The 57,671-nt window shown below is 45.4% G+C and carries 32 protein-coding genes (1 of these 32 only partly in view); 13 read left to right on the forward strand and 19 right to left on the reverse strand.

Annotated elements, in window-relative coordinates; genetic code table 11:
• Positions 1 to 9 precede the first annotated feature (9 nt).
• Positions 10 to 2,148: a glycoside hydrolase family 31 protein gene (locus BLW31_RS08990; RefSeq protein ID WP_010535879.1), complete on the forward strand. Its 2,139-nt coding sequence runs from the start codon at positions 10 to 12 to the stop codon at positions 2,146 to 2,148.
• A 283-nt stretch (positions 2,149 to 2,431) separates the two neighbouring features.
• Here BLW31_RS08990 and BLW31_RS08995 read toward each other — a convergent pair whose 3' ends face one another.
• The 6 genes from BLW31_RS08995 to susR form a co-directional block, all read right to left on the reverse strand.
• Entirely contained in the window at positions 2,432 to 4,945 is a 2,514-nt protein-coding gene (locus BLW31_RS08995; RefSeq protein ID WP_032836618.1) for a glycoside hydrolase family 31 protein, read from the reverse strand.
• 24 nt (positions 4,946 to 4,969) lie between these two features.
• Positions 4,970 to 6,748: an endo-dextranase gene (locus BLW31_RS09000; protein ID WP_010535881.1), complete on the reverse strand. Its 1,779-nt coding sequence runs from the start codon at positions 6,746 to 6,748 to the stop codon at positions 4,970 to 4,972.
• Positions 6,749 to 6,762: 14 nt separating this feature from the next.
• On the reverse strand, positions 6,763 to 8,277 hold the full coding sequence (locus tag BLW31_RS09005) for a SusE domain-containing protein (protein ID WP_029425143.1): 1,515 nt from the start codon (positions 8,275 to 8,277) through the stop codon (positions 6,763 to 6,765).
• Positions 8,278 to 8,313: 36 nt separating this feature from the next.
• A complete protein-coding gene (locus tag BLW31_RS09010; RefSeq protein WP_371441490.1) occupies positions 8,314 to 9,777 on the reverse strand; it encodes a RagB/SusD family nutrient uptake outer membrane protein in 1,464 nt (487 codons plus the stop codon).
• Between the two features lie 42 nt (positions 9,778 to 9,819).
• Complete coding sequence (locus tag BLW31_RS09015) at positions 9,820 to 12,822, reverse strand: SusC/RagA family TonB-linked outer membrane protein (protein WP_029425144.1); 3,003 nt, start codon at positions 12,820 to 12,822, stop codon at positions 9,820 to 9,822.
• A gap of 231 nt (positions 12,823 to 13,053) precedes the next feature.
• Complete coding sequence (susR, locus tag BLW31_RS09020) at positions 13,054 to 14,745, reverse strand: SusR family glycan utilization regulator (protein WP_010535885.1); 1,692 nt, start codon at positions 14,743 to 14,745, stop codon at positions 13,054 to 13,056.
• Positions 14,746 to 15,275: 530 nt separating this feature from the next.
• Here susR and araJ point away from each other — a divergent pair.
• The 6 genes from araJ (at position 15,276) to BLW31_RS09050 (ending at position 22,945) form a co-directional block, all read left to right on the forward strand.
• Positions 15,276 to 16,418 carry an MFS transporter AraJ gene (gene araJ / locus BLW31_RS09025; protein WP_010535886.1) on the forward strand — a complete coding sequence of 381 codons (1,143 nt, stop codon included), beginning with the start codon at positions 15,276 to 15,278 and terminating at the stop codon, positions 16,416 to 16,418.
• Between the two features lie 742 nt (positions 16,419 to 17,160).
• Positions 17,161 to 18,264 (forward strand): redox-regulated ATPase YchF, encoded by a 1,104-nt coding sequence (gene ychF, locus BLW31_RS09030; RefSeq protein WP_010535888.1) that lies wholly within the window; start codon positions 17,161 to 17,163, stop codon positions 18,262 to 18,264.
• A 152-nt stretch (positions 18,265 to 18,416) separates the two neighbouring features.
• Entirely contained in the window at positions 18,417 to 19,328 is a 912-nt protein-coding gene (locus BLW31_RS09035; RefSeq protein WP_010535889.1) for a ketopantoate reductase family protein, read from the forward strand.
• Between the two features lie 27 nt (positions 19,329 to 19,355).
• Positions 19,356 to 20,201 (forward strand): prolipoprotein diacylglyceryl transferase, encoded by an 846-nt coding sequence (gene lgt, locus BLW31_RS09040; RefSeq protein WP_010535890.1) that lies wholly within the window; start codon positions 19,356 to 19,358, stop codon positions 20,199 to 20,201.
• Entirely contained in the window at positions 20,198 to 20,842 is a 645-nt protein-coding gene (locus BLW31_RS09045) for a chloramphenicol acetyltransferase (RefSeq protein WP_010535891.1), read from the forward strand. The genes lgt and BLW31_RS09045 overlap by 4 nt, the downstream gene beginning before the upstream one ends.
• Before the next feature lie 21 nt (positions 20,843 to 20,863).
• On the forward strand, positions 20,864 to 22,945 hold the full coding sequence (locus tag BLW31_RS09050; RefSeq protein ID WP_010535892.1) for a discoidin domain-containing protein: 2,082 nt from the start codon (positions 20,864 to 20,866) through the stop codon (positions 22,943 to 22,945).
• Between the two features lie 52 nt (positions 22,946 to 22,997).
• Here BLW31_RS09050 and mutS read toward each other — a convergent pair whose 3' ends face one another.
• Positions 22,998 to 25,586 (reverse strand): DNA mismatch repair protein MutS, encoded by a 2,589-nt coding sequence (mutS, locus tag BLW31_RS09055; protein WP_032836622.1) that lies wholly within the window; start codon positions 25,584 to 25,586, stop codon positions 22,998 to 23,000.
• A 363-nt stretch (positions 25,587 to 25,949) separates the two neighbouring features.
• Positions 25,950 to 26,819: an AraC family transcriptional regulator gene (locus BLW31_RS09060; RefSeq protein ID WP_022301328.1), complete on the reverse strand. Its 870-nt coding sequence runs from the start codon at positions 26,817 to 26,819 to the stop codon at positions 25,950 to 25,952.
• A 215-nt stretch (positions 26,820 to 27,034) separates the two neighbouring features.
• Between BLW31_RS09060 and BLW31_RS09065 the strand changes: the two genes are divergently transcribed.
• Both BLW31_RS09065 and BLW31_RS09070 read left to right on the forward strand, forming a co-directional pair.
• A complete protein-coding gene (locus BLW31_RS09065) occupies positions 27,035 to 29,407 on the forward strand; it encodes a glycoside hydrolase family 2 TIM barrel-domain containing protein (protein ID WP_010535895.1) in 2,373 nt (790 codons plus the stop codon).
• A 28-nt stretch (positions 29,408 to 29,435) separates the two neighbouring features.
• On the forward strand, positions 29,436 to 31,784 hold the full coding sequence (locus tag BLW31_RS09070) for a glycosyl hydrolase 115 family protein (protein WP_010535896.1): 2,349 nt from the start codon (positions 29,436 to 29,438) through the stop codon (positions 31,782 to 31,784).
• Between the two features lie 154 nt (positions 31,785 to 31,938).
• On the opposite strand, the gene BLW31_RS09075 is transcribed toward BLW31_RS09070, so the two are convergent.
• The 4 genes from BLW31_RS09075 to BLW31_RS09090 form a co-directional block, all read right to left on the reverse strand.
• Positions 31,939 to 32,814: a DMT family transporter gene (locus BLW31_RS09075; protein ID WP_010535897.1), complete on the reverse strand. Its 876-nt coding sequence runs from the start codon at positions 32,812 to 32,814 to the stop codon at positions 31,939 to 31,941.
• A gap of 82 nt (positions 32,815 to 32,896) precedes the next feature.
• Positions 32,897 to 34,336, reverse strand: a complete 1,440-nt coding sequence (locus BLW31_RS09080) for a sialate O-acetylesterase (protein WP_010535898.1) — start codon at positions 34,334 to 34,336, stop codon at positions 32,897 to 32,899.
• Between the two features lie 32 nt (positions 34,337 to 34,368).
• A complete protein-coding gene (locus BLW31_RS09085) occupies positions 34,369 to 36,303 on the reverse strand; it encodes a heparinase II/III domain-containing protein (protein ID WP_010535899.1) in 1,935 nt (644 codons plus the stop codon).
• A gap of 21 nt (positions 36,304 to 36,324) precedes the next feature.
• Positions 36,325 to 38,073, reverse strand: coding sequence for a hypothetical protein (locus tag BLW31_RS09090; RefSeq protein ID WP_022301325.1), 1,749 nt, complete (start codon positions 38,071 to 38,073; stop codon positions 36,325 to 36,327).
• 928 nt (positions 38,074 to 39,001) lie between these two features.
• Between BLW31_RS09090 and leuS the strand changes: the two genes are divergently transcribed.
• From leuS to BLW31_RS09115, 4 genes are all read left to right on the forward strand, one after another.
• Positions 39,002 to 41,836 carry a leucine--tRNA ligase gene (gene leuS / locus BLW31_RS09100; RefSeq protein WP_010535901.1) on the forward strand — a complete coding sequence of 945 codons (2,835 nt, stop codon included), beginning with the start codon at positions 39,002 to 39,004 and terminating at the stop codon, positions 41,834 to 41,836.
• Between the two features lie 146 nt (positions 41,837 to 41,982).
• On the forward strand, positions 41,983 to 42,900 hold the full coding sequence (locus BLW31_RS09105; RefSeq protein WP_008767390.1) for a YitT family protein: 918 nt from the start codon (positions 41,983 to 41,985) through the stop codon (positions 42,898 to 42,900).
• A gap of 46 nt (positions 42,901 to 42,946) precedes the next feature.
• Positions 42,947 to 43,528: a non-canonical purine NTP diphosphatase gene (locus BLW31_RS09110; protein ID WP_010535902.1), complete on the forward strand. Its 582-nt coding sequence runs from the start codon at positions 42,947 to 42,949 to the stop codon at positions 43,526 to 43,528.
• A gap of 161 nt (positions 43,529 to 43,689) precedes the next feature.
• A complete protein-coding gene (locus BLW31_RS09115; protein WP_022301324.1) occupies positions 43,690 to 44,532 on the forward strand; it encodes an OmpA/MotB family protein in 843 nt (280 codons plus the stop codon).
• Positions 44,533 to 44,671: 139 nt separating this feature from the next.
• On the opposite strand, the gene BLW31_RS09120 is transcribed toward BLW31_RS09115, so the two are convergent.
• From BLW31_RS09120 to BLW31_RS09150, 7 genes are all read right to left on the reverse strand, one after another.
• Positions 44,672 to 46,108, reverse strand: a complete 1,437-nt coding sequence (locus tag BLW31_RS09120; protein ID WP_010535904.1) for a glycoside hydrolase family 30 protein — start codon at positions 46,106 to 46,108, stop codon at positions 44,672 to 44,674.
• Between the two features lie 9 nt (positions 46,109 to 46,117).
• Positions 46,118 to 48,388 carry a glycoside hydrolase family 3 N-terminal domain-containing protein gene (locus tag BLW31_RS09125; RefSeq protein ID WP_010535905.1) on the reverse strand — a complete coding sequence of 757 codons (2,271 nt, stop codon included), beginning with the start codon at positions 48,386 to 48,388 and terminating at the stop codon, positions 46,118 to 46,120.
• A gap of 50 nt (positions 48,389 to 48,438) precedes the next feature.
• Positions 48,439 to 50,646 carry a GH92 family glycosyl hydrolase gene (locus BLW31_RS09130; protein ID WP_010535906.1) on the reverse strand — a complete coding sequence of 736 codons (2,208 nt, stop codon included), beginning with the start codon at positions 50,644 to 50,646 and terminating at the stop codon, positions 48,439 to 48,441.
• 40 nt (positions 50,647 to 50,686) lie between these two features.
• Entirely contained in the window at positions 50,687 to 52,843 is a 2,157-nt protein-coding gene (locus BLW31_RS09135; protein WP_022301322.1) for an alpha-galactosidase, read from the reverse strand.
• Positions 52,844 to 52,867: 24 nt separating this feature from the next.
• Positions 52,868 to 54,814, reverse strand: a complete 1,947-nt coding sequence (locus BLW31_RS09140) for a sialate O-acetylesterase (protein WP_029425146.1) — start codon at positions 54,812 to 54,814, stop codon at positions 52,868 to 52,870.
• Positions 54,815 to 54,821: 7 nt separating this feature from the next.
• On the reverse strand, positions 54,822 to 56,843 hold the full coding sequence (locus BLW31_RS09145; RefSeq protein WP_029425148.1) for an alpha-galactosidase: 2,022 nt from the start codon (positions 56,841 to 56,843) through the stop codon (positions 54,822 to 54,824).
• A 178-nt stretch (positions 56,844 to 57,021) separates the two neighbouring features.
• A protein-coding gene (locus tag BLW31_RS09150; protein ID WP_010535910.1) for a hybrid sensor histidine kinase/response regulator transcription factor crosses the window boundary here: on the reverse strand, positions 57,022 to 57,671 show its end. The gene runs 3,382 nt beyond the window's last position; the window shows 650 of its 4,032 coding nt (coding positions 3,383-4,032); its start codon lies off the right edge, out of view; it ends in the stop codon at positions 57,022 to 57,024.

Below are 57,671 nucleotides of genomic sequence, written 5' to 3' on the forward strand. Positions count from 1 at the left end.
TAAACTGCAATGAAAAAACTATTACTTTACCTTTTCCTGATTACAGCAGGGCTCATCTCCACCGTACAAGTGTCCGCCCAGAAAGAGATTGCTCCGGGAGTTATCAAACTGCAAAAGGGAGAGATTGATACTTTCACCCCCTATTCCCTGTTTGGTGGCAAGCCTGTCATAGAAGCAATGAAGGCACTTCCTGCAGCCAAGTTGCCTTTTGATGCCGAAGACGTGCAGATAAAGATAACCGACCGGGGATGCCTGATTGAAGTTCCCCTGGAAGACAATGAACAAATCTACGGTTTCGGACTTCAATTCGAAACTTTCGGTCAGCGCGGTCTGCGCAAACGTCCGATAGTAAATGACAATCCACTGAACGGACTCGGATACACGCATGCCCCGCAGACATTTTATGTCTCTACCAAAGGATACGGCATTCTGGTCAACACAGCACGGTATACTACTTTTCTGTGCGGTTCCAACCAGAAAACCGAACACAGTCGTCAGCAAAGAATAGAAGAAAGAAAGCATATCGCTACCACTACGGAAGACCTGTATAAGAACAGGAGCAACGGAAACAAAATATTTATCGATGTCCCCGGTGCAAAAGGTATCGAAGTATTCGTCATCACCGGACCGGAAGTGCTGGACGTAGTGAAGAGATACAATCTTCTCTCCGGCGGAGGATGTCTCCCTCCGATGTGGGGACTCGGATTCAAATACCGTGTGAAAGGAGATGCTACGCAGGACTCCGTGATGCGTTTTGCCGATTACTTCCGCAACAACAATATCCCGTGTGACGTATTAGGACTCGAACCGGGATGGCAGACAGCCACTTATTCCTGCTCTTACATCTGGAGCAAAGACCGATTCCCGCAGCACAAAGAAATGCTGACCCGGCTCCAAGAGAAAGGATACAAGGTCAACCTGTGGGAACACGCCTACGTACACCCCAGCTCCCCCATCCGGAAGGCACTGGAACCTTACTCAGGCGACTTCCTCGTATGGAACGGACTGGTACCTGACTTTATCAAACCGGAGGCACACAAGATATTCACCGACTACCACCGCACACTGATAGATGAAGGTATCTCCGGCTTCAAACTGGACGAATGTGACAACTCGAATATCTCATTCGCCTCTGCCACATGGTGCTTCCCGGATTTGGCGCAATTCCCTTCGGGTATCGACGGTGAACAGATGCACCAGGTATTCGGTTCTCTCTACGTAAACGCGATGGACAGCATCTACCGTGCCAAGAACACCCGTACTTATCAGGATTACCGTTCGTCCGGCATGTTTATGTCTTCACGCAGCGCCGTGCTCTACAGTGACACATACGATCCCAAAGAATACATTCAGGCACTCTGCAACTCCGCATTCGGAGGGCTGTTGTGGTGTCCCGAAGTACGCGAAGCTCACTCTGCCGAAGATTTCTTCCATCGCCTGCAAACGGTGATTCTTTCTCCACAAGCAATGGTGAACGCATGGTATCTGCAATATGCCCCCTGGCTGCAATTCGACCGTGGAAAGAACGAACGGGGCGAGTTCCTGCCGGAAGCAAAGCAATATGAGGAATATGCCCGCACGCTGATCAACCTGCGCATGGAGTTGATTCCTTATCTTTATGCAGCTTTCCACACATACCAGCAAGAAGGAACGCCTCCTTTCCGCCCGCTGCTGATGGATTTCCCGAAGGATGAACGCCTGCGCACGATCAGCGACCAATACATGATCGGCGACGGACTGATGGCGGCTCCCCTGTATGAGAATAAGAAAGCACGGAAAGTCTACTTCCCGGAAGGAACCTGGTATAACTTCAATACCAACGAAAAGTATGAAGGCAACCGTGAATATGAGATTACAACCGAACTCAATCAATTGCCACTCTACGTACGTCAGGGAACACTGTTGCCTCTTGCCGAGCCTGTTCCCTATGTAGATGCACAAACCGTATTCAACCTGAACTGCAAAGTGTATGGTACTCCGACCGCTACCTGCCAGCTTTTCGAGGATGACGGTATAAGCTATGATTTCCAAAAAGGACAGTTCAATCAAGTCACCTTGAATGCGGCTAAAGGAAAGGTAAAGCTGACGAGAACGAAAGGTTGCAAGATCAAGAGATACCAACTCAAAGGCTACGAATTTATCAACTAAGATAAAAGCTACGGTCTACTGAAGTCAGGTCCACTGAAGCAAACTATCGCAAAGAAACAAGCTAGTAATTTCATGATTAGTTTCAACCGTTGAAACACTTAGTTTCATTGCTTGGAACAAAGTGTTTCAAGCAATGAAACTAAATGTTTCAAGCCGGGAAACAAAAACAAGAGTATCTGCCGTCCTGCAACCAATCACTATAAGCTAACTACTTATGAGCGTTCTGGTACAGACAGCAGATACTTTTTACTTTTACACTTACAAGAAGTGAGCCGAATCCAGACTATATATGCAGGGAAATCTGACTCTCTTCCCCCCGATCCGGCATGCGAAGACTGCAAATGCCGGTCTCCTTATCCCAGCTCCACACTAAGCTTTCGGTATCACTATCCATATTCTCTTCCAAACGTTCCGGCTTCACTTTCTTTACTTTCGTACCCTGAACAGTCACTCCTTTGGGAGCTGTCTTCAGATAGATGCGGAAAACAAAGTTCCGGGGACCGGGCACTGTATATCCTTTCCCTTCACGGGCACCAACCGAAAGATGATAACCGTCCTCATCCGTCCGGAAGCGAACGGGAGTTTTGGCAAACTCATCCCGCTGGTAACCGAGATTCTCTCCTTCATCTTCGTACAAAGTAAACGAAGCCTCTTCTCCCTTTGCCGCCGGAAAAACTTCAAAGATTAAAGGATAGACAGGCTTCTCATGCGTATAGTTCATCACCGGCATAGTCGGGATAACAGAACCTTGCTTTACAAACATCGGAATGCTGGACAACGGAGCCTCTACGGTAGTCCACTGCTCTCCGATGTAAGTCGTCTTCCGGTTGTTATAATCAATCCAGGTACCTTCGGGCAAGTAGACGTTCTTTGTACGCGCCCCTTTCTTCACTACGGGAGCCACCAGCAGTTCCTGTCCAAAAAGGAACTGGGCATCGGTAGAGAAAGTCTCCATGTCCATCGGATACTCCATGAAGAGCGGACGCATGATCGGTAAACCTGTGTCGTGAGCTTCGCGGGCATACGTATAAATATAAGGCAGCAAGCGGTATTTCAGTTCGATGGCTGCCTTTGCGTTCTTTTCCGCTTCCGGTCCGAAGAGCCAGGGTTCTACCGGGTTGTCGCCCTCATGATGAATGCGGCTCAGAGGATTGAATGCGCCGAACTGTATCCAGCGGGTATAAAGTTCCGCCATAGCGGGATAGTCTTCAATGTCTCCGCAATACCCGGTAATGTCACAGGTGGTAAACGGAATTAATCCCAGTCCGGCAGAAAGAATCACCGGAATCTGATTGGCCAGTTGCCCCCATCCCTGCGAAACATCGTCACCATTGCCGCAATCGCCTGTCCAGCCAAACGTATAGCGCTGCAAGCCCGCATAAGCGGCACGGGTCATCTGAAAAACACGACGGTCGGGGTTACGCTTTTCAAATTGTTCTTTCACTACCTTGTCCCAGGTCAGTCCGTAGACGTTATGGATTTCATCGTGCATGCCCAGATGATGTTTCATCACAAGGCGTTCGGTCTGCTCCTCATTGCTCCATGCCGGTTCGCCCATATCCGTCCAGAAGCCGGAGATGCCGTCATCAATAGGCTTCTGCTGATATGCTCCCCACCAGTCGGCTACGGCGGGCAAGGTAAAGTCCACTACTCCGCAGTTGCCTCCCCAGGGCCAGGGCATGTCGTAACTCTTGCCGTCGGTACTGTCTTTCACAAAGTAACCCAGACGGTCGGCTTCTTCCCACTGCTTCTTGTTGGCTTGTGAAATGACCGGGTCTTGTGATACCACGACTTTAAATCCCATTTCTTTCAGGTCGGACAGCATTTTCTTCGGGTCCGTGTAGTTTCCTTTCCGCCACTCGAAGTCCTGCAGATGTTCTGTCCAGCCGATGTCCTGATAGATGATATCGCAAGGGATTCCGCGCTGACGGTATCCTTCGGCTATCTCACGGCTCAGTTTCTCGCTGGTAAGCAGTCCCCGGCACTGAGCAAAGCCCAGTGCCCATTTCGGAGGCATAATGGGTTTGCCCGTCAAGCCGGCATACTGACCGATGATTTCTTTATAATCTTTTCCGAAGATGAAATAATAAATCATTTCGCCATCCGGTGCTTCGAAGCTATAGTAGTCACGGCTCTCGGTACCGAACTTGAACTCTGTCTTATACGTATTATCCAGAAAAATACCATACCGGTAGCTACTCATAAAGAAAGGAATACTTTTGTAGAGCGGGTCTTCCACTACACTGTAGCAGGGCTTGTCGCTGTTCCACATCTTATAAGACTCACCTCTGCGGTCCATCTTCCCCGTTTTCTCTCCGAGTCCGAAGAAGTGCTCGTCTCGGCGGAGTACCTTATATTCCACTTTCTTTGTCCCCTCGTTCACGTGTCCTTTGTCAGCATAGTCGCTGAACAAAAGCTTCTGATACTTATCGAATATCTGCAAACTCAACGGAGACTTATTCACGCGGATACGCAATTTCGCCGTGAAAATCTCGTAGCAGGCTGCCTGCTCATCCACATGTACTGTTCCCACGTCTTCCAGCTCTTCGTTGATCACTGCGAAGGAAGCATTTTTCCGTTGCAGTGTTCCGTCCGGCGAAAACCAGACCTTGACTACCGAAGGGCTGCAAAGCTGCAACTGCAACGCAGCGCTGTCCGCCAGGTGAAAAGTCACCCGGCGCCCTTGCTGTGTAAAAGAGGTGCATGTACGTACCGCATTTTCCGCCCATACCAGCGTTGGAAACATCAGGCACAGTGCCCACACCCAAAACCTGTATCTAATCTTCATACCTGTCATTTTATTCATTCTGTCTCAGCCACCTTATTCAGCTACAATCATGGTCCAATATTTCAGAGAAGGCAAAGTGAAAGAAACGACTCCGTTCTCTTGTGTAAAAGCCAGCTCCTGCAAAGCTCCCCCGTGTACATCCGGCGATGCTACCCACAGCTTGTTCACCTTTGCCGGCAGATTCATCTGCAAAGCCGCTTTCGTAATCAAAGCCGGTTCCGGCATAGTGCCGTCCACGTCTCTCCAGCTCAGGCTGTTCGCTTGCGAGAAGTTAAGGAGATGTATCACCTGCTTGTCGCCCACCTGTTTGGCATAGGTAGTGACCGACCCTTGTTGGGGAGGCCATACATTCAACTTCATTTCGCCGTTGGTACAGTTCATGGTGATGCTGTTCTCTGTTCCTCCGTCGCGAAGCAGATTCTGATACGACGTCAGGAAGTCGTAGTAATGAACCATCGCCGTTTTCAGCTCTTCGCTCATGGTCAGGTTCTCATTCGGGAAATATTCCTTGCACAGCATATGATCGCCTCCTAGTTCGAGGTGCGAACCACCCAAAGCAAACATTACGGCATCCGTCAGCAAGATACCCGGCGTATTAAACTCTCCCCGGTTATCTGCCTTGTTATAATTCATGTAGGCTGCAAAAACCGTATTCAACCGGTAGTTACCATATACTCCATTCTCATAAAGAATAGCTTTCAGATTGGTAAAGTCGGCCTCATCCGCCCATACTTCATTATAGAAGAAATCGACTTTGCCGCTCTCCCCTATCTGGCGGGCACCGTAACGGCTGACTGCGTTCATCACCAGACTCTTGTCCGGATGAACCTGCTTCATCGCTTCTATAAAAGAGGCGTATCCCTCGCGCAGGTTGACAGGAGTACCGCTGTAATCGTAAAGAGTACCGCGTCTTCCCAACTGGTCTATCTGATAACCGTCGAAGGCGAAATTAGCATACACATCGTCATTCCTTTCGGCAAGATATTCCTGCCATTCCTTGTTGGAAGGGTCTACCAGATAGATATTACTTTTCCATCCGCCCGGCAGGTCGTGACTGTCCTTAGTGGTATGAGAAGCATCCTTAAACAAGTACCATTCTTCCTTTACTCCATCCGCGGCAGCATCTTTCAAGGCTCCGAAACAAAGATTGTAGAACATGGATTTCATACCGAAACGGTGTTGTGCTTCAATGTAGTTCTTCACCGAACTTGTATAAACCTCACGGTTAGCAATGTCCATATATACCTCGTCCAACTGCGTGCGTGTGCCGCCCAACGGCCAGTGGTGCTTATTGTGCCAGTCCTGAAACTGCACCCAGTTGATATGGTGACGGTTCAGATATGCCATCTCTTCCTGCGTCTTCGCAGTTGTCTTCTCCTGACTGAAATCAGCGACAAAACCGTAGCGCGGGAAACGTGCCGGGTCACTGGATACATCTACCGCAATCGTGCCGACTATCACATCCGTGCCATTTTCCTGACGGTAAACCTCTGCCATGTATCCTTTGAAATCGGTGGCAGGCGGCTGCCACGTCCAGCCGGTACCGTTTACCGACTCCTCTCCGACCGTTTCACCCGAAAGGCGATAACGTACTTTGGTTCCGGCAGGCAGAGCGTTGTCTGCTGTAAATACCACCTTTTCTCCCGGTTTATAGAAAGCCTTATCCGTCGACAGGCCGACACTTAAGTCCGATGTTACCGGAGTCACTTCGGTCACACTTCCCGAAGCTCCTCCATGCTGCTGGTCCGACTCATGATCATCACTGCAAGCCATGCACAGGAAAGCAGCTGCCAAGTATATTATTTTCTTCATCTTGAATTCTTGTTTTATTGTTTCACAATCGAGATCGTCTCTTTCAACTGGTCAATCGTAATCCGATAAGAACCAGCTTCCTGAATATTCCACTTATTATCCAGACCACCCAAGTCCGCATCCGGATACATGCTGCTCAACTCTGCGTCAGACTTGGTGACGAACAAGGCTGTTTCCACCTCACCCGTCGGAGTCTTGCCATTCTTATCCGCCATAAACCAGTCTCCGCCCCAGTCGGACTGCTTATCGCATGAAATCTTCATCTCACCGGCTTTCAGCGTACCGCTCCATGTGAAGACGTAAGGACTGTCGGCACTCTTCGTCATCGGGGTAGCATTGTCCAGGCTCCATCCGTTCGGAGTTGCCTCACCTACCAGATACAGTCCTTCGTAAGGAGTGAACGGACGCATCAGCATCTTTTCTTTTCCTTTGCCTGTGTAGAACAGTACTTTATAAGGTTTGCCGCATTCGGTTTCCTTCATTTGCCATTTATTATCCTCGCCTCCGAGTACTACGGATGTCGAAGTGTACGGAGCATTTGCTGTAGCAGGATGAAAGAAGGCATCCGACTGGCCGAAGTCTGCCACAGAAGCGAATTTAAATTCTCCGTCTGCTTTCCAGGGGATGACAGCTCCATAATGGAACAAATCCATCTGAACGGCATCTTTGGACAGTGCTTCAAATCCCCAGCCATTGTCACCGGTAAACGAGCCGACAATGAAAAATTCTTCAAATCTCCAGCCGATGGCTTCCGTTTCGGTAAGAGTCAGCGACAAGTCGAGCAGGTCTACTTTTACAATGTACGTTCCTTCTTCACTCATTGTGAACGGTTCGTCCGGCTGGTCGCCTGATGTGCGGTAGGTTAGTTTGAGCGCTTCTCCGGCACTGGCGTCACGGTTGTATGACGGCAGGAAGTCTCCCAAAGTCGTTATAAACTTAAACGATCCGGCTGTCAGTTTTCCGGTCCACGTAAACTGTCCGTTGTCCGTACGCTCCATTGCCGTCGCTTCGTCGGCACTCCATCCTTTCGGAGTAGCGTCGCCAATCAAGTAAAGTGTGGTAGTAACCGGCTGGTAAGTAGTCACCGTGAAGGCAGCCGTTGCACTCTGCTTCTGATCTTCCATTCCGGCAACGACAGCTGTGATACGTGCTTCCAGCTCTGCTTTCACTGCATAGCCGATACCAAGCTGCGTATTCAGAAACTGGTTAAGTTCTTCTACTTTCTTTGTCCACTGGTACGTTCCTGTGCCCAAATCTACTGAGTAAGCATTGGCAAAGTCTGTTCCTGCCTCAGCCAGTTCCAGCGTATAAGAGATGCGGTTATCGCTTCCGTAATTCGTTCCGGTAGTCCACGAAAGGGCAAGCGCTTCCTGACTATGGTTCTTCTCGTTCAACACCAGCTCCTGCTGATTCACCGAAAGGGTAAGGGTATCATGTCCTTTATCTGTCTCCATATAATCCTCGGCACAGGCAACCATGGTTCCGCCGATGAAAAGAGAGCATAACAACTGATATATATATTTCTTCATCATATTATTGATCTAAATGAATGATTATAAAACAGATTAATAACCGGGATTCTGAGTCATCAGATGATTGGAGTCCATCTCTGTCTGCGGAATAGGCAGCAGGAGGCGTTCTTTGGTCACATTATTCTTACCGATGGATTTCAGGAATGTCAGCGCATAGTTTCCATTATCAATACGGATCATATCAAACCAGCGGTGTCCTTCAAAAGCTAGCTCCATCCGGCGCTCATGAATAATCTTCTCCCTCATTTCGGTCTGGGTCAGGGTAGTCGGCACATCTGCCAGCCCGGCACGCTGACGAACGATGTTCAGAGGTCCGGCAGCCAGTTCGGGATGTCCCTGTTCGTTCAATGCTTCCGCTTTCTTCAGCAGGACATCCGCATAGCGGTATACTACGAAGTTGTTGGGGTTGGTATTATACTCCGGAGAGACGGTCTTCGACACAAGGAACTTGCGCACATTATAACCTGTATTCGACCAGGAACGTCTGTACTCCATGCCGTCAAAAGCGGGACAGCCCTGATACAATACAGTTATGTCTTTCCGTAAATCACCGTCTTCGTATTGCTTGAAGAACTCTTCTGTAGGCAGGTTCCATCCATAAGCACCGGCTACCAGACTTGAATTACGAGGTCCCATGAAAGTCGACAGCCAGGATGACTGGTTATCACCGCCCCAGAAGTCATATTCCGTGCTTCCGGAGTATTGTACTTCGAAAAGGGATTCCGCACCATTGTTGATGGTAGCATCGAAGTTATCGGCATAATTGCATTGAGTCAGATCATATCCCATCGCGGCAATGTCATTGCATAGAGTCACGACTTCATCATAGTATTCGCGATGGTTAGGAGCAAGTGTCAGGTAAATATCCGCCAGCATGGCCATTGCGGCTTCTTTGCAGGCACGTCCTCTGTCGCTGTCTCCATAACTGCTCTTCGGAGGAAGCATCGCCACTGCATTCTTACAGTCGGAAAGAATCTGGGCATATACCTCATCTACCGTATTACGGGCAATATCCGTAGATTCTCCCGGCTCAAACGGTTGCAGGCGCAAAGGTACACCTCCATACAGACGCACCAGAATATAATAATAATGTGCACGCAGGAAATACGCTTCACCCATGCAACGGGTCTTTATCTCATCAGAGACAGCAGCCGAAGGCAGATTGGAAAGTACGATGTTACAACGTCCGATACCTACCCACGGAGAGCGCCATACGTACAAGGCAAAGCCATTATCGCTCTGGGCTATGAAGTTGGAAGCCTGAACAGTTTCCAGTCCGTCAGTTCCCCCTCCGGCACCTACCTCACTGTTGCCCGCAATGATATCAAGACTCCATATACGCTGGTTGTACATATTGGACGACTGGAGAGTCTTATAGCAGGCAGTGGTCAGTGCCACAGCAATCTCGTTCGTTACTTCCGATTCGGGATCGACTCCATATTTAGGATATTTATCTAAGAAATCGTTGCATGATGTCAATGCCAGCATGGCAAACATCATCACCAAAGTTGTTATCTTTTTCATATTCTTCCTCCTGATTTAAAAGTTAAAGTTCAAACCCATGCTGAATGTACGTGAAATCGGGTAGCGGCTGCTGTCGATACCATTGACGTCAACTTCCGGGTCGAAGCCGGAATATCCGGTAATAGTGGCCACATTCTCGCAAGAGAAGGAGATGCGGGCATTTTCCAGCTGAATCTTTTGCATCCACTTTTTGGGCAGTGTATACGAAAGTGTAATGTTCTTCAGACGGAGGTATGAACCGTTTTCTACAAATCTGTCGGATACACGGCAGTTCTGATTCGGGTCTCCCCAGATAGCGCGGGGCATGGAGTTGCTAGTTCCTTCGCCTGTCCAGCGGTTCAATACGGCTGTGGTCTGGTTGTAAGCGGCTGCCATTCCTTCGTTGTCTACATTGTTGGCATTATAAATTTTATTACCCGATACACCTTGCAGGAAAACAGAGAGTTCCCATCCCTTATAAGAAAAATTGTTGGTCAGAGAGAAGAACCAGTTCGGGTTCGGATTGCCGATTACGGTACGGTCTTCATCGTTGATGACTCCGTCGTTATTCAAGTCCCGGAAACGGATATCACCCGGAGCGGCTCCCGGCTGGGTAGCGTGGCGGTTTACCTCATCCCAGTTCTGGAAAAGCCCGTCAGTCACATATCCATAGAATACATTAATCGGATAACCGGCTCTGAGCATAGTCACGTAGGAGTTGCCCATCTGATTGATAAACATCGGGGTCTCACTGTTCAAGTCCAGAATTTCGTTCTTGTTATAGGTAGCCGTCAAAGCAGATTCCCAAGAGAAAAGACCTTTCATATTGATGGTACGCAGGGTCATTTCCACTCCCTTATTACGCATCTTGCCGGCATTAGTGAAGGTTTCGGTAGTATCTTCAAAGCCGGAAGTGATAGGAATGGAAGCTTTCACCAACATATCGGTTGTCTTCTTGATATATGCATCCAGCGAAAGGTTGACACGTGAGTTGAACAGGCTCATATCTACACCGAAGTTGGTCTGGCGCACTTCTTCCCAATGAATATTCGGATTGGAAAGGGTGGTCGATACCAAAGCGGTAGAATTATTGTTGCCGAAAGGATAGACTCCCGTATTATAGGAAGCAACAAAACCGTAGTTACCGATTTCCTGATTACCGGTCACACCGTATCCGATGCGTAGTTTGAGATCGTTCATCAGGAAGTTGTTGTCTTTCGGAAACCAGTCTTCCTGAGAAATGCGCCATGCCAGAGAGACGGAAGGGAAAGTTCCCCAACGGTTGTTCTTGCCGAAACGGGAAGAACCGTCACGACGTACAGTGGCTGTGAGCAGGTATTTATCTTCGTAAGAATAGTTGAGACGTGCCATCAGAGAAAGCAGTGCCCAGTCACTCTGGCTACCGCCGAGACTGTACATCTTCTCACCGTTGTCCATCTCGTGGATATTATCAAACATGAAGATATTCTTTTGAGCATTCAGATAGTCGTAGTTGTTCCATTGAGCAGAAGAACCAGCCATGACACCCACACGATGTTTCCGGGCGAAAGTATGATCGAATACAAAATAATTGTCCCACAAATAGGTGAACGACTTGTTATCGCTTTTATAGCGGGAGGATTCTTCTACCGGGTTCGGTTTCCAGTTATAAGCCGGAGTAAAGTTGTCGGCAAACCAGAATTTGGCATCATAACCGAAGGTACTTTTCAGCTTCAGCCATTTGGTAAAGGTGATCTCTCCGGTAATATTTGCCAGAAAGTTATATCCTTTGGTCTCATTGGTCATCATGTGCAGTGTACCGATCGGGTTGCGAATACTTCCGTACCATTGCGCCTCCTGCCCGGGACCGCTCCAACTGCCGTCTTCATTCTTCACCGGCTGGGTGGGAAGTGCTTTCATTGCATCTCCGATACTGTAAGATCCACCTTCTTTCACATCGGTACTGAACGTCAGGTTAGTCGTGAACTTCAGCCACTTATTGACCTGAGCATCGCTGTTGGCCTGGAAATTGAAACGACGGTAATTAACGCTTTCTACGATACCGGACTGATCGAGGAAACCACCGGATACATAGTAATGAGCCTTCTCCGTACCGCCGGAGTAGCTCACAGAGTAACTTTGTTTCACTCCCGTGCGCAGCATCTCATCCAGCCAGTTCGTTCCTGCTCCCAATAAAGAAGGGTCTGCCCAGTAAGGGTTTGTATTATCATCATTATTAGACAGCATATCATTGCTCAGGGCAGCATATTGAGCGGCGTTCAGCATATCAGGCACCTTGGTTGCATTCTGAACCGCCCAGTTGGCATTTACCGTTACCTTTCCCGCACCTTCTACACCACGTTTGCTGGTAATCATCACTACACCATTTGCACCACGCGAACCGTAGATAGCCGTTGCCGAAGCATCTTTCAATACGTCTACCCGCTCTACATCAGCCATGTTCAGAGAAGACAATCCCAAGTCGGTAGGGATTCCGTCGATGACAATCAAAGGGTTACTGTTATTGATCGTTCCCAAGCCACGGATTTTAATGGTAACATTGTCACCCGGCTTACCGGCATCGATAATCTGTACGCCGGATACCTTGCCTTGCATCGCCTGACCGATATTGGCTACCGGAGAGTCTTTGATATCTTTCACCCCGACAGAAGACACGGCACCGGTCAAATCGCTCTTTTTCATTGTTCCGTAACCTATTACAACTACTTCATCCAATACTTCCGTATCTTCCTGCAAAGTTACTTTCAACGAGGTTTTCCCGTTCACCGAAATGGTTTGCGTCTTATAGCCGACAAAAGAGACAGTCAGTGTGCTGTTGGCTGAAACACTTAATGAGAAGTTACCGTCTATATCGGTAATCGTACCATTCGTGGATTTCCCTTCTATCACGCTGGCACCGATAACCGGCTCACCTGCGGCGTCTGCCACATGTCCTTTTACTGTAATCTGTTGTGCAAATGCACTAAGAGATAGGAACAAGCCCCACATTATTAATAAGAGGCGGCGTTCAAAGCCTTTCGACTTCATGCTCTGTTTCATGTACAATAATTTAAAGTTAATATTAGGATTACTATTTGTTCTCGCTGAAACAAAAGTATCCACAATTAAACCCGCTTCTTTTGAGAGATAGCAAAAATATAGTGATTTATACAGTAACATACAGTATAAACCATTAATAATAAGATTATTATAGAATAACAATTATGCTAAAAAAGTAGTGGTTTTCTTACTTTTTCGTCTTACCGGTTTTCACTTTTCCCTTCATTTTCTCTATTCCGGGCGGGCGGCTTTCTCTTCCGTCTCCGCAACCTTCTCTTCTACCTTACCTATTTTCATCACTTTAGCCTCAAACTCATCTCGTTCGCCAAGTGCTTTATTACGGACACGCGTCCGGTAATTGTAGATGGTAGTAACAGAATAACGCAGGAATTGGGCAATCTTCGTACTATCCGTAATCCCCAGCCGGATAAGAGCAAAGATACGAAGCTCGGTATTTAATAGTTCTCCCGCCTTAGGTTGCATCGGCTCAACGAGCAGAGCATTGAATTCTTCCACGAAGTTGGGGAAGAGCTGCAGGAAGGTCATATCGAAATTAGCATAGAACTCTTTCAATTCTTCTTCGAGGAATTGGGAGGATTTGATTGCTTTATAGAGTTCTTCAACCTTACCAGCAGCCGCAGTCTTATTCAGAGAGCGACGGTACAGATCCATTTTGTCGAGGTATGTAGAACATTGGTCCATATATCGCCCGATATACTCTTCTTTGATATAGTTCGTTTCTGAAAGCGTATGGTTCATCTCTTTCAGTTGTGAATTGGAGTGATGAAGTTCTTCATTCAGCTCTTGCAACAGTGTATTGGTGTCAAGCACTTCACGACGGGCTGCCGCCACTTTCTTCATCTGTTTATAAACAAAGAAGACAGCTACCAGCAAAAAGATAGAAAGCAAGCTAATACAGATCAGCGATATCTTCATTTCCTGTTGCTGCCGCTTCGCTTTCAGTTGGTAGGCCTGATCGATGATAGGGAACACCTGAGAGATTTCTAATGTACGCAGACGGGCATTGCAAAGAGTAGCATCTTCTAACGAGCACTTCAGATAATTATAAGCGCGGTCTATATCTCCGTCCTCATAGACAAGAGAGGCCAGTTTCCGAAGAGATACATATTCTTTCACCGCCGATTTCAAATCGGCAATAGCCGAAAGAGCCAGATAGTGCTTTTGCCCTTTTTTATCTCCCTTCAGGCGATATCCTTCTGAAAGGGTGTAGGTAATCATAGCTTTGGAGTGTTCATCCATCGAAGGTCTTCTGTAATAATCCATCAGCATACGAATTGCTTCATCATATTGGGCATGGACTATACATTTATCAGCCATGACTAATACGTGCCCCAAAGAATCGGAAGCATTTATCTGCAAAAGAGAGTCCCGATACAGGTCTGTCATCCGGTAATATGCCTTCTTTTCTTTTTCCGTGACGGCATAGTCTCCCATCAGTCCATAGATGGTACGATATAAATGATAGTAATAGGAATACAGATAATCGGGCAATGTCTTCTTGTCTATCTGCCCCAGCTGCTCCAGAGCTTCTTTATACATTCCGGTTGTTCCCATTACCTCTGCCATATTCATCGCGGAATCATCCAGATAATCTTGTTTTCCCATATGAGAAGCCAGATTCTGCTTTCTTTGTGCATATACATAAGAAGAATCCAGATTATAGGCCCGATATTCATCGAAGAGCCTGCCACAAAACCCATAACGCTGTTCATCGGAAGTTGCTTCCGAAAGTAGTTTCTTCAGGTCAGCAATACGAGCTTCCTTCTCTGCTCCGTAAGTCTGGCGGTTCTTAATGATACCATCAATCTGACGAAGCAACGCGTCGGTACTCTTATCATCATTTCTTGCACAAAGCAAACAGGGAAGGACAACTGTCACGAAAATCAAAACAATCTTTCTCATAGTCTATGCATATTATTACTGCAAAGATAAAAGTCTTTCAGAAACCTCAAGCCTTTCTTACAATTATTATGATAAATGAGGCCATTAAAAAACAGACGGAGGATAATTATTATATTTGCAATAATTACATTTCTAATAATGGCCATAAATCTGGTCACACCAGGATAAAACAGATATGAAGTATCCGACAAATTATTAAGAGCCCGGCTATAAAGAAATTATTAACTATCTGATATTTAAAGAATATTTGTAAATAATCTCTTATAAAATCCTCAAAAAAGCGGTTTAAAGTCATTGTATTTAATCGGACTACTCATTGAACTGACTCCCTTTTCCTTTCTCCCGGATTGAGCTATTAGTGGATAACTCCATATATCCGTCCTACCTCTAAACCGTATAAATTGATTTAAATCAAAATCTTTCATGGCGAACTCACCCTGAGATATTTTGTTTTACCTTTGCGCTCCGATAAAAGTCACTTTTAAATAAAGTAAGGTAAAAAAAGTAACAGGTATTAGGTTAAGTTTCGTATGAAGAAGAGTCTTATTGCATTGGCATTCGGTACCCTCGGATTGGGTATCGCAGAGTTTGTGATGATGGGTATACTGCCCAATGTAGCGAGAGATTTACAGATAAGTATCCCTACTGCCGGGCATTTTATTTCCGCCTATGCATTGGGGGTTTGTGTAGGTGCCCCCGTATTAACATTGGCCCGGAAGTATCCATTAAAACATATATTGCTGGTATTAGTCACCCTGATTATGATAGGTAATATCTGTGCAGCCTTATCACCTAGTTACTGGATGCTGCTTATTTCCCGATTCATCTCCGGACTTCCTCATGGAGCCTATTTCGGAGTAGGTTCTATTGTGGCAGAAAGACTTGCCGATAAAGGTAAAAGCTCGGAAGCTGTCTCCATCATGATTGCCGGAATGACCATTGCCAACCTATTCGGTGTACCATTGGGAACTTCTTTAAGCACCATGCTTTCGTGGCGTGCTACCTTCCTGCTGGTAGGTCTTTGGGGAATCGTCATTCTGTATTATATCTGGCGATGGGTTCCTCATGTAGAAGGACTGAAAGATACCGGCTTCAAAGGACAGTTCCGCTTTCTCAAAACTCCGGCTCCTTGGCTGATTCTCGGTGCTACGGCATTGGGAAATGGCGGTGTATTCTGCTGGTACAGCTATATTAATCCCATGTTGACAAATGTTTCCGGTTTCTCTGCCGAAAGCATCACCCCTCTGATGATTCTTGCCGGATTCGGTATGGTCATGGGCAATCTGATCAGTGGACGACTCTCTGACCGTTACTCTCCCGGAAAGGTAGGTACTGCTGCACAAGCACTTATCTGTCTGCTGCTGCTGCTTATCTTCTTCCTCTCTCCTTACAAATGGGCGGCTGCTCTACTGATGTGCCTCTGTACAGCAGGACTGTTTGCTGTCTCCAGTCCGGAGCAACTATTGATTATCCGGGTAGCTAAAGGTGGAGAGATGTTGGGAGCTGCCTGCGTACAAGTTGCGTTCAATTTGGGAAATGCTATCGGTGCTTATGCAGGAGGACTTGCAGTTAGTGGTGGCTATCGCTATCCTGCCTTGACAGGTGTTCCGTTTGCGCTGATCGGATTTACCTTGTTCCTAATCTTTTATAAGAAGTATCAAGCCAAGTACTAGACTTTACAGCTTCCTAACCCCTTTATCGAATAAATACTGGATTTTCACCTTATTCTTAATCATTTTCGAATAGAGAGAAAAACCGAAGAATAAGAAGACCAATGGCACCATATTGACGATTCTGCTGACAGATGCATTTTCAAAAACGAGCAAACCAGCCTTCGGGGAAATAAGGCAATGCATGAATATACAGATGATCTGTATATCTGTCCCGTTTGAATGGAAGATTATGCAAAAGTGTTGTTATCTGACATGCAGAATATATATATCCAACTTGCAGCACATTAATGACTGACACGTTGAGTAAGGCTACCTGACATGTCAGCCATTAATGTTCTGCATGTCAGCTAACGGTATCCAACAAGTCAAGCTACCCTATTTGACAGGAAAGGTATGAATACCGAATTATTAGAATTGTAAAGATTCATATACCACCCTATTTATGAACGAAATACAGATTTTCATTCCTTTATTTCCATCCGTTCCTGCCGTCAGGCAGAAAAAGAACCTTCTAAAGAGATTAAAAATTCATTTTGTCAATTTGCTCCAGACCTTTTTCCAAACCTGCACAATTATCAGAAAAAGACAGAAAGTATACCAAGTTTCCCTCATTAGCTCAAAAAATGATTATCTTTGCAAACTAAAATGAGCAAGTTGGCAATCAGGACTGTTTTTATCGGGAGATTAGTGCCAACCCATTGCTCACATGTATGGATCATAATAAAAGAAATAATAGATTAATATGGCATTGCAATGTGGTATTGTCGGACTTCCGAATGTAGGTAAATCGACACTTTTCAACTGTTTGTCAAACGCAAAAGCGCAAGCGGCAAACTTCCCCTTCTGTACAATCGAACCGAATGTAGGTGTTATCACTGTTCCCGATGAACGTCTGAACGCACTGGCAGAGTTGGTACACCCCCAACGAATTGTTCCTACAACAGTAGAAATCGTAGACATCGCCGGACTGGTGAAAGGTGCAAGCAAAGGCGAAGGACTGGGAAACAAGTTCCTTGCCAATATCCGCGAAACAGACGCAATCATCCATGTACTTCGTTGCTTCGACGATGATAACGTGACACACGTAGACGGAAGCGTAAACCCCGTCCGCGATAAGGAAATTATCGACTATGAACTTCAGCTGAAAGACCTGGAAACAATCGAAAGCCGTATACAGAAAGTACAAAAACAGGCTCAGACAGGTGGAGACAAAGCTGCCAAACAAGCTTATGACGTACTCGTGCAATACAAGGATGCTCTGGAACAAGGAAAATCCGCACGTACCGTGACCTTTGAAACAAAAGACGAGCAGAAAATCGCTCACGAACTTTTCCTGTTGACCAGCAAACCGGTAATGTACGTCTGCAACGTAGACGAAGCAAGTGCCGTAAACGGCAACAAATACGTAGACATGGTTCGTGAAGCTGTAAAGGATGAAAACGCAGAAATCCTCGTTGTCGCTGCAAAAACCGAAGCAGACATCGCAGAACTGGAAACATACGAAGACCGCCAGATGTTCCTTGCCGAAGTAGGCCTGGAAGAATCGGGTGTTGCACGTCTTATCAAATCAGCTTACAAGCTGCTGAACCTCGAAACCTACTTCACAGCGGGCGTACAGGAAGTACGTGCATGGACTTATGAGAAAGGATGGAAAGCTCCGCAATGTGCAGGTGTAATCCATACTGACTTCGAAAAAGGATTTATCCGTGCAGAAGTAATCAAATACGATGATTATATCCAATACGGTTCGGAAGCAGCCGTCAAGGAAGCCGGGAAACTGGGTGTGGAAGGAAAAGAATATGTAGTACAGGATGGCGACATCATGCACTTCCGCTTCAACGTATAATAATAAATGAAGAATGAAGAACTAAAAATGATGAATTTAGTATCAGGCAGAAACTCCACCGGTCACTTTTCTTCATTCATAATTCTTCATTCTTAATTCTTCATTCTTAATTCTTCATTCTTAATTCTTCATTCTTAATTCTTCATTAAATTATGAAATATCTCATTGCAGGAACCGGAGGCGTCGGTGGCAGTATCGCAGGATTCTTGTCACTTGCCGGAAAAGATGTTACTTGTATTGCCCGCGGAGCTCATCTGCAGGCCATACAGACAAACGGCCTGAAACTGAAATCAGATTTAAAGGGAGAGCATGCGCTGGCTATCCCTGCTATGAATGCAGAAGAATTCAATGGAAAAGCAGACGTGATCTTTGTCTGCGTGAAAGGATATTCCGTCGATTCGATTACCGAACTCATCAAAAGGGCATCACACGACAAGACGGTCGTTATCCCTATCCTGAATGTTTACGGAACCGGTCCGCGCATTCAGCGCCTGGTTCCGGAGGTAACCGTACTGGATGGATGTATCTACATTGTAGGCTTTGTTTCCGGTGCGGGAGAAATAACCCAGATGGGAAAAATCTTCCGGCTGGTGTATGGTGCCCACAAAGGGACACAGGTAGCTCCGGGCGTTCTGGAAGCTATTCAGAAAGATCTTCAGGAAAGTGGAATCAAGGCTGAAATCTCTCCGGACATCAATCGGGATACATTTGTCAAGTGGTCGTTTATCTCGGCAATGGCTGTCACCGGAGCCTACTACGACGTACCGATGGGCGAAGTGCAGAAACAGGGAAAAGTACGGGATACATTCATCGGGCTTTCTACCGAGAGTGCTGCACTGGGACGTAAGCTAGGAGTCGAATTTCCCGAAGATCCGGTCAGCTACAATTTGAAAGTCATTGATAAACTCGATCCCGACAGTACCGCTTCCATGCAAAAGGATCTGGCACGGGGACATGAATCGGAAATACAAGGTTTGCTGTTTGACATGATTGCAGCAGCCGAGGAGCAAGGTATCGACATACCAACTTACCGGATGGTTGCCGAAAAATTCACAAAACACTAATTATCAAACCGTAAACCGTTATCCAACATGAATAGCCTCTTATTATCTATCAATTGGAATCCGAACCCCGAACTATTCAACCTGTTCGGCATTTCTATCCGTTACTACGGATTATTGTGGGCAGTAGGAATCTTCTTTGCCTACATCATCGTCCACTACCAATATCGTGACAAAAAAATAGACGAGAAGAAATTTGATCCCCTCTTCTTTTATTGTTTCTTCGGAATTCTGATTGGCGCGCGTCTGGGACACTGCCTGTTCTACGATCCGGGACAGTATCTGACAAGCGGAAAAGGATTTGTGGAAATGCTTCTGCCAATCAAGTTCCTGCCCGGCGGAGGATGGAAATTCACCGGTTACGAAGGACTTGCCAGCCACGGAGGTACACTTGGATTGATGATCGCTCTCTGGCTGTATTGCCGCAAGACGAAGCTTCATTATATGGATGTAGTGGACATGATTGCTGTCGCTACGCCTGTCACTGCCTGCTTCATCCGTCTGGCAAACTTGATGAACTCCGAAATTATCGGTAAACCGACCGACGTGCCCTGGGCATTCGTGTTCGAACGGGTAGACATGTTGCCCCGCCATCCGGGACAGCTTTACGAAGCGATTGCCTACCTGATTCTGTTCTTCATCATGTTCTATCTTTACAAGAATTATAGCAAGAAACTACACCGTGGATTCTTCTTCGGTCTCTGCCTGGCTTATATCTTCACCTTCCGTTTCTTCATCGAATTTGTGAAGGAGAATCAGGAAGCCTTCGAAGATCACATGATGTTCAACATGGGACAATGGCTAAGCGTTCCATTCATCATCATAGGTATCTACTTCATGTTCTTCTATGACCGGAAGAAAGTGGCTAAGAAATGAAACGGATTATAGATATAGAAAACTGGGAGCGGAAGGAGAATTTCAACTTCTTCCGCCATTTCCAGAATCCCCAATTATCCATTACCTCGGAAGTAGAATGCGGAGGCGCCAAACAGCGAGCCAAAGCGGCGGGACAGTCTTTCTTTCTCCACTATCTGTACGCAGTGCTGCGTGCAGCCAACGAGATTCCGGAGTTTCGTTACCGCATCGATACGGAGGGGCGTGTGGTGCTCTATGACGCCATAGATATGCTTTCTCCCATCAAGATAAAAGAGAACGGCAAGTTCTTCACCACTCGTTTTCCTTACCACAACGATTTCGACACTTTCTATCGGGAAGCCAAAATGATTATTGAAGCCATCCCCGAAGACGGTGATCCGTATGCAGCAGAAAACGGAGAAGTAGCCGACGGAGATTACGGGCTGATTCTGCTTAGCGCAACTCCCGACTTATATTTTACTTCCATCACCGGCACACAGGAAAAGAAAAGCGGTAACAACTATCCGCTGCTGAATGCCGGAAAAGCCGTCGTAAGGGAAGGCAAGCTGGTGATGCCTATCGCCATGACTATTCATCACGGGTTTATTGACGGTCATCATCTTTCTTTATTTTACAAAAAGGTGGAAGAGTTTCTGAAATGAAACACACTAATACACATAGCAATGAAACTATTCTATAGACAACTTCTTATATTGACATGCTTTATATCCCTGCCAGTCTCTGTATTATATGCTCAACAGGGAACCAACCAATACATTCCTGTCAGCCAACACCAAACCATAGAAAGCGGAACTTACTGGCCGGCAGGTCAGATGCTGCCTCATTTTGCCACTCCTGCATCACAGCTGGACGGAATAGATATGAAACAGGGTAAGCTATCTTCGGAAGAAAAGACGATGCTGCTGGCTGTACAGGGGATAATCAACAAGCGGCAACCACGCATCTTCTTGTACGAGCATTTCAGCGAAGGTAAACATAAATGGCCCCGCTTGCTGAATTTATCCGTCAACGAACTCGAAGCTACCCAATACATGCGGTTAGTAAGCAAATACAAGAATGAACTGAAAGGAGTGATTCTATACGATCCGGAAAAGAGCGTCCATTACCTGAACCTGGCCTCAACAGTTGCCGGACTGGAAGATGCAATTCCCGTAACTTCCCAACTATACGAGCTTTTAAAGCAACAAAATATCCAGCTTCCCGTATTGGCAGACCTCAGAAAGCTGCCTTACACCAAAGCCACGGAAATCTACGAATACATGTACGACCAGTACTGGAAAAAGTGCACGCACCGTCTGCTCATCAGCCTTCCGCCCCAACGCGGCTTTGTACGCGACTTGGCAGTTGCATCAGGAGCAGCTATCGTGTGGCTGGACGCACGTGACTGGAAAGAAAATACAGTATTACGCAAGTTTATGAAAACCATGCAGCCGGGAGAAAGCATCATTACCGGTTGGTATGCCGAAGAACGCTCCGGTATAGGCCTTGCCACAGAATATGGGCTCTCAACCATCCCTTCCGATTTCTATGAAAATACAACAGTGTATGCAGGCATGCAACAGCAGATTCAGTATCCGGAAATACCCAAAATGCCCGCACTGGAAAACAAAATTTATCTGGCACTATATATGAGCGACGGCGACAACGTGCAATACTGCCAGCATGCCATGTCCGAACTATGGGACAAAAAAGGAAGAGGCGTGATACCTATCAACTGGACGATCAGCCCGGGATTAGTGGACTTCGGACCGGGACTGCTTAATCATTATTACACGACAGCCACCCCCAACGACTTCTTTGCATCCGGCCCCTCCGGTATGGGATATTCGTTGATTTACGACGCTCACAATTATCTTTGGAATGCAACCTCCGGAACAGACTTCACCCCTTATGCAAAACTGACCCAGCAATACCTGGAGAAAAGCGGACTACGTGTCATCACCATCTGGGACGAAGTAAATCAGAAGCAAATGGGAGCTTATGCCCGTAACTGCCGTTACCTGTACGGCCTGACACAACAAGACTGGGAACGACGCCCGTATAAAGTGCCGACTTACATACAGGACCATAAACTCGCCTTCGTTCCGAATCTTCCTTGTTATGCCAACGGAGTGGATGTAATCTACTCCTTCTGGAGAGACACCATAGCCAAATTTGACGGTTCGCATCCCATATTCCTTTCCGCACAAGGTGAATCCTGGAAAATGGGACCGGACAATATCGTTGTCTTGAAGAAGCGTCTGGAAGAACTATCACCGGGCAATATTGTAATCTGCCGGGGCGACCATTTCTTCAATCTTCACAATCAGGCCAATTACCTGCCTTTCAATCTGACACTCTTACCCAAAATGAAGATAACTTCCAGTCCGACTTCCACAGAAACGAAGTTTGCAGCAGACGGCACGCCCTGCGAAGGACACCTGTGGATATCTAAGAAAGAAGGGAATCGCGCTTGGATACAATTCGATTTTAAAAATGAATACCTGATCAGTCGTTATGTAGTACGTCATGCCGGAAACGCAGGACTACCGGAACGACTAAATACACGGTCTTTTTCAATAGAAGTCAGTCAGGACGGTAAGAAATGGACTCGTGTAGATATCCAAAAAGGAAATACAGTATCTGTGACGGACGTAGATATCACTCCGACAAGCGGAAGATATGTACGCCTGCTGATACAGGATGCAGGGGAAGATGGTATAGCCCGCATTGGGGATGTGGAAATCTACGGGTGCAGGAAATAACTGAACTGCACCCCAAAAGTTGGACACAGAACTTTAGGAGTGCAGTTCATCATTATTTGCCCCTGACTATCTTCTTAATATCATTCAGCTTATTCAACGCCTCAATCGGAGTAAGATTATTCACATCCAGATTGAGTATCTCATCGCGAATCTGGCAAAGTATCGGGTCATCCAACTGGAAGAAGCTGAGTTGCATACCGCTTCTGTTCTCACTGACTTCCGCTAATGGTTTGCCGGAGATACCTTGCTGACGGTTATCCGATTCCAATTGTTTCAAAATGGCATTGGCACGCTTCACAATACTCTTCGGCATACCCGCCATTTTTGCTACATGGATACCGAAGGAGTGTTCGCTTCCTCCACGTTCCAGCTTACGGAGGAAAATCACTTTATTGTCCACTTCCTTCACAGACACATTGTAGTTCTTGATACGCTTGAAGGATTTCTCCATCTCGTTCAGTTCATGATAATGGGTGGCAAACAAGGTGCGTGCTTTCGCTTTCGGATGTTCGTGGATATACTCTACGATGGCCCAGGCAATAGAAATACCGTCATAAGTAGACGTACCGCGCCCCAACTCATCGAATAGCACCAGACTCCGGGAAGAGACATTATTTAAAATATCCGCAGCCTCATTCATTTCCACCATAAAAGTAGACTCGCCTACCGAAATATTATCACTGGCACCCACACGGGTGAAAATCTTATCCACCAAGCCGATATGAGCACGTTCCGCAGGTACAAACGAACCGATTTGCGCCAACAGCGTAATCAGTGCAGTCTGGCGCAAGAGCGCAGACTTACCTGCCATGTTCGGACCTGTGATAATGATGATCTGCTGTGTGGTACTATCCAGCATTACGTCATTGGCAATGTACTTCTCACCAATCGGAAGCTGCTTTTCAATCACAGGGTGACGTCCCTGGCGGATATCCAGCACATCATTATCCTCAATAATCGGGCGAATATAATTATTCTCACGCGCCACATTAGCGAAAGACAACAGGCAGTCCAGACGGGCTATCTGATTCGCATTAATCTGTATCTGCGGGATGAACTCCGTCAATGCCTGCACCAAGTCAGTATAAAGCTGGGTTTCCAGGACGAGAATCTTATCTTCCGCTCCCAGAATCTTTTCTTCGTATACCTTCAGTTCCTGTGTGATATAGCGTTCTGCATTGACCAGCGTCTGCTTACGAATCCATTCCTGCGGAACCTTATCCTTATGTATGTTGCGGACTTCTATATAATAACCGAATACATTATTGTAAGCTACCTTCAAGCTCGGAATACCCGTCTGCTCACTCTCACGCTGCTGTATCTGCAGCAAGTAATCTTTCCCGGAGTAGGAGATACGGCGCAAATCATCCAGTTCCTCATTCACACCGTCTTTAATCACTCCACCTTTGTTGATCAGCAAAGGAGGATCATTATTGATCTCTTTAGCAATCCGGTCACGAATAGAAATGCAAAGATTCAGTTGTTCGCCTATCCGGTTCAGACTGGCATTATCCGCTTCGAGACAAGCCTGCTTAATGGGCTCAATAGCCTGCAGAGCAACTTTCAGCTGAACTACCTCACGTGGCGACACCCGTCCTACGGCTACTTTGGAGATAATACGTTCCAGGTCTCCTATCAGGTGCAACTGCTCTTCAATCAGCTCCTTAAAGTCCGGCTGACGGAAAAAGTATTCCACCACATTCAGACGGTCGTTGATGGGCTTCTCATCTTTCAACGGGAAAACCATCCAGCGTTTCAGCAGACGGGCCCCCATCGGGCTGATTGTCCGGTCGATCACATTGAGCAAACTGCTGCCGCCATCATTCATACTGCCGATCAACTCGAGGCTGCGGACAGTAAACTTATCCAGACGCACATACTTATCTTCCTCGATACGGGCCAGCGAAGTGATATGCCCGATCTGTGTATGCTGTGTCATCGTCAGATATTGCAGGATAGCGCCGGAAGCGATAATACCATTCTTCAGATGCTCCACCCCGAAGCCTTTCAGGTTTTTGGTCTCAAAGTGCTTCAGCAGTTTCTCGCGGGCAGTAGTTTCAGTAAAGACCCAGTCATCCAGTTCGAAAGTAAAGAACTTGCTGCCGAAGTTACCTTCGAACATCAGGCGTTTGCCCCGTTCAAAAAGAATCTCTTTCGGTCCGAAATTATTCAGCAATTTGTCTACATAGTCGAAGGGACCTTCCGCAGTGAGAAACTCACCGGTAGATATATCCAGAAAAGCAACTCCACAGGAAGCCTTTCCGAAGTGAACGGCAGCCAGGAAGTTATTTTCTTTATAATTCAGTACATTGTCATTGATAGAGACACCGGGAGTAACCAGTTCGGTGATACCTCTTTTCACCAGTTTCTTCGTCAGTTTCGGGTCTTCCAACTGGTCGCAGATAGCTACACGCTTTCCGGCACGAATCAACTTCGGAAGATATGTATCGAGCGCATGATGGGGAAATCCTGCCATTTCAACGGTCTTTCCTTTCCCATTAGCGCGTTTTGTCAGTGTAATTCCTAAAATCTCAGATGCAACAATGGCGTCTGTAGAATATGTTTCGTAAAAGTCACCGCAACGAAACAGCATCACTGCATCCGGATGTTTGGCTTTCAAGTCCAGAAACTGTTTCATCATGGGGGTAAGCACGATTTCTTCTTCGTTCACGGTTCGCTCCTTTTCTTTTTTGTTGAGTGAATAATGAGATTATCGGAGCAAAGATAACAGTTTTTCGTCAGAGAATCAACGGAATTTCCTGTTTCAATTTTCACAATTAGTGTTGCATCCTTTTAAAAAAGCAGGTCCAATTTCTTAACAAGCAGGAAGAAAATCTTAAAACGTGTTATAAAACATGCTATTTTACTTGGATTATTTGCTAATTTCCCAAGAGTCCGTATCTTTGCAATGTGTTTTTCATAGTATTAGATTTAAGGTTAACAAAGGTTGGGTCAAGGCGTTGACCCTTTTTTTATGTCCATACGTCTCGTTCGCCTCTTTTTCTTATTCAGCCAGCATCATCTTTTTATAGTAAGACGGACTGAATCCGGTATGCTTCTTAAATGACTTGTTAAAATGGGAAATAGTATCAAATCCGCACTCCACACTAATCTGCGAGATATTCATATCGCCCATAAGCAGCAGTTTACATGCATATCCTATCCGCATCTCCAATATATAATTCTTAAACGATTTGCCCGTTTTACTCTTAAAGAAGCGGCAGAATGCAGCAGGATTCATGGCAGCCAGAGAGGATATTTCATTCAGGTCGATCTGTCGCGTATAGTTTTTATTCAGGTAAGCTATGATTTTATCGATTCTCGATCCATCATATATAATATCATTCTCGAAGTCAGAAGTCGATATTACAGACCGGGAAGTAACGTTTGCCATCTCTTTCAAAAGTTGCAGGAAAGAAGTGATCTGGTCAACCCCTGTCTCCAACGGAATGGATTCGAGCAGCTCAACCAGTCTTGAAGAACAGCCTGCGGGAAAGTAAATCCCCCGTTGTGCCTCTTCAAGCAGATTTTTGATCTTAATGAAATGGGGATAGTAATTAAAGGCATGGTGCATGAAGTCTTTTTCAAACTGGATGATAGTACCTGTTGTCCGGAGTGTACTGCCTTCTTTTTGATATACATCATCACTTTTCATATAATGGGGCAGATCAGAGCCTAGCAGAATGATATCACCATCCGCATATTTCTCCGCATTATTTCCGACAAACCGCATCCCCGTACCTTCTTTTACATAGATAACTTCATACTCCGTATGGAAATGCCACGGATAAGTGAAGTAAGGGTAGTCATAAAAACGAGCCTTCAAAGGGGATGACTTCGATATAGGAAGCTGCTCGTTCATTATCTTTCTCATAACCAGCTCTGTTAATTGCAAATTTGAAATAACTATATGCAAATATAGGAAAAAACATTTATTATACATATCGCTACTTTTGCAACAAATTAAAAAGGTTAACTCTAAAATAATCAATCTATAAACTATCTATGAGTAATATCAGCCATTATGAGACAAGACTTTTTAAATATTTCTTGTACTTACTTTTATTGAGTACGCTTCCATCCCTAAACATGAAAGCATCTGAAAGAAAGTCTCTTTTCGACAGGAACTGGTATTTTTACCGGGGAGACGTTAGGAATGCAGAATCACCTGTTTACAACGATTCTGCCTGGAGAAAAGTGGATCTTCCCCATGACTGGAGCATCGAACCACTCGAGAATCAGGAGCCTGATAAAGTAGTAGGACCATTCAGCCGTGAGAGTGTAGGTGGTTTTGCTACCGGACAAACCGTGGGTGGCAAAGGGTGGTATCGTAAAACTTTCATTATCTCACCGGAAGATGCCGGGAAAAGACACGAGTTATACTTCGAAGGAATTTATAACCAATCGGAAATATGGATCAATGGGCAGAAGGCGTATTATAATGTCTACGGATACACCTCTTTCAGAGTAGACATAACACCTTACTGTAAGCCAGCAGGAGAGAAAAACATAATAGCCGTTAAAGTTATAAATGAAGGCAAAAACTCCCGCTGGTATACAGGATCGGGTATTTATCGTCATGTATGGATGATCCGTACTTCACCGTCCTATATTGAGGATTGGGGTACTTTCATAAGCACCAACAGCATTGATAAGGAACAAGCCGTCGTCATACTGAACACAACCATTGTTAACGGAGATACAGAAGAAGGAGAATATACCGTAAATATCAACCTTACTTCCCCCAGGGGAAAAGTTGTGTCTACCACCAATAGCACTGTAAAAATGACATCAGGAAATAAACATGAAATTCCTTTTACCATCACAGTGAAGAAACCCCGGTTATGGTCTACCGATACACCGGAGCTGTATATAGCTAACATCAGTCTTTGGAAAAATAAAAAAAAGAAAGACGAACTATCCATCCCATTCGGTATTCGTACCATACATTTCTCTACCGGAAAAGGATTTGAACTCAACGGAGTACCTATGAAATTAAAAGGTGGCTGTGTTCACCATGACAACGGTCTTTTAGGATCAGCCGCCTTCGACAGAGCAGAAGAAAGAAAAATACAATTGCTGAAACAGAATGGATTCAATGCAGTACGTACCTCCCACAACCCAATGTCCGAAAGTTTTATGTCGGCTTGCGACCGATTAGGCATGTTGGTTATTGACGAAGCATTCGACCAATGGAAAATAAAAAAGAATCCGGAAGATTATCATCTTTATTTTAACGAGTGGAGCGCACGTGACATCCGGTCTTTAGTGCTAAGAGACCGTAATCATCCTTCGGTAATCATGTGGAGCATCGGAAATGAAATCAGGGAACGTATTTCGGACAATGGACTCAAGATTGCAGAAGATTTGAAAAAAGAAATACTTAAGCATGATAATACCCGTCCTGTCACCGCCGGAGTAAATAAGTACTGGGATAAAGACAGGAAGAATATGCTTTCTCTTGAAAAGGCTTTCAGGCATCTTGACGTAGCCGGTTACAATTATATGTGGCGTTTTTATGAGGAAGACCATGCCAAATATCCCGAACGCATCATGTACAGCAGTGAAAGTGTGGCCAACGAAGCATCTCAAAACTGGGATAAAGTAGAAAAGCTTCCCTACGTCATAGGAGATTTTATATGGACAGCAATTGATTACCTCGGCGAATCGGGACTGGGCAATTCTATCGAAGTAGATCCGGAAGAAAACGTACACCAGTTCATGGGTTGGCCCTGGTTTAATGGCTGGTGTGGAGATATTGACCTTTTAGGCGTAAAAAAAGCTCAATCCTACTATCGTGATATTTTATGGCACAACAGAAAGATAAGCATGGCAGTCGAAACACCTGTCCCAGAAGGTAAGATCCGTAAAGTAAGTTTCTGGGGATGGCCTGAAGAATCCTTATCATGGACCTTTCCCGGAATGGAAAATAAAATGATGAAAGTTAATGTATATACGCGTGCTTCTAAAGTGAGATTATACCTGAATGATTCTCTTGTAGGTGAGAAAGAAACAAACGAACTATATAAAGCTTCCTTTAGAGTGCCCTATCAGGCAGGGAAACTAACAGCAGTGGAAGTAAACGAGAATGGAAAAGGGGATTCCGTCATACTGGAAACTACCGGAGAACCTGTCGCCCTCAGATTAACAGCCGATAAGACAAAGATGAAAGCTCATGGGCAGGACCTCTCCTATGTACTAATAGAACTTGTTGATAAAAAAGGAAATATCATCTCTCACAATGACCGTAAAATACAGATTAGTCATAAAGGAACCGGCAAGATCATCGGCTCCGGAAATGCTTCTCCAACAGATATGGCAAGTTTCGGCTCACTTCAACCGATGCTTTTCAAAGGAAGAGCAATGGTAATTGTCCGCTCCGGCTACGAGCCCGGAGAAATGAAATTGACAGTGAGTGCAGGAGGAGTACAACCAGCAACAATCGCTCTAAAAACAAAATGAATTAACCATTTATTCCCATAAAATATCCATGAGAAAATTAATCATCAGCATTTTAATCGGAGTTATTTTTCCACTTTATGCTTCAGCTGGTTTTGTCTTTCGGAATGATAAAGATGTAACAGTGGTCATCAACGATAGTGAAGAACAAGTGGTCCACACCGCCCTTGAGATGTTTCAGAAAGACTATGTCAATGTTTTCGACAGAGAGTTGAAAACAAGTAACCAACAGGGAAATATATACATAGGCACAATCGGACTGAATAAGAAAGCGGAACAATTCATCGCTATCAAGGATATTCAGGAACTAAAGCAGCATGAGGAAGCTTTTCTGGTTAGTGTCAAAGACAACCACCTGATCATACTGGGTAGTGACAAGCGCGGAACTGCTTATGGCATTCTGGAACTGTCACGAATGATCGGTGTATCTCCTTGGGAATGGTGGGCAGATTCTCCTGTAGAGAAAAAGCAATCATTCAAACTGAAAGAAGGATTCAAAACACTCCAATATCCCTCGGTTGCCCGTCGTGGCATCTTTATCAACGACGAAGACTGGGGACTAACCCCATGGAGCTACCTAACCCACGAACCGTCTGATACGAAAGGACAAATCGGCCCTAAAACACATGCAAGGATATTCGAACTATTGTTACGTCTGCGAGCCAACACATTCTGGCCTGCCATGCATACCTGCTCCGTCGCTTTCTACCTGACACCGGGCAACAAGGAGACTGCAGACAAATATGGAATATTTATTGGTACTGCCCATTGCGAACCAATGATGCGAAATACCAATGCTGAATGGAAAACAGCCGGAACCGGAAAGTACGACTACGTGAACAACCGCGAAAATGTGCTCAAATTTTGGGAAGAACGCGTCAAAGAGCTCGCCGGTTCCGATAATATTTACACTTTGGGCATCCGTGGAGTACATGATGGTAAGATGCAGGGTGCAAACACCTTACAAGAACAGAAAGCAGCCCTGACTAATGTACTCAAAGATCAGCGGGAAATGATAGCAAAGTATGTAAATCCGAATGTAGAGCAAGTATCGCAAGTATTCATCCCTTATAAAGAAGTACTGGACGTTTACAAAATGGGACTGGAAGTGCCAGAAGATGTTTCTTTGCTATGGTGCGACGATAACTATGGGTACATCCGCCATTTCCCTGACAGCAAAGAGCGTGCACGCAAAGGCGGAAATGGTATTTATTATCACATTTCATACTGGGGACGCCCGCACAGTTACCTTTGGCTGGCAACTAACCATCCCGCCCAACTTTATACACAAATGAAATTAGCCTACGACAAAGGAGCCCAAGATATGTGGATACTGAATGTAGGCGATATCAAGCCCAGTGAATACCTTACGGAATTGTTCCTGGATATGGCATGGGATATCAATGCTATTGAAAACAATATAAACGGGCTGGACAAGCACTTATACTCCTGGCTCAGCAGAGAGTTCGGAAAAAAAAATGCCAAAGAACTGCTTCCGGTAATGAATGAATATTACCGCCTTGCCTACATACGTAAACCGGAATTTATGGGCAACACACGTATAGAAGAAAAAGACCCTAAATACAAAATCATCTCCGATCTTCCATGGAGCGAAAAATACATTAAACAACGCATTAAAGAATACGAAACAATTGCAGCTAAAGTTACCTCAATGTCTCAAAAGGTTGCTCCGGATAAACAATTTGTATGGTTTCAGTTGATCGAGTTTCCTGTTCGTGCAGCCCACGAAATGAACAAAAAGCATCTTTACGGACAGCTGGCACGCCACGAATTAGCAGACTGGCGACTGAGCGATACGGCATACAACAACATGGCCTCCTTAATGGAGAGATATAACTCCCTTAATAACGGCAAATGGAAAAAAATGATGAGCTATCCACAAAGCCTACCGGTGTTCAAGAAAGTTCCACATACCCGATCCACCACCCCGCTACCGGAAGATGATCATCCTCTTTACCTATTCAATGGAAAAGATTATTCCCAGTTTAACGGAGAAAGCCCCGTTACCCATGGTCTGGGTTATCAACGTGGAGCCATCAGTCTACCTAAAGGAAGCGATGTCATATATAACTTTAAAGCTAATGATACTGATTCAATCCTGATAGAGGTTGCTTTAACTCCTAACCATCCGGTTGAAGGTAAACAAATCAGATATGCTATTTCTATCGGTAACGAACCGGAACAAATTGTCGACTTTCACACCGAAGGACGAAGTGAAGAATGGAAACTGAATGTTCTCAGCAATCAGGCAAAACGAACGACTTCGCATAAAATAAGTTCATCAAAGAAACAGAGTCTGAAAATCACTGCTTTAGACGAAGGAGTTATGATTGACCAAATTAAAATCCGAAAGAAATAAAAGCAGCGACGGATAATTCCTAAAGGTAAACAACTACCTATTCGATAAATAAGATGTAAACAGCTAAAATAAGACCGCCCCTCTTTCTTATCAGAGACGGTCTTATTCATTTATAAATAATATATAGCCTAAAATAAAGAGTTCTCCCTGAACTTTATTTCTTTTCCGCCCAATATACTCCGCAGACAATACAAGCAGCACCGCCCAAAGCTACCAGAGTAATCTTCTCATCCAGAATAAGGGACGATGCAATCATTGTAACCAAAGGATTGAGATAGATATAATTGGATGCCCGAACTGTTCCCAACTGTTTCAACACTACATTCCACAGTACATAGCAAATCAGGGAAGCCAGCACGGCGAGGAATAGCAAATTGAATAATACGCCCGGTTGCAAAAGTACGGCAGCATCGGGCTGCAACGGATGCAGGAGAAAAGCAGGCAAAATAGTCAGCACTCCATAAAAGAAAATCTTACGGGTGATAAATACAGTAGGATAGCGTCCGGCCATTTTTTTAATAATCAAACTATAGAATGCCCAGGACAATGCGGCAAGCAAAGTCAGCAAATCGCCTATCGGAGATATTTTGAGTACGAAACTACCGTTAAAAACAATCAACCCTACCCCCATCAATGCCAGTAAAGAACCGTATATCAGTCCTTTCGATGCCTTTTCGCTCTTATAAAAAAGCAGCGACAAGATAGTGGTCAGCAAGGGAGCCGTGCAAATGATAAACGATACATTCGAAGCCTGCGTAATCCCTAAAGCGGTATTCTCTGTAAAGAAATAAAGCGAGCCGCCGAATATACCTCCGGCTACCAGCCACAATTCATCTTTCCAGTTACCGGTGAACAAACGTTTGGGAGAGATGACCCAAATGCCTATATATGCAATCAGAAAGCGGTAAAAGAATATTTCCTGAGGTGTCAACCCGTGATTTATCAATACTTTAGTCGAAATGAATGTCAGTCCCCAGATAGCTACTGTTAGTATGGCAATCAGATGATAGTATCCATGCTTTAGTTCCATAATGATGGTTTTAATGAGGACACAAAGATACAGGGAATCATGGATATACGCACTGACTTTCACGGATATATTTCATACGGAATTACCAGTTATCAGTCCGGAAAGGCGCCGCAGGGATACCATGAATGCTGAAAATGCTTGCTTCTACATAATTCTTATACGCATACCGCACGGCCACAGGATGAGGAACTTTGTCACTCGAAACAGCCAGCCGGGCAGTCTTGGTTTCTATTTCGGCAAAAGCCGGGTGGAACACTTTATCTTCACCTGCTATCTCAAATCCTTTGAGCGATGTCCACATTGGGCTCAGTCCGCGTTGGGCATGATCGAAATTGATATAGATTTTATTCTCCTGTATCTCCATTGATTTATAAACAGGGGGAGCATATCCAAATCCTTTCATACCGTAGGTCTGTGCCAATGCCCAATAGGCCAGCCTGTTTCCTACCGTCTCCTTGTCTACGGGATGAATGAAAACCGGATGGCCGACATCCATTGTCGTCACCATGCCACTATTCGGTATATCCTTCATATTCTGCAACTGCACTTCACGCAGGCGGGCAGCCGAAGTACCGTCGGCCCCTTCATAGTTGAAAGGAGCTATCTGCACAAAGTAGAAAGGAAGCTCTCCTCTGCCCCATTTCGCACGCAGGTCAGTAACAAAGGCAGGCATAAGGCTCTGATAAAGACCGGCATTGTCACGGTTACTTTCTCCCTGGTACCACAAGAATCCTTTCACAGCAAAATGAGTCAAGGGAGCTATCTTCGCATTATAAAGCACACACGGAGTAGCGGTGGGATTCTTCACTTCAGCATCGTTGTCGAGTATGGAAAGGTCGATACTGTCAAAAGACTTTATGGATTCCCTGCTCATCCATGCCTCCACTTTCGATCCTCCCCAGGTAGATACAACAATGCCTACGGGTACTTCCAGCACTTCCTGTATATAACATGCAAAATAATAAGACACGGCACTGATGTGGGAAACATTCACCGGGGTATTTTCGAGCCATTCGCCCTGGCAGTCTTCCTGAGGCGTTTTACTAAACTGACGTACCCATCTCCCATCCTTTGAATCTGTAGTGTACATTCGGATAGGTGTGGATGGCTTGGCTTTGGCGATGAGATCGTTCGTCCCTCTGACCGGTTGCCGGTCGAAGCCGCCCATAGGCATCTCCATGTTCGACTGGCCCGAACAGAACCAGACTTCACCAATCAGTATATTCTGCAATGTGAGCAATTCGCCGTCATTGAAAGTAATCTTGTAAGGTCCTCCCGCAACAGGGGTAGATACCTTCAAAGACCAGTTTCCTTTTCCATCCGACGACGATTTATATACCCGGTTGTTCCACGAAGTTTTCACCGTCACAACAGCATTGGGACGGGCCTTTCCCCATAGTTCGACTTCTGTTTGCTGCTGTAATACCATATTATCTCCAAGTATGGAAGATAATGTCACTTTTGCCTCACTCTTCATTGAAAAAGAAAGGACTAAAAACAAAAAGCTTATCAGATATTTCATATATATTTAATTATAAAGATAAATATTCGACATCAGAAAATATCCCATTGTGCCCTTACAGTCATATTTTTGTCTTTCACACGGATCATCAACGGGTAACAGGTTTCTACAGGACGTCGTTCAGTCCCGGTTTTTGTTACAATATCCGGATTGGTAGGCGGTATGCCGGAAACTTCGCCCACAAACAATTCAAAGGACGGCACACCATCTACCCGAAAAGTAATCTTTCCGGTTGGCGTACTGACTGTAAACGGATGATTCATCACACTCCTTTTCACATTTCGGATCTGTTTATAAGCAACCGCCTCATCAAGCTTTGCACCTGTAAACTCTCCTTCTATCTGTGGCTGCTCTGTCAGTAACAGCACATAGTCATACTGATGAATCGTGTCTGAGATGCAATCGAACTCGTCGCAAAGAATGTCTCCTTTCAACAGAAGTTTTCTCTTCATTTCGACTCCCGGATAAGCCTTGTCACAAAAGGCTTCTATGGAATGATCATCGAAATACACCATCTGCCCCGTCGCAGGACGCTGGTCTTTACAATCGACAGTTACCGTGTTGTGAGAAAGCGTCCGTTTATACCAGTTCAGGTAATCGGGGATTCCGTAGGCGCAGGTGCCCAAGTCGGGCAATATCTCCTTTTCACCGTTATGGATGGAGATAGAAAGTTTATCCGGATGCCCATGACCACCACCGGACGGACCGTACTTCAGTACTACCGACTTCTTACCGCTCCGCAATACCCCATAGCCCGTCTGACCAAACAGGTAGCTTTCCGATTCCTTCAGTTCCTTGTCGGGATGGATAGTAGTATTGGTCAGAAGCGCTTCCGGCGAAAGTCTGTCTTCCAGCCGATAGCAATCCTGTAGAGTATTCAGCAATAGGGGATTCTTATAGCGGGCATAGGCCACTTCATACAGTCTGATCTGTGTCGGCAGTGAAACTCCATACCATCCGTCGTTGTGGGAAGGAAAAGTCAAGTCACTATAAATGCTCTTTATAGGAGCCACGAACATCATCTCCAGTTGTTTGTCCCACAAATCATATCCCATCGAACGGACTGCACCAGCCGTCAGCAGCATCGCCCTCAACGGAAAGAAATGATAATTGGCAGAACCCTCGTTCCACCAGCCGTCTCTGTTGACGTGTGTTTTCATCATCTGCCGGTAACCCACTTTCGTGTGTTCAACAGCGACTTTCACGATACTGTCATTATTGAGGGCAACTCCTATAGCGGCCAGTCCGCTATTATTCCAGACCTGCCAGTTGCCTCCACCACCTCTTTTCAAAAGCAGACCGGCACCTTCTTTCAGCAATCCTTTCTCTATTTTTTCCACCTCTCCCTTTTTGAGCAAAGGCTTAACAACAGAGTAGACACGGCATACATCACTGAACCATCCCGCCTCATCCAGACTTTGCGCATATATCTTTGCACTATAATTGGCAGGTTCGGGAGTGTTACGCCCTTTATCATGAATTTCATAATGCGGGTATTTATCAGCGTAATCCAGCAACATGTCTTTCATATAGCGGGCATACTTTTTATCTCCGGTAGCCAAATACACATACATGCAATCAGTAAGAAACTGCTTGTTCCTGTCTTGGGCAATCGTTATCCATGCCCAGTTGATACGGTCGGAACTCCACGTTTTCTTGCAGAAGGAACAATACTGCTTGTCAGGACTATTCCAGTCGAACTCAAAGAACACATTATGTACCGGACAGAAATAGTCGTGCAGATGCCCGGCTTCTTCTTTAGGGACAGCCAGCGGATATTTCAACCGTTCGTCGATATGCGATTTTAGTGTATCTACAATGGTCTTTCCCCAAGGGGTTTGCGCAGATGACCGGATATTAGCCATGTCCTCTGCCGAGAAGAAATAAGTTTCGCGCTTCTGCCCGTAGGCAACAGAAAGCAGGCATAGAAGTCCGCAAGCAATCAGAATATATTTTTTAGTCGTCATAATCTCTATTTCTTTAGCTAGTTATAACAGGATTGACCAATCGCATGTATAGTAGGCTTTATTTAGTTTCTCCAATGAACGGACATCTTGGTTGCGGGTAAAAAGATATTCCAGATCCTTGTACAAGTACAATTGCAACCAGTATCCTTTATCATACTTCTCACGGATGGATAATGCCTGTTTCAACTTGGCATACCAACCTGTATTTACCCGAAAATGCTCGGCTACCTTGCATGCCTGCATAGCATTGTTCCACATACCGTCTGCCATCTTATCCATCAAATTTATGAAGTCTTTATACTTAAAAGATGAAACATCAATGAGTTCGCAACGGTCGTCTACTCCCATTTCCTTTAAATCCACAATTGTTTCAAAAGTCTGGTCACCATCGAGGTCATACTCCAGATAATCAAAGAAGCCGTTGCCATCTTTGTCAGTGTACTTCACCGTTGCAAAACGGGAAGGATTCTTGTCCAACCCGAACCACATCCTGTCCCATCCCTGATAGTAGTCTGTGTTCTGATCGATTCGCCAGCATCCCCATTCCGCACCATACAGATGAAGTCTGCCGTCAAACTTACCCATATAAAGTTGGCCGTTTCCTGAATTATCCAGGTCCCATTCCCCACGGTCACCCGCTGCATCCGATTGTTTGTTATGATCAATTCCACCTTTGTTCCATCCCACCTTGAAAGGGTCGCGCGGGTCGTATAACTCTACACGTTCCCAACGATGGCAATCATCATCTTCATCATATCCAAAATAAACCTGATCCCATTTTCCTCTGTTGAATATAAGGTCCCATGCACTGTCATGGTCCGGATAAATCAACTCAGTCATCCTCCTGAAACGGGGATCTACAAAGAAAGAATCCGTCCCAGCCAATCGGGGATTCCGGAACTTATGAACCTGATCTCTGTAATCAAACCCTTTTCCTCTGAAAGAAAGCGTGAAGTCAAAGTCAAATTCATCACCCGGACGATTATCATTATCCATATCGACGGCAATAGAAACCCAGTCGATGTTTCCGGTCAGCTGCTTGTTAACGAAGCTGTTGGCGGGTGCACTGGCATCTACTTTCTTTGGAGAATCTACCAGTCTGATTGCCATTTCACTCAGTCCGTCACCGTCTTCATCGTAGAAAAGAAATGGATTTTCCCAGTTCAGCCTTACATCCTGCATATTGTAAGTAGCGGCATGAATCTTAAGAAAAGCTGACTGCCCGCTATAATCCATATAGAAATCGCAGATACCTGTCTTGTCCCAGCTTTTAATCTGCATGGTGTTCCAATCAATATAGTTGAAGATATTATCCTTGTCAGTATCCAGCACGATCATATAGTGTCCGTTTGGCCATACTTCGTCCGCTTTCCGGGGAGGATACTCGGCGACAATCTGCATATCGGCTTTTCCGTCATTATCGGTATCTATCCAGTCGATAATAAGATCACCATGTCCACCGTAAATGCCATCACGGTTTCTGTCTATCAAAAGACAGTCATTTTTTGTATCTCCTTCCAGATCATCCCATCTCATGTCTCCGTCATCGTCCAGCCATAATATCGGAATACTGTCACGGGTAATCGAATAGATAGCGTCCGGCTTTCCACCACCATTCAAATCTACGATTTTGGGTGTATATCCTACCGGAGGAGGAGGTAACCGGAATGACACAATTTTGAGCTTGTTATTCCAGTAGTTTTTGTTTTCCTGTGCCTTGGCAGAGAAGAATGCGAGAACCAATGTTAATAGTACCAGTAGCCTTTTCATTTCTTAGAATTTTATGATAACTGGCACAAATGTAAGTCCCGCTAGTTAATTTAGTAATTAATTTGCAATTAATTCGAGGAGAAAAATGAAGGTATAGGCTGGGAAAGATCGTTTTTAGGGGAATATACGGTCTAATTTAACGTTTATTTAAAAGGTTTGTCAGTTCAAACCCTAAAAATGATAGAATTTCATTTTCAGCAAAGTAAAACGAGAAATAGAATGTTACAATATACATTAGCGCAGACAAGTCCAATAGGATAATATCAAACTATTTTCTTTATTCCCCCTTCTAAATCTCTAAGTGTTATTTTTCTCTTGTCTCTTTTTTGTTTTAAAACTAAGCCTAATATATTTAGACAGTATCCAAAAACTAAATAGAAAAAACAACCTTACAGAAAGAAGTTCTAATTTACAAACAAATCACCACCATCAGACACCCCAAATTCGTATATCTTCCTTTCTTACACTATTCCTCCAAAATCGAATAAACTCCCTACGCTTTTTTAATAAATAACGAGAGAGTTTATTATAAACGGTGCCCAAGTTTATTATAAACTATTTTTAGGAGTTTCCAGCAGCCTCAATAAAATTATTATAACAGAAATGGGCAAGAACCTTCACAGTTTCTTGCCCATTCGTTATCCTGGCTATGCAATTTTGCACATCCACCTATTGAGCTTATGTTATATTTTTTATATATTCTATCATTACTTTTCCTTTTTATATTCCTCCAAATATACGAAATAAAAACAAAAAAGTCAATAGCAAGACGATGTTTTCCGTGACATTTCTCCATTTGTCACGCAATACCTTATCATAAAAAAGGTTTTTTTCACTCACTACGTGGTTATCTGAAAATAAACACGTAAATTTGCTAGCTCAAATTGAAATAACAGTATAAATCACTATAAATAAAAACTTTATCACTATGGAGTACAATTTCAGGGAGATTGAAAAGAAGTGGCAGCAAAGGTGGGTGGAAGAGAAAACCTACCAGGTTACGGAAGACGAATCGAAGCAGAAATTCTATGTATTGAATATGTTCCCTTACCCGTCGGGAGCCGGATTGCACGTAGGGCATCCGCTGGGATACATCGCTTCGGACATTTACGCCCGTTACAAACGACTGCGTGGCTTCAATGTACTCAATCCGATGGGATACGACGCTTACGGTTTGCCGGCAGAGCAGTACGCCATCCAGACCGGACAGCATCCCGCTATCACAACCGTCAACAACATCGACCGTTATCGCGAGCAACTCGATAAAATAGGCTTCTCTTTCGACTGGAGCCGTGAAATCCGTACCTGCGAACCCGAATATTATCACTGGACTCAATGGGCTTTCCTCAAAATGTTCAACAGCTACTACTGCAACGACGAACAGCAGGCACGCCCTATCCAAGAACTGATCGACGCATTCGCAATCTACGGAAACAAAGGACTCAACGCTGCCTGCAGCGAAGAACTCAGCTTTACCGCCGAAGAATGGAAAGCGAAAAGCGAAAAGGAACAGCAGGAAATCCTGATGAACTACCGCATCGCTTACCTGGGTGAAACAATGGTGAACTGGTGTCAGGCACTGGGAACCGTATTAGCAAACGACGAAGTAATAGACGGCGTCAGCGAACGCGGCGGCTTCCCTGTAGTTCAGAAAAAGATGCGCCAGTGGTGTCTGCGTGTATCCGCTTACGCACAACGCCTGCTCGACGGACTGGATACCATCGACTGGACCGAATCACTGAAAGAAACTCAGAAGAACTGGATCGGACGCTCCGAAGGTGCTGAAGTGCAGTTTAAAGTAAAAGACAGCGATCTCGAATTTACCATCTTTACCACCCGTGCAGATACCATGTTCGGCGTGACCTTCATGGTACTGGCTCCGGAAAGTGAACTGGTAGCCCAGTTGACTACTCCTGAACAGAAAGCAGAAGTAGACGCCTATCTGGACCGCACCAAGAAGCGTACGGAACGCGAACGTATCGCCGACCGCAGCGTTACCGGTGTATTCAGCGGTTCGTATGCCATCAATCCGTTTACAGGTGAAGCAGTGCCCATCTGGATCAGCGATTACGTATTGGCAGGATACGGAACAGGAGCCATCATGGCCGTACCCGCCCACGATAGCCGCGACTATGCTTTTGCCAAGCATTTCGGACTGGAAATCCGCCCGTTGGTAGAAGGTTGTGACGTAAGTGAAGAAAGTTTCGACGCCAAAGAAGGAATCGTCTGCAACTCTCCCCGCCCGGATGTAACTCCTTACTGCGATCTTTCCCTGAACGGACTGACCATCAAAGAAGCCATCGAAAAGACCAAGCAATATGTGAAAGAGCATAACTTGGGACGTGTAAAGGTGAACTACCGTCTGCGTGATGCCATTTTCTCACGTCAACGTTACTGGGGAGAACCATTCCCGGTTTACTACAAAAACGGAATGCCTTACGTAATCGAAGAAGACTGTCTGCCACTGGAACTTCCGGAAGTAGACAAATTCCTGCCGACCGAAACAGGCGAGCCCCCATTGGGACATGCCACTAAGTGGGCATGGGACACGGTAAACAAGTGCACAGTAGAAAATGAGAAGATCGACAACATCACCATCTTCCCGTTGGAACTGAACACCATGCCGGGATTTGCCGGTTCCTCCGCATACTATCTGCGCTACATGGACCCGCACAACCACCAAGCATTAGTGGACCCGAAAGTGGACGAATACTGGAAGAACGTAGACCTCTATGTTGGAGGAACGGAACACGCTACCGGACACTTGATCTACTCTCGTTTCTGGAATAAGTTCCTGCACGATGTAGGCGCATCCGTAGTAGAAGAACCGTTCCAAAAGTTAGTAAATCAAGGGATGATCCAAGGCCGCAGTAACTTTGTATATCGTATCAAAGATACTCACACCTTCGTTTCACTGAACCTGAAAGACCAATACGAAGTTACTCCGCTTCATGTGGATGTAAACATCGTATCCAATGATATTCTCGATCTGGAAGCATTCAAGGCATGGCGTCCCGAATATGCGGAAGCAGAGTTCATCCTCGAAGACGGAAAATACATCTGCGGATGGGCAGTTGAGAAGATGAGCAAATCAATGTTCAACGTGGTTAACCCGGATATGATTGTAGATAAATACGGCGCGGATACACTTCGTATGTACGAAATGTTCCTCGGTCCGGTGGAGCAATCCAAGCCTTGGGATACGAACGGTATCGACGGTGTACACCGCTTTATCCGTAAGTTCTGGTCGTTGTTCTACAGTCGTACGGACGAGTATCTGGTGAAAGACGAACCTGCAACGAAAGAAGAATTGAAGAGTCTTCACAAGCTGATCAAGAAGGTAACGGGAGATATCGAACAGTTCTCATACAATACCTCTGTCAGCGCATTCATGATTTGTGTCAACGAACTCTCCAATCTGAAATGCAGCAAGAAAGAGATACTGGAACAGCTCATTATCGTTCTCGCTCCTTTCGCTCCGCATGTATGCGAAGAGTTGTGGGATACACTGGGACACGAAACTTCCGTATGCGATGCCGCATGGCCCGCATTCAACGAAGAATATCTGAAAGAAGATACGATCAACTATACCATCTCCTTCAACGGAAAAGCACGCTTCAACATGGAGTTTGACGCTGATGCCGCTTCGGACACCATTCAGGCTGCCGTATTAGCCGACGAACGTTCGCAGAAATGGATCGAAGGCAAAACACCGAAGAAGATCATCGTCGTGCCGAAAAAGATTGTAAACGTAGTAGTATAATAGATTTTAGGCACGGATTACGCGGATTTCACGGTTTTGAGTTATTGAAAAGGCCGCGTTAATCCGTGTAATCCGTGCCTGAAAATAGTATAAGAGAATCTTAATACAAGTTCGCACTATACAGATTTAACCAATAATAAACCAAAATGCGCAAACCAGCAAAGGCGGAAATAATGAGAGAGGTGAAAGATTATATCTACATTACTCTCGGATTGATAAGTTATGCTTTGGGATGGGCGGCGTTCTTGCTACCCTACCAGATAACGACAGGAGGTACTACCGGTATCGGGGCTATCATTTATTACGCAACAGGATTTCCTATCCAGTGGTCGTACTTTATTATCAATGCAGTTCTGATGACATTCGCTATCAAGATATTAGGTCCGCGATTCAGCATAAAGACTACTTACGCTATTTTCATGCTGACCTTCTTGCTGTGGATATTCCAAGTGCTGGTAAATAACTACATACAGACACCTGATATGTCTGCTGACGGGAAACCTCTGCTGCTTGGCAGCGGACAGGACTTTATGGCCTGTATCATCGGTGCGGCTATGTGCGGTGTAGGCCTGGGCATTACTTTCAATTATAACGGAAGTACCGGAGGAACGGATATTATCGCCGCTATTGTCAATAAATACAAAGACGTATCGCTGGGAAGAATGATCATGATTTGTGATGTATTCATCATCAGCTCCTGTTACTTTGTATTCCATGACTGGCGCCGGGTAATCTTCGGTTTCGTCACCCTGTTCATCATCGGTGTCGTGCTCGACTGGATTATCAACAGTGCCCGCCAATCCGTCCAGTTCTTTATCTTCTCCAAGAAGTATGACGAAATAGCCGACCGTATCATCAAAGATACAGACCGCGGAGTAACGGTACTCAACGGCACCGGATGGTATAGCAAAAACGACGTAAAAGTACTGGTCGTACTGGCCAAAAGGCGTCAGTCGCTGGATATCTTCCGACTGGTAAAACGTATCGACCCGAACGCTTTCATCTCACAGAGTTCTGTCATTGGTGTATATGGCGAAGGATTCGATCAGTTGAAAGTGAAATAAACAGGTGAATGAATCCGGATAATTCCGCTAAAACAAGAATAAGACAATGAAACGCAAGCTTGTATTTGCTACTAACAATGCTCATAAACTCGAAGAAGTAGCCGCTATCCTCGGGAATCAGATAGAACTGCTCAGCCTGAATGATATCGACTGTCACACGGACATTCCCGAAACAGCCGAAACACTGGAAGGAAATGCCTTACTGAAATCCTCTTTTATCTACAAAAACTATCATCTGGATTGCTTTGCCGATGACACCGGACTGGAAGTGGAAGCACTGAACGGGGCACCCGGGGTATACTCTGCCCGTTATGCCGAAGGCGAGGGACACGATGCTCAGGCGAATATGCGCAAGCTGCTTCACGAACTGGAAGGAAAAGAGAACCGGAAAGCACAATTCCGTACTGCCATTTCGCTGATTTTAGATGGAAAGGAATATCTCTTTGAAGGAGTGATAAAAGGAGAAATCATCCAAGAAAAACGTGGGGATTCCGGCTTTGGTTATGATCCGATATTCAAACCCGAAGGCTACCAACAGACTTTTGCCGAGCTGGGAAACGAAATAAAGAATAAGATCAGTCACCGTGCACTGGCTGTACAGAAACTTTGTGAGTTTCTGCAACGCTGATTTCCCTGCATTATCCGGGAGGCTGCATAACTTGGCATGAAGTAACTTTCAACAAGTAACAGCATCCAAAGTATTTCTTTACCATATGATACAGAGTTTAATAAAAGATTTTTTGTAATCTTCGCAAGAATATTATTTCTTTGCAAAAAAAATAAAGCGTCATGAAGAAAATTGCATTATTTACTCTCCTTACCTTATTATTGTGTACTTCGTGTGTAACGAAAAAGAAGTTCATGATGACAGAAGCCGCACGTATGGCAAGTATCGATAGCTTGCAGAGCCTGCTGACCGATTGCCGTAATACAGGCGACCAGATGTCGGCACAGATCAAGAAGCTCCTGCGTGATACGACACAGATGGGAAACAGTATCCGCCAGTATCAGAGCATGCTCAGCACTAACATGACCGAACAGGAAAAACTGAATGCCTTGTTGAGTCAGAAGAAAAACGAACTCAGCGAAAGAGAACGCACCATCAACGAGCTACAGGACATGATTAATGCCCAGAACGAGAAAGTGAAGCAACTGCTGAACAGTGTGAAAGACGCCTTACTGGGCTTTAGCACTGAAGAGCTGACCGTTCGCGAGAAAGACGGCAAAGTGTATGTAGCGATGTCGGATAAACTGCTGTTCCAGTCAGGAAGCGCCCGTTTGGACAAACGCGGTGAAGAAGCGCTCGGCAAGTTGGCGGAAGTACTGAATAAGCAAACCGACATTGATGTATTTATTGAAGGCCACACCGACAATAAGCCGATCAACACGGTACAGTTCAAAGATAACTGGGATTTAAGTGTAATCCGTGCTACTTCTGTAGTACGTATCCTGATTAAGAATTACGGTGTAAATCCTTTGCAGATACAGCCCAGTGGCCGTGGCGAATATATGCCTGTTGACGACAATGAAACAGCAGAAGGAAGAAGCAAGAACCGCCGTACGGAAATCATTATGGCTCCGAAGTTGGATAAGCTGTTCCAGATGTTACAGACTTCCGAAGAGGCAAAATAAATATTATTTAGGCACGGATTACACGGATGAACACGGTTTTAAGAGATTGAGTATCTAAAAACCGTGTTCATCCGTGTAATCCGTACCTATTTTTTTATAATTCGGTTCGTCCCGTGCGGACGAATACCTTTTTTACCTGTTAATCCACCTTTATCGTATTCAGACAATTGGCTTTCGTAAAGAACCGGAATGACGTGCCTTTCAGCTTTACCGTCACCGTCTTATCCTTGCCTTCCTTCTCCATATACAACAACACGGTACTTCCATCAGGATTTTCGAATGCCAGTATCTCTTTGGCAGAACCTTCCACCGGACGATAGACAGCACCCGGCAACACAAAATGACTGATATGTTTCATCAGATAATACTCATAAGTAAATCTGAACGTTCTTGATTCAGGGTTCACCACCACCAATGAGTTTTGCCTCCATCCCCAACGACTGATTCCTCCTTCTTCAAGGGAAACATTCCAATAATTGTATATCGAAATACCATTGTCCATATAGTGTTTAAGCAAATCCCATGAATGGAGCATGCCGTTCCAGTCGTTGTGTCCGTCACCACATTCCTGCTCAGTCTGCATCAGTTTCATCTTTGGATAATGCCTTCTCACTTCCTTCACCGCATCCTTTCCTGCCCACTGAAAACCGACTGCCTTGACGTACTTCTTCGCGTTAGAATCCTGCAATATGGTGTCTACCAACAGATAGTTTGCACGCTCCATGGTACCGAACATGACATCCACATTAAGCTTCTTCATCTCAGGTCCCAGATAATCACCGACAAAGGAAGCTAATCCTTGTGCCGTCCAGCAGCAACTGGGAAAAATCTGTGCCGAGTTGAACTCATTCTGAGGCATTACACCAAAGATGTCAATCCCTGCCTTTCTGTAAGCCTTAATAAACTTCGAGAAATACAGCGCGTATGCTTTCAGATATTCGGGCTTCAGAATAAACATATCCATTCCTTCCCTTCCCGCACGGTCAGCCGGAAGTCCATTGTCAAACTTCGTATTCTTCAACGAAGGATCACACACGGCACTTGCATAATGTTTGTTATGCTTCATCCAGGAAGGAGGGCACCAGGGTGATGCCCAAACCTTTATATCAGCATTCTGAAGTTGTGCGCTCTTTATAAACGGTATCAGAGTCTCTGTATCGTTTTGTATCGAGAAATTCTTCATCTTAAAGTCACCGTCATTCTCATTGTACGAATACCAGTCACGGGAGAAATCGTTTGCTCCTATCGGCATCCGGCAAATAGTGAAATTGGCTCCATAATTCGGAAGAAAAAGCTCTTTCATTATTGACTCGCGGTCAGCGGAAGGCAACAATCCAAGTGACACCCAGCCCAGTTCATTAAAACATGCCCCGAATCCTTCGATTGTCTGCCCTTTGCCATTTGATACGCTTGCCTCCTCCTGAGTTTCGCCATTCATTGCCTTTGTCCGGTCTGTTACCTCTACCCAGCTGTCAATAGGCGAAGTCACAATTTGCCGGTACGTAACCTTCGGTTGTCCCCATGTCCCCAGAGAGAGGGCAATGAGCACGAAGATATGTTTGTATTTTAACTCCATAAACAGCAACTATTTAACTACAATAGTATTCTTGAAATGAATCCTGTCCGACGAACTGCCGACCTGTATCTCAAACTCTCCCGGTTCTACCACTTTTCTCATATATGCATTGTAAAAAGCCAGTTCGGAAATAGGCAGTTCCAGTGAAACCATTGTTTTTTCTCCCGGTTTAAGGTTGATTTTCTTGAATGCCTTCAATTGCTGGATAGGAGTAGAAATAGAACTGACCATGTCGCGTACATATAGCTGAACGACTTCCTGACCTTCCCGTTTTCCGGTATTTTCCACTTCTACATTCACCATCAGTTTTCCTTTATCAGAGAAGATGGAATCACTCAATGTACAGGTGTTATATTTGAAATCGGTATAGCTCAGACCATATCCGAAGTTGTACAAGGCATACGGTTTCTCAAAGATATAGTGTCCCTTAGGATCATCCGGCGAACCACCCTGGTCAAACCATTGCTCACGGTCAGTGGGATAATAGTTATAATAACAAGGAGTATTACCTGTACTTCTGGGAAAGGATATATTTAAACGTCCCGAAGGATTTACTTTTCCCAGCAGAATCTCAGCCATTGAGTTACCTTGTTGCTCACCCGCGTAGAATTGCACCAATATAGCATCTGCATTTTCCTTTGCCCACGAAAGAACCAACGGTTTACCGGTAATCAGAACTACAATCATAGGTTTACCTGTTGCCTTCACAGCTTTCATCAGTTCCAGCTGCTTGCCCGGAAGCTCCAATGAAGATAAATCAAACCCTTCACCCGAAGTTACTTTATGATCCTTTGCATTACGCCCCAGCCAATAACTGCGCGTACCCACTGCCACAATTGCCAGATCACTCTTTTCCACCATCTTCACCGCATCGGCAATACCCTCTTCATTCTGGCTCCACCAGTCACAGCCGTCCACATGGTTGACCGTTACTTTCTTGCCGAATACATTTTTGATACCTTCATACAAAGATACACATTCGCGATCTTCCGGATTCACCCATGCATAATCTCCGGCAACTCCATGATCTCCGTTCGGTCCTACCACAGCGATCGATTTGTATTTGGACAAGTCCAACGGCAATATATTATTCTTGTTTTCTAACAATACGGCACTTTCATCCGCTACCTTCTTGGCCAGTTCCACATGTTGCTTGTTACGAACGACCTTGCTGACACTCTTCGGATCACCATAAGGATCGTCAAACAGGCCCAGTTTAAACTTAGCCGTCAAAATACGACGAACGGCACGGTCGATATACATCACATCCAGCTGACCTTTCTCCACCTGACCTTGCAAGGTTTCATACGCCGCGTCCCAAACGTCTATATCAATACCAGCCGTCAGAGCCATTTTAGCAGCAGCTTCGGTGCTGGGAGCTGCCATATGGAATGTTTTCAGACGGTCGACAGAACCCCAGTCAGAATATGCAAAACCTTTAAAGCCCAGTTCTCCACGCAGGATATCGGTCATAAAGTAGGAAGAACCCGTCACAGGGATTCCGTCATAAGCGCTATAGCAACTCATGACCGCAACCGGATCGGCTTCTTTGATGACACGAGCGAAAGGATACATATACAAATTACGCAATTCACGCTCACCACCGGCTACGAAAGCACTGTTCAGTCCGCCTGTAGGCGTACCGTGTGCAACGAAATGCTTGGGCATACATCCTACTCCATTCTTCTGGAAACCGCGAACGAAACCGATCCCCATTTCAGATATAAGGTAAGGATCTTCTCCGAAAGTCTCTTCCACACGTCCCCAGCGCAACTCGCGCGCAATGTCCAACACCGGAGACAAGACCTGACGAATCCCCATCACACGTGCTTCTGCCGCTTCGGCTTCCGTCATCTGGCAGATCAAGTCGGGATTCCATGTGCTCCCCTGTGCGATAGCTTGTGGGAATATAGTACATCCGTTCTGCAAAATACCATGAATACCTTCTGCCGAAGTCAGGATAGGAATACCCAGACGGGTCTCGTTTGCCATATATTCATGTATCTTCTGGTATAAATCGGCGGCTTGCTGAGCCGATATATTCATCTCGTGAGCAGTGCCGAAGCTTTCCCCATTATATGTACCTCCAATATTATTGATATCCCAAGTACAACGCTGCTGCAACTGCCCTACCTTCTCGCGCAAGGTCATCCGGCGCAATAAATCTTCAACACGATCTTCGATCGGAGCATTCTTATCTTTATAAATCGGTCGGTCATCGGCCCAAACTACCGAAACGCCCAGACACAAGGCTAAAACTGTCAATTTAATGATTCGCATGTTTATCTGAATTTATTTGAATACAAAAACGATTTCTTTTTATTCTTTGGTTACTTTCCCCAGCCGGACGGTTTCTTTCCCATCTTAAAGACCATCGTACCACCGTTCATTATATCCTGGTGAGTGATGAAGAAATCTTTATGTTTCTTTCCATTCAAAGTTACCGACTGAATGTAGATATCTTCGGGAGACTTACGGATGGTCCGGATATGAAAATCCTTATTTCCTGCCAGTTTCAAAGTACACTCATCCAGAAGCGGAGAGCCGATGATATACCGACCGTCGGCAGGATTGACCGGATAGAATCCCATCGCACTGAATACGTACCATGCAGACATCTGACCGCAGTCATCATTTCCGGCATATCCCGAGGATGTATTGTTATACAACGTATTCAGAATATGGCTGACATACTTCTGAGTCTTCCACGGCTGACCTGCAAAGTTATAGAGATAAGCTACGTGATGGCTGGGCTCATTGCCATGTGCATATTGTCCCACAAATCCCGAAGCGTTATGATTCATCTGTTCGCTCTTATAATTGGAAGTAAAGAACGTATCCAGCTTTTGCTCAAAGGCCTTCGTTCCGCCTGTCAGTTCCATCAAAGCCTGAATATTGTGCGGGACATACCAGAAATACTGCCATGCATTTCCTTCGGTGAACGGATGGCCGCCATTTCCACCGTACTGATAAGGATCGAAAGGTTCGATCCATTCTCCCTTGTCATTCTTGGACTGGAAGAACTTCGTTTTCGGATGGAAAAGGTTACGATAATACTCAGAACGTTTATGGAATCGCTCATAATCAGCATCCTTATTCAGTTTCTCAGCCAGTTGTGCGACACACCAGTCATCGAAAGCCTGTTCCAAAGTGATGGAAACCGATTGAGTCTGAATATTTTCAGGCATAAAGCCATACTTCTCCCACACTTCAAAAGGAGAGTTGGGATGTGAGGTTACCGAACTGTTATACACCGCTTCATAGGCTTTTTCCACATCAATCCCGGGAATGCCTTTTAGGATGGCATCAGTAATCACAGGGATGGAATGGTTGCCGATCATACAGTAATTATCCTGCCCCCATAATTGCCAGATAGGCAGGTAACCGTAGTATTCATACTGGCGTATCATGCTCTTCACGAAGTCAGTCACCCGTTCGGGTTCCAGCAGGGTATAGAGAGGATGGGAGGCACGGAAAGTATCCCACAGGGAGAATGTGGTATAATGAGTTTCATTGTCGCCCACTTTACGGGCTGTATAGTCAGCAGCCATGTATTCGCCATTCACGTCAGACATGATATTAGGCTGTATCATCGTGTGGTAAAGAGCCGTATAGAATATCTCTTTCTGGACTTCCGTACCTTTTATTTCAATCTTTCCCAGTTGCTTTTCCCAATCGGCATCCGCAGCAGCCATATAGCGGTCGAAGTCCCAGTGCGGAGCTTCCTGTTCCATGTTCTGACGGGCATTCTCCATAGAGACGGACGAAAGGGCTACCTTACACGTCAGCGGCTTTCCATTCAGCTTGCCGAAACGGAAGCAGCCATGAAGATTAGTGCCGTTGACCACTGCTGTGTTTTCATGGACACGTCCGCCATCTCTCAAGGTAGAAGTAAGGATAGGGCTTGAAAACTCCATATAGAAATAGATTTTACGCAGTTTCGCCCATCCGGTAATGATACGGTAACCTTCCACTGCATGATCATTCAGAATACGGATCTGAGCATTGATAATCCGGCGTCCCCAACTACCTTTATCTGCCGAATGATCCATATCCAGTATAACTTCCGCATCTTTACCGGCGGGGTATTGATAGCGGTGAATACCGTTTCTCTGAGTAGTGGTCAGTTCTACATTGATATTCTCATCCTTCAGCATTACCTGATAATAACCGGGGCTGGCTTTCTCCTCGTCATGGGTGAATGTGGAAGAGGTGCGTCCGCTACTGGTCGGCATCAATGTAACGTCGATCAGGTCCGAAGCTCCCGTACCACTCAGACGGGTATGGCTAAAGCCAAAAATGGTACTCCGGTTATAGTCATACCCGGAAGCATCGCCCCAGTTGGGCGCTTCACTGGTGTCCGGAGAAAGTTGTATCATACCAAACGGTGAGGTTGCCCCCGGATAATTATTACCCGAGAGTCCCCCATCGATGGTCCCAGTTCCAATAAATGGATTTACATATTTAGTGATTTCCCCTGCCTGCAATGTAGCGAGAGTCAATGAAAATGCACATACACTTAAAAGTAATTTCTTCATGGTTCGTGGTGTTTTTATAAGCTATGTTTCCTATATGCTTTTATTCTGCTGTTATTTCAATGAGACGGCTGTTCAGTTGCTGTGTCGTGAAAAGATCCAGTCCGACATTCATCAGATATTCTCCGGAGAAAACCTGATCGTTGCCTTTGAGTGAAGAATTGCTGCCCGGCATCATATTGATTTCTTTCACACGATACATTTTGTTGATATCCAATCCTTGCAGGCGGACAGGCAATGTCTTTTCGGCATAGCGCGGATGGATGTCGAACGCAAATACAGCAGCCGTTTTCTTGTCTTTTCCTACAAACATGGAAGAGGTATGATTGCTTCCGTAAGGAGAAACGAGACGATACATATCGCCTTCCAAAATGACCGGTTTCAGGCGATTGTAGTTCTTCACAGCCTGATCGCAGTACAGATGTTCATTCTGGTTCATATCCTCCAGTTTGATGTCGAAACCTAACTTGCACATCATGGCCACATCGGTACGGAACTTGATGCTGGTTCCACGATTCCAGGTAGTGACGTGGGCACACAGCGTCTTACTCGGGAATACCTGCGAGTACCCCCATTGTATAAACAGGCGCTCGATAGGATCGGTATTGTCGCTCGGCCAGAACTCTGTGAAATACTTCAATGCTTCATAATCGGAGCGTCCGCCGCCACCGGCACACAGCATCATCGGAAGATCGGGATATTTAGCCTTGATCCTATCCAATACCTTGTAGAGTCCACGCACATAATCGATATACAGATGAGACTGCTTATCTTTCAGATACACCGAATAGATATTGGTTATCGGACTGTTGCAGTCCCACTTAAAGAAGGCGATGCCGGGATATTTAGTCATCAGGTTATCGACCACGCCAAATACATGATCCTGTACCTTCGGGTTACTGAGGTCGAGTACCATCTGGTTACGGAAGTAATATTCGTCACGGTTGGGCAGGTGAATCACCCAGTCCTTATGTTTCTCGTAAAGCTCGCTTTTCGGATTCACCATTTCCGGCTCTATCCATATACCGAACTTGATACCTTTCTTATGCGCCTCTTCCACGAGACGTCCTACTCCGTTCGGCAGTTTACCGGCAGTTTCTTCCCAGTCGCCCAGACCCTGATGGTCACTGCTACGGGGATACTTGTTGGCAAACCAGCCATCATCCAGCAAGAACATGTCTACCCCCAGTTTGGTAGCCTCATCCATCAGACCGATCAGTTTGTTTTCATCAAAATCGAAATAGGTAGATTCCCAGTTATTAAGTAAAGTCATACGTGTTTCGTTCCCTTTCTTCACCTGGTGATTGCGCGCCCAGTCATGGAAGCTACGGCTTGCCTCTCCTTTTCCCTGCGTGCTGTACGTGAAATAAAAGTCCGGAGTGCGGAACACTTCCTTTGCGGGCAGACTGTATTCCGAGTCATACGGATTGATTCCGCTGATTATACGCAGTTCGTTCTTGTTGTCTACTTCGAAAGTAAAACGGAAGTTGCCAGTCCATCCGATGGTTCCTACCAATACTTCTCCGGCATTTTCCTGCGAAGGATTATCAAGAGCCAGTTGGAAGAAAGGGGAAACAAACATATTGGCGCGTGCACCCAACTTGGTATCGATTACTTTCTTACCGAAGGCAAGCTCTCTTTCAGTCACATTGGCCTCGTGTGCCCAGTCACCGGAAAACTCGGTCAGGAAATACTTGCTACTGTTCAGGTGAAGCATCGAAGAAGCATACTTACTAAGTATGACAGGCTTCTTCTCTTCGTGGCTGATTTCAGTGAATGTACGGATAATATTCTCTTTGTCATAAGCTACATAATGCAGCTTTACGGTAACAGGATATTTATCATCTTTAAGGGTAATCACCGTCTCGTTGATTCCGTTGCCGGTGTTATTGCTCGAATGATCTACGTATTTCAACAGCAGTGAAGAGTTGTAGTCGTTATGGCGTATGTGAATAGCCGGTTCAAAGTAATCTTCCATACCATGAGTCAGATATGCCTCGGTTCCTTGTGGCAGATACTGGATATCAGAGTCGTGGTGAAGCTTTTTGCCTAAGTATTTCTGATACAGACGTCCGTTATCAGCTACCTGATAGATAAGGCTGGTCCGTTCAGTTTCTATTTTGATAAGCGGCTTGTCAGAAGCCTGCAAAAGAGAAAAAGAACTCAAAAGAAAAAAAAGTAAGAATGCTTTTAATTTCATTGTGTACATTATTATGGTTTATATTTATTCTCTGGTACGGAACGGAGGGACGGGAAGCCCGCTCTTGCCATATAGGTTGCAGACCGGATTATCTGCCCACGCGTAGCAGGCTGCCGTCGGTATTTCTATCCGGTCGGACTGCAGAATGACTTCTTTTCCGCGAATGGTAGCCTGTGCCGGAACAAATTTTCCGTCCGGACCTGCCAGTATAAAGCCTTTCGGCTCACCTTCCCTAGCTACAATTTCCTGATCGAAGCTAAGAATCAGCGTACGTCCCGAAATACGGTATCCCTGATAAGCGGGAACTTCGTACGTACCTTTGTTGTAAGTCTTTGCCAATGCCGCTTGCGCCAGTCGTCTTCCTACCTCCTGCTTGTTCTTCGGGTGGATATCATAATCTTCACCAAGATCGATAGCGCATGCCATACCTGTATTGGGCAAATGCAGCGCATGTGCCTGCGCATCACGGAGAGCCGCCCATTTAGAGTCCGGCTGCACTTCTTCCGGTTTCAGATAATTGGCCAACTGCACAAAGTAGAACGGAAAATCCTGCTTCCATGCTCTTCTCCAGTCTGTAATCATTGACTGGAACAGTACTCTGTATTGTTCATCAAATCCTACGTTATTCTCTCCCTGATACCAGATAGCTCCTTTGATAGGAAAGACTGTAAAAGGGTGTATCATTGCATTGTAAAGTACAGTTGGGTAGCAGGATGTCGGCCATCCGGTTCCTTCGGGAGACAAAGGTCTGGAAGGTGCACCAGTCATCGACACACCGATATGATAGTTCCAGTTGCCTGCCAGGGAAATCTTTTTGCCGTTCGCTTCCATGTACATCTGCCGGGGTTCTCCGTGTATACCGCCTTCGCCGCCATAATCGATGGCACGTATGGTGATCACTCCTCTGCCTGCCTTTGCCAATGCTGCGGGAATCTGATAAGCACGCACCGTATTACATCCCGATGTTCTTCCGATTTCCTTACCGTTAAAGTAAGTAATATCATCATCGTCGATCATGGCCAGATGGAAGGTAATCTCCTTACCGTTCCAGTCAGCAGGTATTTCCACTTCTTTCTGGAACCAGACGGTACCGTCAACATTCAGTCCGCGAGTTTCCCAATAGGCGGGCAGTTCCATCGGTTTCCATTCATTCCCAGTCTGAAGGGCTGATATCCATTGTGGAGTTCCGTCTTTTAATCCGGGGTCCTTAGCATCAAACTGCTGAAGCCATTCGTCCATTTCCCGGTGATAAAGTTCGACAAGCTTCTCTCTCCGGAAACCTGCGCTTTCCATTTCGGCCATCTTTTTCTGGAATCCCATGACCTGCTTCAATGTCTGATGACTTGTCCACGATTCGGCAGGTGTCCCACCCCACGTACAGTCAATCACCCCGACAGGTATATTCAGCTCTTTCCACAATTTACGGGCATAGAAATAAGCAACAGAAGAAAATTCCGGCACAGTAGCGGAACTACATTCCTGCCAGCCGTTCATATTCATTTCTACGTTTTCCTGCGGAGAGAAAGCTACGGTTTTCTTCACTTGCAACAGGCGGATAGAGGGATAGTCAGCATCTGCCACTTCCTGCTCGTAGTTCATTACTTTTCCCCATCCGGCAACAGGCATTTCCATATTCGACTGTCCGGAACAGATCCATACTTCGCCCGACAGGACGTTGTTCAACACCAGTTTCTCCCCATCCGAGACAGTTATCTGATAAGGTCCTCCGGCAGACGGAGTCGGGACTTCTATCGTAAAATGACCGTCGGCTGCCGCTTGGGTCGTATATTTTTCATTATTCCAGCTCACCTTTACGGTCACCTGTTTACCGGCCTTCGCTTTTCCCGGTAAAGTCAGCCGGCTGTTTTGCTGAATGACCATATTATCGGTAAAAAATGAGGGTAGTGTAACCTTAGCCTGCGCAAAGGCCGCCACACATAACGATAAGAGTGTTAATTGGTATTTTTTCATTTTTCGGTTATTTAAATTCAAATAATTGCACATCTTTAGAGGGTACAGTTACTTCGAGCTGTCCTTCGGCAGAAGTCTCGTTGCCGCTCCATAATTCTTTCACCTGATAGCTGCGTGCTTTATCCAGCCCTATTCTTTCCAATGAGAGCGTAGTAGTCTGTTCCTGATCCGAATAGTTGAATACCGCACAATGGAAACGACCGTCAGGAGTCTGTCTTACAAAGATATGTTCCGACTTTTCCCCGTTTCCTTCTACCGGACGGAACACTTCTCCTGTTGCCACAGCATTTACCTCCGGATTCGTCAGGTATTTCTGTGACTTCTCTTTACCGTCTTTTCCCCCGCCTGCACTGAAATCATCTCCTGTAATGTAAATGCCGGTAATGACACCCGAAGTAATACGGGCACGGTTTTCCCCGTCAGTGGCATCTCTCAGCACGATATGATCGGCATCATTATATTGGTAGATATACTTCTGCCACCAGCCGTATGAAAGAGCATTCAATGTATATTCGGTATCCTTGATCTGATTCCAGGCATCACAGGCTATTCTGCGTGATTGCGCATACTGGGCAGGGAAGACAGGAGAAATGGACAGGTTGATATACATATCGCCAAAGTACTGGTTGAGCAACTTCATGCCATAATTATATCCTTGTATACCTGTCTTGATTTCGGGATTATACCATCTGTCGGCTTCCATTGCACCGTGTGTCATAAAGTCCATCTTTACATACTCAAATCCGGCACGGTGGAATAAACCGGAAGTCTTTTTCATCATAGCCTCCACTGCCGGATGCGTAGGGTCGACCGCATAAGCGCCATCCAGCTCCTGCGGCTTTCCGTTGGCATAGAGATAGATATCTTTGTACTTATATTCCGGTGCGGCATCCACCGTCCGTTCCGGGTCGCGTGCCCAGTCGGTGAACGGAGTCCAGTAGATACCACCGATCTGCCCGTTCGACTTACACTTTTCGATAAAGGATTTCAGCTGTTCTTCATTCATACAGTCCCAACCGGAATCCAGACCGATATAAACAGTCTGGTCGGGGTTTACGAAATGATTATTTTGCAGATTCTCCTTGAAGTAGTCGGAGACTTCCATCGCTTTCTCATACGTCAGGTTGAATTGTAATGCCCCCCAGCTGTTCCAACCAAATGGAACAGCTTTCTCCCATGCTTTGGGAGGGGCAATTACAGCGTTGGCTTTCGCATACGCTTCCAGTCCATCGCACCAATTTTCAAAGAAACCCAAAAAAACTTTAGGGGATTTAATCTTTTTACCTACTAATGCACCGTGAACTTTCACATCACGGGTCTGCTCATCTGCTATGCCCCCAAAACATACCAGCGAACCTATATTATCATTCATTCCCTTGCCTATCGAAACAGCTGTTTTCCAGTTGTCATGTTCTACGGAACCGATTACCAGGCCGTTCCGGCTTTCATTATTGAATATGGCTGTTACTTCATAACTAACCAACGTATCGAAACCAAGCGGATGAGACTGATATCTGATCCATTTGTCATTGTCGAACGGAACAAAAAGGGCACGGTTGTCACCTGCCTGCAAGAATCCGGAAATGGAATCGACATTGACCGGAGCCATTTTGGCGGAACTGATTTCCTCTTTCGCTTCTACCGTGAAGTCGGTCAGTATATATTCTTTATCCGGATAAAGATAGAAATACTGGGTCAGTTCAGGAAGTTCCTTATCCGTGTATTCTACCTTATATATATGTCCCTTCCCGAAAGAATCGGATACTTTGCCCGTACTGATTTTATGGCGGGCATAATCACTCGTCTTTATTTCCTTCCCTTCCCATTGATAGGAAGCATACATTCCGTTACAAATATTTTTTGACTTATAGGTGAGTGATATACCACCTTCCTGATCGTCATAAGTTATATTCCATACATCGGTAGAGAACGTTCCGCCTCCACCCGCACAGTTAGAAAAGAAAAGAAACAGAAGAAGCATCAGGGATACTCCGGACATTTTTTGTAGTAGCAGCTTTTGGTTTTTCATATGGTATAATATTCTAGTGTAAAAAAATAAAGCATACCCGAATAAGAAACTTTTTTTCTCTTATTAAGGTATGCCACAAAGGTAAGGATTGGCAACTCCTTTACTATGTACAAACGATTCAAAAAATGATAAAAATACGGCAAATAAGCTCCAATGCGGGCTAAGAGAGGTATTTTATCTATTTTGTTCCCGCTCCTGCATCGACATTCTTTATCTCCTGCGTGATAACGATCTGCTTGCCGGATTGGTATTGTTTCTCAAAATCTTTGGGGGTCATGCCGAATTGTTTCAGGAACAACTTGCTGAAATAAGACGGTGAATTGATACCGACCATGTAGCAGATATCTCCGATACGGTATTTCCCTTCCTGAATAAATTCGGCTGCCTTTTTTAGCTTGATCAACCGGATAAAATCAAGCGGAGACAAGTTGAACAGCGTCTTGATTTTCCTTAACAAACTGGAACGGCTCATACAGAGTATGTCTGCCATACGTTCTACACCGAAGTTGTCATCGGTTATATTATCTTCAATCACTTTGATCACCTTATTCATAAATTCTTCGTCCGCCTTATTCATCTGCATATTGTTGACGGAGAAGAACGGGCGTTTTGCGAAAGCTTCTCTCTCCCTGCGCCTATTGTCGAGCAAAGACAGGACTTGTTCTTTCAGATAATTGAAAGAGAAAGGTTTCTCCACATAGGCTTCCGCACCATATTTCAGACCGTTGATCTTGCTGTCGATATCATTTTTAGCTGTCAGGAAGATGATAGGGATATGAGAAAGTTCCATGTCCGATTTTACTTCCTTGCAAAGTTGGTAGCCATCCA

It is taken from the genome of Bacteroides faecis MAJ27 (genome assembly GCF_900106755.1).
Taxonomy (GTDB): domain Bacteria; phylum Bacteroidota; class Bacteroidia; order Bacteroidales; family Bacteroidaceae; genus Bacteroides; species Bacteroides faecis.

Excerpts from the sequence above, each read along its gene's own strand:
- BLW31_RS08990 (WP_010535879.1), top strand. The coding sequence starts at position 10 with ATGAAAAAACTATTACTTTACCTTTTCCTGATTACAGCAGGGCTCATC.
- BLW31_RS08995 (WP_032836618.1), bottom strand. The coding sequence starts at position 4,945 with ATGACAGGTATGAAGATTAGATACAGGTTTTGGGTGTGGGCACTGTGC.
- BLW31_RS09000 (WP_010535881.1), bottom strand. The coding sequence starts at position 6,748 with ATGAAGAAAATAATATACTTGGCAGCTGCTTTCCTGTGCATGGCTTGC.
- BLW31_RS09005 (WP_029425143.1), bottom strand. The coding sequence starts at position 8,277 with ATGAAGAAATATATATATCAGTTGTTATGCTCTCTTTTCATCGGCGGA.
- BLW31_RS09010 (WP_371441490.1), bottom strand. The coding sequence starts at position 9,777 with ATGTTTGCCATGCTGGCATTGACATCATGCAACGATTTCTTAGATAAA.
- BLW31_RS09015 (WP_029425144.1), bottom strand. The coding sequence starts at position 12,822 with ATGAAACAGAGCATGAAGTCGAAAGGCTTTGAACGCCGCCTCTTATTA.
- susR (WP_010535885.1), bottom strand. The coding sequence starts at position 14,745 with ATGAGAAAGATTGTTTTGATTTTCGTGACAGTTGTCCTTCCCTGTTTG.
- araJ (WP_010535886.1), top strand. The coding sequence starts at position 15,276 with ATGAAGAAGAGTCTTATTGCATTGGCATTCGGTACCCTCGGATTGGGT.
- ychF (WP_010535888.1), top strand. The coding sequence starts at position 17,161 with ATGGCATTGCAATGTGGTATTGTCGGACTTCCGAATGTAGGTAAATCG.
- BLW31_RS09035 (WP_010535889.1), top strand. The coding sequence starts at position 18,417 with ATGAAATATCTCATTGCAGGAACCGGAGGCGTCGGTGGCAGTATCGCA.
- lgt (WP_010535890.1), top strand. The coding sequence starts at position 19,356 with ATGAATAGCCTCTTATTATCTATCAATTGGAATCCGAACCCCGAACTA.
- BLW31_RS09045 (WP_010535891.1), top strand. The coding sequence starts at position 20,198 with ATGAAACGGATTATAGATATAGAAAACTGGGAGCGGAAGGAGAATTTC.
- BLW31_RS09050 (WP_010535892.1), top strand. The coding sequence starts at position 20,864 with ATGAAACTATTCTATAGACAACTTCTTATATTGACATGCTTTATATCC.
- mutS (WP_032836622.1), bottom strand. The coding sequence starts at position 25,586 with ATGATGAAACAGTTTCTGGACTTGAAAGCCAAACATCCGGATGCAGTG.
- BLW31_RS09060 (WP_022301328.1), bottom strand. The coding sequence starts at position 26,819 with ATGAGAAAGATAATGAACGAGCAGCTTCCTATATCGAAGTCATCCCCT.
- BLW31_RS09065 (WP_010535895.1), top strand. The coding sequence starts at position 27,035 with ATGAAAGCATCTGAAAGAAAGTCTCTTTTCGACAGGAACTGGTATTTT.
- BLW31_RS09070 (WP_010535896.1), top strand. The coding sequence starts at position 29,436 with ATGAGAAAATTAATCATCAGCATTTTAATCGGAGTTATTTTTCCACTT.
- BLW31_RS09075 (WP_010535897.1), bottom strand. The coding sequence starts at position 32,814 with ATGGAACTAAAGCATGGATACTATCATCTGATTGCCATACTAACAGTA.
- BLW31_RS09080 (WP_010535898.1), bottom strand. The coding sequence starts at position 34,336 with ATGAAATATCTGATAAGCTTTTTGTTTTTAGTCCTTTCTTTTTCAATG.
- BLW31_RS09085 (WP_010535899.1), bottom strand. The coding sequence starts at position 36,303 with ATGACGACTAAAAAATATATTCTGATTGCTTGCGGACTTCTATGCCTG.
- BLW31_RS09090 (WP_022301325.1), bottom strand. The coding sequence starts at position 38,073 with ATGAAAAGGCTACTGGTACTATTAACATTGGTTCTCGCATTCTTCTCT.
- leuS (WP_010535901.1), top strand. The coding sequence starts at position 39,002 with ATGGAGTACAATTTCAGGGAGATTGAAAAGAAGTGGCAGCAAAGGTGG.
- BLW31_RS09105 (WP_008767390.1), top strand. The coding sequence starts at position 41,983 with ATGCGCAAACCAGCAAAGGCGGAAATAATGAGAGAGGTGAAAGATTAT.
- BLW31_RS09110 (WP_010535902.1), top strand. The coding sequence starts at position 42,947 with ATGAAACGCAAGCTTGTATTTGCTACTAACAATGCTCATAAACTCGAA.
- BLW31_RS09115 (WP_022301324.1), top strand. The coding sequence starts at position 43,690 with ATGAAGAAAATTGCATTATTTACTCTCCTTACCTTATTATTGTGTACT.
- BLW31_RS09120 (WP_010535904.1), bottom strand. The coding sequence starts at position 46,108 with ATGGAGTTAAAATACAAACATATCTTCGTGCTCATTGCCCTCTCTCTG.
- BLW31_RS09125 (WP_010535905.1), bottom strand. The coding sequence starts at position 48,388 with ATGCGAATCATTAAATTGACAGTTTTAGCCTTGTGTCTGGGCGTTTCG.
- BLW31_RS09130 (WP_010535906.1), bottom strand. The coding sequence starts at position 50,646 with ATGAAGAAATTACTTTTAAGTGTATGTGCATTTTCATTGACTCTCGCT.
- BLW31_RS09135 (WP_022301322.1), bottom strand. The coding sequence starts at position 52,843 with ATGAAATTAAAAGCATTCTTACTTTTTTTTCTTTTGAGTTCTTTTTCT.
- BLW31_RS09140 (WP_029425146.1), bottom strand. The coding sequence starts at position 54,814 with ATGAAAAAATACCAATTAACACTCTTATCGTTATGTGTGGCGGCCTTT.
- BLW31_RS09145 (WP_029425148.1), bottom strand. The coding sequence starts at position 56,843 with ATGAAAAACCAAAAGCTGCTACTACAAAAAATGTCCGGAGTATCCCTG.